This window comes from Faecalibacter bovis (genome assembly GCF_017948305.1).
In the GTDB taxonomy this organism is placed as follows: domain Bacteria; phylum Bacteroidota; class Bacteroidia; order Flavobacteriales; family Weeksellaceae; genus Empedobacter; species Empedobacter bovis.
The window spans coordinates 962,743-1,020,413 of sequence record NZ_CP072842.1 but is presented as its reverse complement, the minus strand read 5'-3'; the positions used below and the strand labels follow the sequence as shown (position 1 = coordinate 1,020,413).

46 protein-coding genes, 4 tRNA genes and 6 rRNA genes (2 of these 56 only partly in view) are annotated in these 57,671 nt (G+C 32.0%); 54 read left to right on the top strand and 2 right to left on the bottom strand.

Annotated features, from left to right (window positions below; genetic code table 11):
* The 3 genes from J9309_RS04880 to J9309_RS04870 form a co-directional block, all read left to right on the top strand.
* A protein-coding gene (locus tag J9309_RS04880) for a LytR/AlgR family response regulator transcription factor (protein ID WP_230477415.1) crosses the window boundary here: on the top strand, positions 1-431 show its 3' portion. 310 nt of this gene lie to the left of the window's left edge; 431 of the gene's 741 nt are visible here — the last part of the coding sequence; its start codon lies off the left edge, out of view; the stop codon is at positions 429-431.
* 106 nt (positions 432-537) lie between these two features.
* On the top strand, positions 538-1,140 hold the full coding sequence (locus J9309_RS04875) for a MarC family protein (protein WP_230477414.1): 603 nt from the start codon (positions 538-540) through the stop codon (positions 1,138-1,140).
* Positions 1,141-1,152: 12 nt separating this feature from the next.
* Positions 1,153-1,359: a hypothetical protein gene (locus tag J9309_RS04870; RefSeq protein WP_230477413.1), complete on the top strand. Its 207-nt coding sequence runs from the start codon at positions 1,153-1,155 to the stop codon at positions 1,357-1,359.
* Positions 1,360-1,395: 36 nt separating this feature from the next.
* On the opposite strand, the gene rnpA is transcribed toward J9309_RS04870, so the two are convergent.
* Positions 1,396-1,779: a ribonuclease P protein component gene (rnpA, locus tag J9309_RS04865; protein WP_230477412.1), complete on the bottom strand. Its 384-nt coding sequence runs from the start codon at positions 1,777-1,779 to the stop codon at positions 1,396-1,398.
* Positions 1,780-1,888: 109 nt separating this feature from the next.
* On the opposite strand from rnpA, the gene J9309_RS04860 reads away from it, so the two are divergent.
* The 6 genes from J9309_RS04860 (at position 1,889) to J9309_RS04835 (ending at position 7,935) form a co-directional block, all read left to right on the top strand.
* Positions 1,889-2,299: a BrxA/BrxB family bacilliredoxin gene (locus tag J9309_RS04860; RefSeq protein ID WP_230477411.1), complete on the top strand. Its 411-nt coding sequence runs from the start codon at positions 1,889-1,891 to the stop codon at positions 2,297-2,299.
* A gap of 215 nt (positions 2,300-2,514) precedes the next feature.
* Entirely contained in the window at positions 2,515-3,480 is a 966-nt protein-coding gene (locus J9309_RS04855) for a T9SS type A sorting domain-containing protein (RefSeq protein ID WP_230477410.1), read from the top strand.
* Positions 3,481-3,732: 252 nt separating this feature from the next.
* The gene (locus J9309_RS04850) at positions 3,733-4,728 is read left to right on the top strand and encodes an aspartate-semialdehyde dehydrogenase (RefSeq protein WP_230477409.1); all 996 of its coding nucleotides are present in this window, start codon (positions 3,733-3,735) and stop codon (positions 4,726-4,728) included.
* Positions 4,729-4,870: 142 nt separating this feature from the next.
* Positions 4,871-5,407, top strand: coding sequence for an RNA polymerase sigma factor (locus J9309_RS04845; protein WP_230477408.1), 537 nt, complete (start codon positions 4,871-4,873; stop codon positions 5,405-5,407).
* A complete protein-coding gene (locus J9309_RS04840) occupies positions 5,404-6,306 on the top strand; it encodes a hypothetical protein (protein WP_230477407.1) in 903 nt (300 codons plus the stop codon). The genes J9309_RS04845 and J9309_RS04840 overlap by 4 nt, the downstream gene beginning before the upstream one ends.
* A gap of 45 nt (positions 6,307-6,351) precedes the next feature.
* Positions 6,352-7,935 carry a S8 family peptidase gene (locus tag J9309_RS04835; protein ID WP_230477406.1) on the top strand — a complete coding sequence of 528 codons (1,584 nt, stop codon included), beginning with the start codon at positions 6,352-6,354 and terminating at the stop codon, positions 7,933-7,935.
* A 32-nt stretch (positions 7,936-7,967) separates the two neighbouring features.
* Here J9309_RS04835 and J9309_RS04830 read toward each other — a convergent pair whose 3' ends face one another.
* Positions 7,968-8,894, bottom strand: coding sequence for a bifunctional riboflavin kinase/FAD synthetase (locus tag J9309_RS04830; protein WP_230477405.1), 927 nt, complete (start codon positions 8,892-8,894; stop codon positions 7,968-7,970).
* 162 nt (positions 8,895-9,056) lie between these two features.
* Here J9309_RS04830 and J9309_RS04825 point away from each other — a divergent pair, with 162 nt between their 5' ends.
* The 45 genes from J9309_RS04825 to pgi all read left to right on the top strand — a co-directional run.
* Positions 9,057-9,323 carry a hypothetical protein gene (locus J9309_RS04825; RefSeq protein WP_230477404.1) on the top strand — a complete coding sequence of 89 codons (267 nt, stop codon included), beginning with the start codon at positions 9,057-9,059 and terminating at the stop codon, positions 9,321-9,323.
* Between the two features lie 52 nt (positions 9,324-9,375).
* Positions 9,376-10,023 carry a GLPGLI family protein gene (locus J9309_RS04820; RefSeq protein ID WP_230477403.1) on the top strand — a complete coding sequence of 216 codons (648 nt, stop codon included), beginning with the start codon at positions 9,376-9,378 and terminating at the stop codon, positions 10,021-10,023.
* Positions 10,024-10,029: 6 nt separating this feature from the next.
* On the top strand, positions 10,030-10,743 hold the full coding sequence (locus J9309_RS04815; RefSeq protein WP_230477402.1) for a GLPGLI family protein: 714 nt from the start codon (positions 10,030-10,032) through the stop codon (positions 10,741-10,743).
* 143 nt (positions 10,744-10,886) lie between these two features.
* On the top strand, positions 10,887-12,395 hold the full coding sequence (gene atpD, locus J9309_RS04810) for a F0F1 ATP synthase subunit beta (protein ID WP_230477401.1): 1,509 nt from the start codon (positions 10,887-10,889) through the stop codon (positions 12,393-12,395).
* Positions 12,396-12,480: 85 nt separating this feature from the next.
* Positions 12,481-12,774, top strand: coding sequence for a FoF1 ATP synthase subunit delta/epsilon (locus J9309_RS04805; RefSeq protein WP_230477400.1), 294 nt, complete (start codon positions 12,481-12,483; stop codon positions 12,772-12,774).
* 885 nt (positions 12,775-13,659) lie between these two features.
* A 16S ribosomal RNA gene (locus J9309_RS04800) occupies positions 13,660-15,176 on the top strand.
* A 124-nt stretch (positions 15,177-15,300) separates the two neighbouring features.
* Positions 15,301-15,374 (top strand) — tRNA-Ile (locus J9309_RS04795).
* Positions 15,375-15,391: 17 nt separating this feature from the next.
* Positions 15,392-15,468: transfer RNA gene (locus J9309_RS04790), tRNA-Ala, on the top strand.
* A gap of 239 nt (positions 15,469-15,707) precedes the next feature.
* Positions 15,708-18,485, top strand: a 23S ribosomal RNA gene (locus J9309_RS04785).
* 155 nt (positions 18,486-18,640) lie between these two features.
* Positions 18,641-18,748 (top strand): 5S ribosomal RNA (gene rrf / locus J9309_RS04780).
* 1,037 nt (positions 18,749-19,785) lie between these two features.
* Positions 19,786-21,304, top strand: a 16S ribosomal RNA gene (locus tag J9309_RS04775).
* Between the two features lie 124 nt (positions 21,305-21,428).
* Positions 21,429-21,502, top strand: a tRNA-Ile gene (locus J9309_RS04770).
* Between the two features lie 16 nt (positions 21,503-21,518).
* Positions 21,519-21,595: transfer RNA gene (locus J9309_RS04765), tRNA-Ala, on the top strand.
* A gap of 239 nt (positions 21,596-21,834) precedes the next feature.
* A 23S ribosomal RNA gene (locus J9309_RS04760) occupies positions 21,835-24,613 on the top strand.
* A 155-nt stretch (positions 24,614-24,768) separates the two neighbouring features.
* Positions 24,769-24,876: ribosomal RNA gene (gene rrf, locus J9309_RS04755) — 5S ribosomal RNA — on the top strand.
* The 16S, 23S and 5S rRNA genes sit together here with 4 tRNA genes alongside, the layout of an rRNA operon.
* A 275-nt stretch (positions 24,877-25,151) precedes the next feature.
* Complete coding sequence (locus J9309_RS04750; protein ID WP_230477399.1) at positions 25,152-26,144, top strand: mannose-1-phosphate guanylyltransferase; 993 nt, start codon at positions 25,152-25,154, stop codon at positions 26,142-26,144.
* 105 nt (positions 26,145-26,249) lie between these two features.
* Positions 26,250-26,666 (top strand): adenylyltransferase/cytidyltransferase family protein, encoded by a 417-nt coding sequence (locus J9309_RS04745; protein ID WP_230477398.1) that lies wholly within the window; start codon positions 26,250-26,252, stop codon positions 26,664-26,666.
* A 27-nt stretch (positions 26,667-26,693) separates the two neighbouring features.
* Positions 26,694-27,701, top strand: a complete 1,008-nt coding sequence (locus tag J9309_RS04740; RefSeq protein ID WP_230477397.1) for an NAD-dependent epimerase/dehydratase family protein — start codon at positions 26,694-26,696, stop codon at positions 27,699-27,701.
* Between the two features lie 312 nt (positions 27,702-28,013).
* Positions 28,014-29,315 carry a nucleotide sugar dehydrogenase gene (locus J9309_RS04735; RefSeq protein WP_230477396.1) on the top strand — a complete coding sequence of 434 codons (1,302 nt, stop codon included), beginning with the start codon at positions 28,014-28,016 and terminating at the stop codon, positions 29,313-29,315.
* Positions 29,316-29,334: 19 nt separating this feature from the next.
* Positions 29,335-30,501, top strand: coding sequence for a nucleotide sugar dehydrogenase (locus J9309_RS04730; RefSeq protein ID WP_230477395.1), 1,167 nt, complete (start codon positions 29,335-29,337; stop codon positions 30,499-30,501).
* A gap of 152 nt (positions 30,502-30,653) precedes the next feature.
* On the top strand, positions 30,654-32,210 hold the full coding sequence (locus J9309_RS04725) for a lipopolysaccharide biosynthesis protein (protein WP_262897283.1): 1,557 nt from the start codon (positions 30,654-30,656) through the stop codon (positions 32,208-32,210).
* Positions 32,210-33,232 (top strand): nitroreductase family protein, encoded by a 1,023-nt coding sequence (locus J9309_RS04720; protein ID WP_230477393.1) that lies wholly within the window; start codon positions 32,210-32,212, stop codon positions 33,230-33,232. The genes J9309_RS04725 and J9309_RS04720 overlap by 1 nt, the downstream gene beginning before the upstream one ends.
* A gap of 1 nt (position 33,233) precedes the next feature.
* A complete protein-coding gene (locus J9309_RS04715) occupies positions 33,234-34,376 on the top strand; it encodes a polysaccharide pyruvyl transferase family protein (protein ID WP_230477392.1) in 1,143 nt (380 codons plus the stop codon).
* On the top strand, positions 34,377-35,396 hold the full coding sequence (locus J9309_RS04710; RefSeq protein WP_230477391.1) for a glycosyltransferase family 2 protein: 1,020 nt from the start codon (positions 34,377-34,379) through the stop codon (positions 35,394-35,396).
* Entirely contained in the window at positions 35,393-36,373 is a 981-nt protein-coding gene (locus J9309_RS04705; protein WP_230477390.1) for a glycosyltransferase family 2 protein, read from the top strand. Before J9309_RS04710 ends, J9309_RS04705 begins: the two co-directional genes overlap by 4 nt.
* Positions 36,352-37,086, top strand: coding sequence for a hypothetical protein (locus J9309_RS04700; RefSeq protein ID WP_230477389.1), 735 nt, complete (start codon positions 36,352-36,354; stop codon positions 37,084-37,086). Before J9309_RS04705 ends, J9309_RS04700 begins: the two co-directional genes overlap by 22 nt.
* A gap of 1 nt (position 37,087) precedes the next feature.
* Positions 37,088-38,134 (top strand): hypothetical protein, encoded by a 1,047-nt coding sequence (locus tag J9309_RS04695; protein WP_230477388.1) that lies wholly within the window; start codon positions 37,088-37,090, stop codon positions 38,132-38,134.
* Between the two features lie 143 nt (positions 38,135-38,277).
* Positions 38,278-39,306, top strand: a complete 1,029-nt coding sequence (locus tag J9309_RS04690) for an acyltransferase (protein ID WP_230477387.1) — start codon at positions 38,278-38,280, stop codon at positions 39,304-39,306.
* Positions 39,306-40,373 carry a glycosyltransferase family 4 protein gene (locus J9309_RS04685; protein ID WP_230477386.1) on the top strand — a complete coding sequence of 356 codons (1,068 nt, stop codon included), beginning with the start codon at positions 39,306-39,308 and terminating at the stop codon, positions 40,371-40,373. Before J9309_RS04690 ends, J9309_RS04685 begins: the two co-directional genes overlap by 1 nt.
* Positions 40,374-41,480: a glycosyltransferase family 4 protein gene (locus J9309_RS04680; RefSeq protein ID WP_230477385.1), complete on the top strand. Its 1,107-nt coding sequence runs from the start codon at positions 40,374-40,376 to the stop codon at positions 41,478-41,480.
* A gap of 1 nt (position 41,481) precedes the next feature.
* Entirely contained in the window at positions 41,482-42,573 is a 1,092-nt protein-coding gene (locus J9309_RS04675) for an EpsG family protein (RefSeq protein ID WP_230477384.1), read from the top strand.
* Positions 42,560-43,531, top strand: coding sequence for a glycosyltransferase family 2 protein (locus J9309_RS04670; protein ID WP_230477383.1), 972 nt, complete (start codon positions 42,560-42,562; stop codon positions 43,529-43,531). The genes J9309_RS04675 and J9309_RS04670 overlap by 14 nt, the downstream gene beginning before the upstream one ends.
* A complete protein-coding gene (locus J9309_RS04665; protein WP_230477382.1) occupies positions 43,521-44,660 on the top strand; it encodes a glycosyltransferase family 4 protein in 1,140 nt (379 codons plus the stop codon). The genes J9309_RS04670 and J9309_RS04665 overlap by 11 nt, the downstream gene beginning before the upstream one ends.
* A 2-nt stretch (positions 44,661-44,662) precedes the next feature.
* Positions 44,663-45,268: a sugar transferase gene (locus tag J9309_RS04660; protein ID WP_230477381.1), complete on the top strand. Its 606-nt coding sequence runs from the start codon at positions 44,663-44,665 to the stop codon at positions 45,266-45,268.
* A 3-nt stretch (positions 45,269-45,271) separates the two neighbouring features.
* On the top strand, positions 45,272-46,381 hold the full coding sequence (locus tag J9309_RS04655) for a glycosyltransferase family 4 protein (RefSeq protein WP_230477380.1): 1,110 nt from the start codon (positions 45,272-45,274) through the stop codon (positions 46,379-46,381).
* On the top strand, positions 46,381-47,397 hold the full coding sequence (locus tag J9309_RS04650; RefSeq protein WP_230477379.1) for an ATP-grasp domain-containing protein: 1,017 nt from the start codon (positions 46,381-46,383) through the stop codon (positions 47,395-47,397). Before J9309_RS04655 ends, J9309_RS04650 begins: the two co-directional genes overlap by 1 nt.
* Positions 47,381-48,031, top strand: coding sequence for an HAD family hydrolase (locus J9309_RS04645; protein ID WP_230477378.1), 651 nt, complete (start codon positions 47,381-47,383; stop codon positions 48,029-48,031). Before J9309_RS04650 ends, J9309_RS04645 begins: the two co-directional genes overlap by 17 nt.
* A 186-nt stretch (positions 48,032-48,217) precedes the next feature.
* Positions 48,218-48,493 (top strand): helix-turn-helix domain-containing protein, encoded by a 276-nt coding sequence (locus J9309_RS04640; RefSeq protein ID WP_230477377.1) that lies wholly within the window; start codon positions 48,218-48,220, stop codon positions 48,491-48,493.
* A gap of 277 nt (positions 48,494-48,770) precedes the next feature.
* Positions 48,771-49,418 (top strand): DUF6266 family protein, encoded by a 648-nt coding sequence (locus tag J9309_RS04635; protein ID WP_230477376.1) that lies wholly within the window; start codon positions 48,771-48,773, stop codon positions 49,416-49,418.
* A gap of 1,785 nt (positions 49,419-51,203) precedes the next feature.
* A complete protein-coding gene (locus J9309_RS04630; RefSeq protein ID WP_230477375.1) occupies positions 51,204-52,340 on the top strand; it encodes a DegT/DnrJ/EryC1/StrS family aminotransferase in 1,137 nt (378 codons plus the stop codon).
* An 878-nt stretch (positions 52,341-53,218) separates the two neighbouring features.
* A complete protein-coding gene (locus tag J9309_RS04625; protein ID WP_230477374.1) occupies positions 53,219-53,956 on the top strand; it encodes a lysophospholipid acyltransferase family protein in 738 nt (245 codons plus the stop codon).
* Positions 53,956-55,809 carry a M1 family metallopeptidase gene (locus J9309_RS04620; protein WP_230477373.1) on the top strand — a complete coding sequence of 618 codons (1,854 nt, stop codon included), beginning with the start codon at positions 53,956-53,958 and terminating at the stop codon, positions 55,807-55,809. Before J9309_RS04625 ends, J9309_RS04620 begins: the two co-directional genes overlap by 1 nt.
* Positions 55,809-56,279: a ribonuclease H family protein gene (locus J9309_RS04615; protein WP_230477372.1), complete on the top strand. Its 471-nt coding sequence runs from the start codon at positions 55,809-55,811 to the stop codon at positions 56,277-56,279. Before J9309_RS04620 ends, J9309_RS04615 begins: the two co-directional genes overlap by 1 nt.
* A gap of 35 nt (positions 56,280-56,314) precedes the next feature.
* The gene (locus J9309_RS04610) at positions 56,315-57,214 is read left to right on the top strand and encodes a hypothetical protein (RefSeq protein WP_230477371.1); all 900 of its coding nucleotides are present in this window, start codon (positions 56,315-56,317) and stop codon (positions 57,212-57,214) included.
* 130 nt (positions 57,215-57,344) lie between these two features.
* Positions 57,345-57,671: the 5' end (the start) of a glucose-6-phosphate isomerase gene (gene pgi, locus J9309_RS04605; protein ID WP_230477370.1), read on the top strand. It continues 1,326 nt past the right edge of the window; the window shows 327 of its 1,653 coding nt (coding positions 1-327); its start codon is at positions 57,345-57,347; its stop codon lies beyond the right edge, outside the window.

Here is a 57,671-nt window from a genome sequence, read left to right as displayed (position 1 = left end):
ATTTAGCTTTTGCGATAGAAAAATTCGAAAAACAAAGTCAGGTAAAAATGAATTTTTCTCAGATTAGAAATCTTTTTGATCAAAATAAAACCTATAAAGAGCGTTTTACAACAAAAATTGGTACGTCTATAAAAATGATTACAACTGATGAAGTTGAATGTTTTTACAGCGACAATAAAGCAACCTATGCTTTTACCAAAGAAGGCAAAAATTATTTGTTAGATTATACATTAGATAAAATTGAAGAGTCAATTAATCCGAAACAATTTTTTAGAATAAATCGCGGGCAAATAATTCATATTGATGCAATAAAAGAAATATCAGTTTACACAAACTCACGGTTAAAAATCAATTTAAATAAATATAATGAACAAGAATGCATTGTAAGTCGCGAAAAAGTGAATGATTTTCGGAATTGGTTAGAAGATTAGAAAAAACTTAGGTTTTGATTCTTAATTAGTTGGTTGTTAAAAAAAATTGTATTCTCTACTGATTTAATCTAACTTTGCAGGGTCAAAATTTATATATCAACCAATCATGGATTTTTTCTCTAAAATAAACATCAATGAAATAGGGACAACATTTGCGGTACTTTTTGCCGTAATTGATATCCTTGGTAGTATTCCTATCATCGTAGGAATCAGAAGTAAAGTAGGTCATATTCAATCAGAAAAAGCATCATTAGCGGCCGGAATTTTAATGATTTCGTTCTTGTTTTTCGGAACAAAAATTTTAAATCTTGTTGGTGTTGATGTACAATCTTTCGCCGTTGCCGGAGCTTTTGTTATCTTTATCATCGCTCTGGAAATGATTTTAGGAATCGAGATTCAGAAAGGTGTAGAAGCAAATTCAGCATCAATCGTACCAATTGCTTTCCCTTTAGTTGCCGGAGCAGGATCGTTAACAACAGTACTATCTTTACGTTCGCAATATGCTGATATTAACATTGTAATTGCAATCATCCTAAATATGTTGATTGTTTATTTAGTGTTAAAATTTGCAGGAAAACTAGAAAAATGGATGGGACCTGGTGTTTTATCAGTTTTAAAGAAAGTTTTTGGTGTAATTTTGTTATCTATTGCAATCAAGCTTTTTACTTCGAATATCGGAGCACTGTTTATGCAACAAATTAATTTTTAAAAGTCATTTAAAATGAAAACATACATTTATATTATCACTGCTATTTTAGTTGGAGCATTAGGATATAACCTATACATGATGGATTACCAAGCAGGATTATTAGCAGAAGAAAACTTTCCGATGATTATTGGTTTAGGAGCTTCTGTTTGTGGATTAATTTTAGCTTTTGTTTTCTTTAGTTTCTTTAAACTTCAGAATAACGTAAAAAAAGTAGCGTAAGATTTAATCAATCGATATAAAAAAAGAGCAACAAATTTATTGTTGCTCTTTTTTATTTAGTTTTAAATCCAATTTCGTTAAGATTTCTTTTATCGAATGTTCAATTGTAGAATAATCCTTAATTTTTGATGATGTGTAAATGAATAAAATATCTACAGATACATCTTCAGGAAGTTGTACTAATTGCTTATTTAAACGATAGGCTTCTTTGATGCGTCTTTTTAAAAGATTACGATCTACAGCATGTTTAAATTTTTTCTTTGCCACACTTTCACCAACTTGTATCGTATAATCTTGCTTTGGATTAACTTTATATACAATCCGAATTGGATGAGACACATAAGACTGACCTTCCGAAAATAAATTTTCTATGGCTTTTTTACTTTTTAATTTTTCGTTCTTACCAAATGTCAATTTCATGTGTATAAACTTCTTCGTAAATTTGAGAATTCAAAGGTAAGTATTCTAAAAGTTTTAGATTATATGTAACTTTGACTTTTAATAAAATTAAATATAAAAATTTACAAATATGTATCCAGCAGAAATAGTTATGCCGATGAAGGAGCAATTAACTTCTAACGGTTTCGAAGATTTAACAACTCCAGAACAAGTAGAAGCTGCAATTGCAAAACCAGGAACTACATTAGTTATGGTAAATAGTGTATGTGGTTGTGCTGCAGGTGCTGCAAGACCAGGTGTTTTACAATCTTTAGATAACGATAAAGTTCCAACAAATTTAACTACAGTTTTCGCAGGATTTGATAAAGATGCTGTTGCTAAAGCGCGTGAGTTTTTCGCACCATTTCCACCAAGTTCACCAGCGGTTGCTTTATTTAAAGATGGTGAATTAGTTCATATGTTAGAGCGTCATCATATCGAAGGACACTCTGCAGCAATGATTGCTGAAAACTTAAAACAAGCTTATAACGAGTTTGCTTAAGTCTAAATAAAATTTTTTAAAAAGCGATTCCTTTAGGAATCGCTTTTTTTATATGCAAATTATTAGATTGACGGCTATTTTTGATATTAAATGATGTTTTTATTAAAAACACTTAAAATAATTATGAGATGTTTACTTTTGATAAAGTTTTGTTATTTAAAAAATAATTGTAATTTAGTAATACATTAAATGAATAAACACTAAAAACATTATTTATGAAAAAGATTTTTACTTTATTATCGGTTGCTGCTTTTTCTGCAACTTTTGCACAAACACAAATAATTAATACAAACGAAACTTTAACTTCTGCAGTAATTCAACCAATTACTACAAGTGGTGTTGCGACTGAAACTGCTACATACAGCCAAGTTTCAACAGATGAAATTGCAGCAACAACAGGAGTTTTATCTTGTAGTTCATTAACATTACCAATTCAGTTAAGCCGTGTTTACGATTTACAAGCAGAATTTGGATTAAATGAAGCATTTACACCTACACACATTGATGTTTCAGGTAGACCTCAAGCTGGTGCTGCTGTAGAAGGTTATTTATACCAATATAATGGATCTGATTTTGGAGGCGATTTATTAGCCGCTGAAGATTTTGAAGAATTACCAGCATATGGTTCTTACACATCATCTACTAACCAAGATGCTCAATGGGTACAAGTTGAGATGTATGATACAGTTGAAATTCCAGCAGGAACTAAATTTGCTACTTCTTTAGTAATGATTATTTCTGGTTCTGCTAACAACTATGCTAACTCTTTCATTCCTTGGCAAAATGCTGATGCGACTGAGACTAAACCAGCTTATTTTGGAGGACCTTACGGTACATGTTATATTGATGCAAATGGAAACTGGGTTAACCCAAAACCTCAATTCAATACTGGAACTTATCAAATGAAGGTTACAGGAACTTTTGAAAGTTTAGGAACAGTAGAATTAGGTGGAGCTGCTTTAAAAGCGTATCCAAATCCAGCTACTACAGAAATTAATATTGCATTAGAAGGATCTAACGTATCTGGTGTAGAAATTACTGATGTTACTGGACGTGTTGTTTCTTCTCAATCAGTTAAAGGTAACAAAGTAAATGTTGCTAATTTATCTAAAGGAGTTTACTTCTTAAGAGTTAAAGATGACAAAGGAGTTACTCGTATCCAAAAATTCATCAAGAAATAATTATTTTTAAGAAATAATATCAATTAATATATAGAAAGTGGAGCATTTTGCTCCACTTTTTTATTTTTAATAGATAATAAAATTCTATTAAAAACTACTTTTTAGAATAATAATTCAAACTTTTTACAGATTCAGTGAATTAACATCAAACATTTTATGAATACCATATAAATCAGCATTATAACAGCGTTTTTGATTAATAAATGTTTAATTTTGCAGTTCAAATTTTAATAATTCATAATTAATAAACGAATGAGAATAGCAGTCGTAGGCGCTACCGGAATGGTCGGCAGAGTTATGCTCCAAGTTTTGGAAGAAAGAAATTTTCCAATCACTGAAATTATCCCAGTAGCATCAGAAAGATCAATAGGTAAAACTATTGTTTATAAAGGTGAAGAATACAAGATTGTATCAATGCAAGATGCTGTGAATATGCGTGCAGATATCGCAATTTTTTCAGCAGGTGGAGAAACTTCCAAACAGTGGGCGCCGAAGTTTGCGGAAGTAGGAACTACTGTTATTGATAATTCGTCAGCATGGAGAATGGAGCCAAATATTCCTTTGGTTGTTCCAGAAATTAATGCTGATATTTTAACAACAGAAGATAAAATTATTGCAAATCCTAACTGTTCAACAATCCAATTAGTAATGGTATTAAATCCATTACATAAAAAATATGGTGTAAAACGTGTAGTTGTTTCTACTTATCAATCGGTTACAGGAACGGGGAAAGATGCTGTTGAGCAATTAAACGGAGAAATTGAAGGTCGTGATGTTGCCAAAGTTTATCCTTACCAAATCTTTAAAAATGCATTACCACATTGTGATGTTTTTGATGAAGAAACTGGTTATACAAAGGAAGAATTAAAATTAACAAAGGAACCTCGTAAAATTATGCGTGTAGAGGAAATGAACATTACAGCTACTGCAGTACGTGTTCCTGTACAAGGAGGGCATTCGGAATCAGTTAATATTGAGTTCGAAAATGATTTTGATTTAGCTGATGTACGAAAACTTTTAGCGGAGCAAGAGGGTGTTACATTACAAGATAATCCAGATACAAATACATATCCAATGGCATTCTATTCAGAAGGCAAAGATGATGTATTCGTAGGTCGTATTCGTAGAGATTTATCTCAACCAAATGCATTAAATTGCTGGATTGTTGCTGATAACTTACGCAAAGGAGCTGCTACAAATGCTGTACAAATTGCAGAATATTTAGTAGCGAACAAATTAGTAGGATAAATTTATTGAATATATTTTTTCCAGCCATCAATTTTTATTGATGGCTTTTTTATATAATTAATTAAACTTTAACGAAATTTTTATCCCATACACCCAACCTTTTCAGTTAAATTAGCATTTAATATTGAGAAAGGAATAGACCTTGGATTTAAACCAGATTATTCACGCATGTAAGAAAAATGATTCGAAAGCACAACGTTTGCTTTACGAAAAATATGACTCGCGTTTTTATGCGGTTTGTAAACGATACTTTGTGAATATACATGAAGCTGAAGATGCTTTGGTAAAAGGGTTTTTAAAGATTTTTCAAAATATTAATTCTTACACAAACGAAGGCAATTTTGAAGGTTGGATGCATCGAATTATTGTGAATGAATGTTTAATGGAATTGCGTAAGAAAAAAGCAATTTTTTTAAATATCGACGATCATCCAAAAGATGTTGCATCAGATTTTAATCTAAATCAATCGGATGGTAGCGCATTACAGTTGCTCGATTTATTGCCAGAAGGTTGTAAAGTGGTTTTTATCCTTTATGTGATAGAAGGTTATAAACACAAAGAAATTGCAGATCAATTAGGTATATCGGAGGGAACTTCGAAATCTCAATTAAATTTAGCAAAATCAAAATTGAAAGATTTATTAGAAAAATATCCAAATTTAAAAGCGAATTTGTTGTGAGCGAAAAAGATCCAATAGAAGAATTATTTAGAAGAGAAGTTGAAGAGACTTCGTTTCAGGATAAACCGCGCGAAGTTGTTTGGAAAAAAATAGAAAATAATCTCCAAAAGAAAACAGAAACGCCTGTTAAAAACTTTATTCAAAGTGTTTGGTTTTCTGCTGCTGTATTTGCTTTGATTGCTGTTCCATATTTTTATTTTTTGATAGAAAATATTAACCATACTAATGGGAATATCAATATTGTGAAAAAATCAGTAGAAAAAATTTTGATCCCTGAAATACAGCAAAATGAAGTTAATGCAGATGTAGAATCTGTTGTTGCTGAAAGTCCTATTTTGGTTAAAAATGATGAAAAAGTTATTTTAAAACATAAAACCGAATCGAACAAAATTGTTCGCAATGATTCTCAAGAATTAAAATCATACACAACTAACGAGGAATTAATTTTAGATAGTTCTACAAAACCAATTGCTGCGAGTGCAAATGTTGATACAATTTTACTTGCAAAAGCAGAAGATTTTTCTGGAGTTGCAATAGCAACCACTTCTACGGTAGATACAATTTTACTTGCGGCAAATAAAGCAGTACCAGTAAAAGAAACAGTAGCATTACGTTCAAAATCTACTTCACAGGATATTTCTCCATTGTCTTTTCAAAGAAATCGTTTCATTATTCAAGATAAAGTAACGCGTGTTAGTTTCGAATTTATTCGTAAAAATAATAATCGACTAATTTTTCAGAAGGGAGGAATAAAATTAACTTTAGTTAGAGATAAAGGTCAAGTGAAAATATTAACTAATACAAAAGATATTAAACCTGAAATTTTATCACAAATACAAACTAATAAAGAGCTGATTTACAATTATTACATCAATTTTGAAGCTTCAAAAAATAAATAATAATTCAATATAATGTAGTATTTTAGATTCTGTAATTTACAGAATATGAAACACATTTTATCGCTATGTTTTTTAATGACCTCAATCTTTGCATGGAGTCAGGAATATTACATGGTTTATCTACAACCGAAAACAAATACCGAAACTTTTTTTTCTAATCCTTCGTTGATGTTGTCGCAAAGAGCGCAAGAACGACGAATGAACAGAAATATTACTATTGATAGCAAAGATGTTCCACTAAATCAAAATAATTTACAGCAAATTAAAAATTTAGATTTAGAATTTGTCGGAGCTTCTAAATGGTTAAACGCGGTGATGGTCGAAGTTTATGATGAAAATACAATCACGCAAATTCAAAACCTTCCTTTTGTACAAAATGTTGAATCTTTAGTTAGAAATAGCAACCCACGTACAGCAAATACTCAAAATAAATTTAGAAATGATCAAAATCGTAATCTAAATTATGATTACGGTTATAGTGATGTCTTTATCAATCAGTTAAATTTAAGACCTTTACACGATGCAGGATTTTCTGGTCAAAATACTTTGATAGGAGTTATTGATTCAGGTTTTCCAGGTGTAAATACAATTAATGCATTTGCTGCACTACGAAATGAAAATAGAATTATTGATTCTAAAAACTTCGTCAATTCAAATTCTATTTACGATATGCATTCGCACGGAACAGTAGTTTTGGCTACGATGGCAGCTAAAATTAATAACGAATATGTTGGTTCTGCGCCAGATGCTACCTATGCATTGTATGTATCTGAAGATGCGCCAGTAGAAACGCCGAAAGAATTAATGTATTGGATTCAGGCAGCTGAGCGTGCAGATAGTGTTGGTGTAGATGTAATTAATACTTCGTTAGGATATACAACTTTTGATGATCCTCGCTACGATTTTTCTTATAATGATATGGATGGGAATACCACAATAATTTCTCGCGGTGCTAAGATTGCGGCTTCTCGCGGAATTTTTTTAGTTAACGCAATGGGAAATGATGGTAATAACGATTGGTATTATGTTTCTGCACCAGCAGATACACAAGAGATTTTTTCAATCGGTGCTATTGACGAATATTATTCTCCTGCTTCATTTTCATCTCATGGTCCAAATGCTGCTAATGTAAATAAACCAAATGTTTCTGCATTAGGTGTTTACACGCCAACGTATAGTCCAAATGGGCAATTAGTAGCTTCAAATGGTACATCTTTAGCTTCTCCAGTTTTAGCAGGTGCCGTTGCTTCTGTAATTTCAGCTTTTCCTAATACTTCGATAAGCGAACTGAAACAAGCAATAGAACAATCGTCACATCTTTATCCTAATTATGACACTCAATTAGGTTTTGGAGTTCCTAATTTTGGTTTTTTGTTAGAAATTTTAAAAACAAATGAAATTTTAAAGGCTGATTATCAAATATACCCGAATCCGACTTCTACATCTTTTAAAGTAGAATCGAATAAAGAAATTAAGCAGATAGATTTATTTTCTGTTACAGGTATGAAGTTGAAATCTATATCTAATCAAACATTAATGAATGTACAAGGATTTGCAAAAGGTGTATATATCATCCAGATTACATTTAAAGACGGAAACCAAGCAACAAATAAATTAGTTATTAAATAAATAAAAAAGTCGCCTCAATCGAGGCGACTTTTTTATTGACCATATTTTGCAATGGCATGCATTTTATCTTGATTCATAGCTTCGATTAATTCATCTAAGCCATTGAATTTTTTTTCATTTCTAATTTTATCTAAGATTTCTAATCGAATCTTTTTTCCGTATATATCCTGATTGAAATCTAAAATATTTACTTCTACACGCAATTCTTGTGAGTTTGTAACTGTTGCACGAACGCCAATACTTAATAAACCTAAATATTTTTGTTCATCAACAAAAACATGAACACTGTAAACTCCATGTGCAGGAATAATTTTTAAAGGATCTACTTTTAAGTTTGCAGTAGGGAAACCTAAAGTACGCCCAATTTTATCGCCATGGACCACTTCTCCACTGATTGGATAATTTGTACCTAAAGCTTTATTTGCATAAACGATGTTACCATCAGCTAATGCATTTCTTACTTTCGTAGAACTCACCGCGATTTCTTCGCAATCAATGGCTTCTATTTGCACTAAATTGAAACCATATTCTTTTGATAAAATCTCTAATTGTTCAAAGTTTCCTTCTCTATTCTTTCCAAAGTGATGATCGTAACCAATCACTAACGTGTGAATGTTAATTTGATTCACTAATAAATCTCGAACAAATTCTATGGATGTTAATTGGGAAAATTCTTTAGTAAATGGATGAATTATCAAATGATTTAAACCTAATTTCTCTAATGCTTGTTCTTTTTCATCCAGCGTATAAATAAATTTTAAATTACAATTTGGTTGCAAAACCATACGTGGATGCGGATCGAAAGTTAATAATACACTTTCACCATCAATTTTTTTTGCAATTTTATTTAATTGATTGATAATGGTTTGATGACCAATATGAATACCATCATACATTCCCAATGTTAATACTGGATTTTTGATAGTTTTAATATCTTGTATCGATCTGTAAATTTCCACGGTTCTACTTTTTAGCAAATGTAAGTGCTACATTTTTTAAGCGCAATATTTCTTTTAATAATGTTTTTTAACAAATTAAATACTTAAAATTTTTTTATAATAAATTCATTCTATAAATTCATTCTATAAATTCATAATATTATTAACATTAAAATATTTATTATGAAGAAAATTATTTTAATAGGAGCCTTATTGGTAAGCTCTTTTTCTATTGCAGAGTTTAATAATTCTACAAATCTTTTAGTTAAAATTAACAAAGAGAAATTTGTAGAATCTAAATCGACACCTGACGCATGTTTTGTGAGAGAATGTACAATTACAACTACTGTAGGTCCTGATGGAAATACTTACACAGAAAAATCATGTACTCCATGGGTACAAGTACTTTGTCCTAATACAGAAGAAGAATCTGCACCAGGTATTTATTAAAATGGCAGACTTTTTTGTCTGCCATTTTAATAAAAAATAATACAATCAAAAGATGAATAAATTAAGTTTTTTAATACTGATATTTTTTTTGATATCTAATTATACATATTCACAAAATCAAGGAAAGATATTTTATAAAAAAATAAATGTTGATGGAAAAATGAATACTTCAATTTTAATCTATGACGAACATGAATCATTTTTTTATACAATATTAGATAAAGCTATAACAAAACCTTTCAGAGATGAATATGGAACACTTGTTCAGCCAAGTAATACAATTGATTCTATTGCTAATAAAAGATTGTTTAATTATTATGATAGAAAAAAAAATAAGTTTTACTTAAATAATATCAATAAAAACCAAGAAATATTAATGTCTATAACTCATAATAATGACGAATGGATTTTGACAGATGAAACGAAACAAATAGGAGATTTCAAATGTTTTAAGGCGTATAAGATTATTAATGAAAAAAAATATTTTGCATGGTTTACAGAACAATTACCATTGCCATATGGACCAATCGCAATTAATGGATTGAAAGGTATTATATTAGAATTGTATAATGAAGATAAAACAGTTTTTTTTGAATTTGAAAAATTTGAAAATACTAGCGAATTAGTTCAATCATATATTAGTGAATACGATTTTTCAAATGCAATTACTTATCAAGAATATTTAGAACTAAAAAAATAATTAATCATGAAAAATATTCTTTTATTATTTATCGGGGTGTTCGTTTATTCTCAAAATTATAAAGTTGAATATGATGAAATTTATTTGTTACCAGAAAGTTCTAAAAAGAATCTTTCAGATGTAATAATTAGTAACTATGAGACACCTAAAGAACATGTTTTACTAATAAATGAAGACGATTTGTGCTTGTATAAAAAACAAGAAAAATTAGGTCAAACAAATAGTGTAGAATCTATAGGTAATTACACAACTAATTTTATTGTTACAAATCCATCAGAAAAATACATTTATCAAGATATTACGATCGAGCATAAAAACTATAAGGTTAAGTCTCCATTAAAACTAAGCAATAGATGGCAAAATCATCGCGAAACAAAAACAATCAACGGAATTTTAGCAACTAAATTAACCTTAGAATCAATCAATGATTTTACAGAAGTTTGGTATGCTAAGGATATCAAAACAAAATGTGGTCCATCAAAAATATTAGGTTATCCAGGTTTGGTATTAGAAGTTTTTATTAAACCAAAATCGGATGATAAACCTACTGTTATTTATAAAATGAAAAATATTGATTTCCTAAAAGATGATTCAGAATTAAAACCTTATTTCTCTAAAATATCAAATGAAACAATTACACAAGAAGAGTTTAGCGAAATTTATAAAGCCTACCAAAAAAACGTACAAGAAATGTACGGAGGTGGAATTGATAAAGATTAATATGATTAAAATTTAGTTAATTATTATAAATTCTTGATTAATAATCAAAATATTATGACAAAAATCTTGAAAAGTATACAAATAATAAGATAGAATTGACTTACCTTTGCACCCAAATAAAATAAACTAAATCATTTCATATAATGGCAAATCAAAAGAAAGGTAGAATTGCTCAGGTTATCGGACCTGTAATTGATGTTATTTTTGATAACGCTGAAGGCCTTCCAAATATTTATGATGCATTAGAAGTTCCTCGTGCTGGAAAAGAAACTTTAATCCTTGAGGTTGAACAACACATCGGAGAAGATACTGTACGTTGTATTGCAATGGATAGTTCTGATGGTTTACAAAGAGGACAAGAAGTTATCGCTGTAGGACAACCAATTATGGTTCCAATCGGTGAAGAAATCAAAGGACGTGTATTCAATGTAGTTGGAGATGCTATTGATGGTTTAGGAAATTTAGACAAATCAAACGGTTTACCAATTCACCGTTCAGCTCCAAAATTCGAGGATTTATCAACAGCAACTGAAGTTTTATTCACAGGTATTAAAGTAATTGACTTAATTGAGCCTTACGCAAAAGGAGGTAAAATTGGTTTATTTGGTGGTGCCGGAGTAGGTAAAACAGTATTAATTCAGGAGTTAATCAACAATATCGCAAAAGGACACGGAGGTTTATCTGTATTCGCTGGTGTTGGTGAGCGTACTCGTGAAGGTAATGACTTAATTCGTGAGATGATCGAATCAGGAATTATCAAATACGGTGAAGAATTCGTAGAATCTACTGAAAAAGGTGGATGGGATTTATCTAAAATCAACATGGAGTTATTAAAAGACTCTAAAGCTGCATTCGTATTCGGACAGATGAATGAGCCTCCAGGTGCACGTGCTCGTGTTGCTTTAACAGGTTTAACATTAGCTGAGTACTTCCGTGACGGTGATGGACAAGGAAAAGGAAAAGACGTATTATTCTTCGTAGATAATATCTTCCGTTTCACTCAGGCTGGTTCTGAGGTGTCTGCCTTATTAGGACGTATGCCATCTGCGGTAGGTTACCAACCTACATTAGCAACTGAGATGGGTGCAATGCAAGAGCGTATTACATCTACTAAAAACGGATCTATTACATCTGTACAAGCGGTTTACGTTCCTGCGGATGATTTAACTGACCCGGCGCCAGCAACAACGTTCGCGCACTTAGATGCAACTACAGTATTAGATCGTAAAATTGCTTCGTTAGGTATTTACCCAGCGGTAGATCCATTAAACTCTACTTCTCGTATCTTAACTCCAGAGATCGTTGGTAAAGAGCACTACGAAACAGCACAACGCGTGAAAGAAATCTTACAACGTTACAATGCGTTACAAGATATCATCGCGATCTTAGGTATGGAAGAGTTATCAGAAGAGGATAAATTAGTTGTACACCGTGCACGTCGTATCCAACGTTTCTTATCTCAACCATTCCACGTTGCAGAGCAGTTTACAGGTATCCCAGGTGTATTAGTTGACATCAAAGACACAATCAAAGGATTTAACATGATCTTAGATGGTGAAGTTGACCAATACCCAGAAGCAGCATTCAACTTACGTGGTACAATCGAAGAAGCGATTGAAGCAGGTGAGAAAATGTTAGCAGACGTTAAATAATTAATTTAATAACGATATTGAAGAGTGCTTACGTTTCTTGTTATCTAAGACAACGAAGTACTCTTTTTTTTAAAATAGATCGGATATGCAATTACAAATTATCACTCCAGAACAAGTAATTTTTGACGGTGAGATTGATGCAATCACTTTACCTGGTAAAGATGGTGAATTCCAAATCTTAAATAACCACGCCCCTATTGTAGCAACTTTAGGTGAAGGAACAATTAAAATTGCTGTTCACGAATCTACTTTCAAAGATTTCGATAATAATTCAGGAAAAGTGTACACTTCTCCATCTCAAGCAAAAACTTTATTATTTGATATCAAAGGAGGAACATTAGAAATGAATAACAATACTGTAATCGTTTTAGCGAACTAATATTACATATTCATATAATATCAAGCATCTGCATTTTTGTAGATGCTTTTTTTATGCCACAATTTTTGATTAGATGTTGCCATCTCTATCCAGAATTTTATCATGCTTTTGTTTGATTAATGTGATTCGAGTCAAATAAAACTTTCCTGAATTTAAATTATTAGTATTAAGGTTTAATATATTTTCTTAAACCTGTCTTGCTCCGCAACTCAGTTTCGCGAGTCCGTTCACCAAAGTATTTCGTAACGTCTGCTTTCTAAAGAAGCATCCATTACAAAATAATCAATTCCGGCTATCATTGCCATTGTTACATTATATATTCATTTCCATTTCGTCATTCTGAACTTATTTCAGAATCGCATCATGATTAATAATTATATTATTTTGTTTCGTTTTTGTGTTAAGATAAAAATGAAAGTAAGCTATATATAATTTAGAAAACTACCTAATTCTACAGAAAACGCAACACCAAAACACATATCTAAATTTAATTCAAAAAATATTTCGCTTCTGTTCAGTTAGTTAAGAATAAAACTGAAAATAATTCACAAAAGCATTTGGAAAGCTGAATTATGTTGCCCTATATTTGCACTCTCAATACGAAAGACGAGTAGTATTGAAACTTGAAATCGCGAAGAAGTAAACAAAAATAAAAATTTCAAAATTTATTTAAAAAAGATTTTGCAGTTTAAAAATAAGTCTTACCTTTGCAACCGCAAACAACGAAAGAAGTTTGCATGAAACGAGAAGTTCATTTGAAATTACAATATAGACAGAAGAAATAAAAGCCGAATATAAATTAACGGTCAATCCTTGAATAATAGAGCTAAAGGAAATTCGAAGTTGTAAAACATAGAAGCGTTAAGCTTCAAACAATATTTATTTACAATGGAGAGTTTGATCCTGGCTCAGGATGAACGCTAGCGGGAGGCTTAACACATGCAAGCCGAGGGGTATTAGTAGCTTGCTACTGAGAGACCGGCGCACGGGTGCGTAACGCGTATGCAACTTGCCCTACTGAAAGGGATAGCCTTTTGAAAAGAAGATTAATACCTTATAACAGTGATTCTGGCATCAGAGACACTTGAAAGATTTATCGCAGTAGGATAGGCATGCGTAAGATTAGATAGTTGGTGAGGTAACGGCTCACCAAGTCAACGATCTTTAGGGGCCTGAGAGGGTGAACCCCACACTGGTACTGAGACACGGACCAGACTCCTACGGGAGGCAGCAGTGAGGAATATTGGACAATGGGTGGAAGCCTGATCCAGCCATCCCGCGTGAAGGATGACGGCCTTATGGGTTGTAAACTTCTTTTATATGGGGATAAACCTACTTACGTGTGAGTAGCTGAAGGTACCATATGAATAAGCACCGGCTAACTCCGTGCCAGCAGCCGCGGTAATACGGAGGGTGCAAGCGTTATCCGGATTTATTGGGTTTAAAGGGTCCGTAGGCGGACCAATAAGTCAGTGGTGAAAGCCCATCGCTTAACGATGGAACTGCCATTGATACTGTTGGTCTTGAGTGAGGTTGCAGTGGCTGGAATGTGTAGTGTAGCGGTGAAATGCTTAGATATTACGCAGAACACCAATTGCGAAGGCAGGTCACTAAGCCTCAACTGACGCTGATGGACGAAAGCGTGGGGAGCGAACAGGATTAGATACCCTGGTAGTCCACGCCGTAAACGATGGATACTTGCTGTTGGATTTTCGGATTCAGTGGCTAAGCGAAAGTTATAAGTATCCCACCTGGGGAGTACGTTCGCAAGAATGAAACTCAAAGGAATTGACGGGGGCCCGCACAAGCGGTGGAGCATGTGGTTTAATTCGATGATACGCGAGGAACCTTACCAAGGCTTAAATGCATAATGACGTATTTGGAAACAGATATTTCTTCGGACAGAATGCAAGGTGCTGCATGGCTGTCGTCAGCTCGTGCCGTGAGGTGTTAGGTTAAGTCCTGCAACGAGCGCAACCCCTATCATTAGTTGCCAGCGTTTAAAGACGGGGACTCTAATGAGACTGCCAACGCAAGTTGAGAGGAAGGTGGGGACGACGTCAAGTCATCACGGCCCTTACGTCTTGGGCTACACACGTGCTACAATGGTAAGTACAGAGGGCAGCTACTTGGCAACAAGATGCGAATCTCGAAAACTTATCTCAGTTCGGATTGGAGTCTGCAACTCGACTCTATGAAGCTGGAATCGCTAGTAATCGCATATCAGCCATGATGCGGTGAATACGTTCCCGGGCCTTGTACACACCGCCCGTCAAGCCATGGAAGCTGGGGGTACCTGAAGTCGGTGACCGTAACAGGAGCTGCCTAGGGTAAAACTGGTAACTAGGGCTAAGTCGTAACAAGGTAGCCGTACCGGAAGGTGCGGCTGGAACATCTCATTTTTAGAGAACGACGAATTTTCTTCTATTAAATTAGAAGATTGACTGTTTTATTCGGTTTTATTTACTGTCGGATTTAATTTCAAAGATATATATTACAAAAGACCACTCTTTAAGAGTATTAAAGAGTCTCATAGCTCAGCTGGTTAGAGCGCTACACTGATAATGTAGAGGTCGGCAGTTCGAGTCTGCCTGAGACTACTAATAGAAAATAAAGAGGGGGATTAGCTCAGCTGGCTAGAGCGCTTGCCTTGCACGCAAGAGGTCATCGGTTCGACTCCGATATTCTCCACCAAGCTATAAACGAAACTCGAAATTCGAACTTCGTGAAAAGCAGAAGAGTTCATTGACATTATTAGAAAAAGATAACAAGAAAATTGTTAACGACATACAATCAAACAGAGATTAAGAAATTAATCAAAGCAATATAGAATTAAATAAATAAACGATTTAATTCGGCATTGAAGGTATACAATTAAACAAAAAACGAGTAAGATTAACATAACCGCTCATTAATATGACGGTTAAATTATGAAAAAAGTTACTAAGGGCGTACGGCGGATGCCTAGGCTTTGAGAGGCGATGAAGGACGTGATAAGCTGCGATAAGCTACGGGGAGCGGCACATACGCATTAATCCGTAGATTTCCGAATGGGACAACCCGGCATGTTGAAGACATGTCACTGCGCAAGCAGAGCGAACGTTGGGAACTGAAACATCTAAGTACCAATAGGAAAAGAAATCAATTGAGATTCCGTAAGTAGTGGCGAGCGAACGCGGATTAGCCCTAAAGACTTTATAATTTTAGCAGAATAACCTGGAAAGGTTAACCGAAGAGGGTGATAGTCCTGTAAGCGAAAAGGTTATATAGTTGATAACGAGTAAGGCGGAACACGAGAAATTCTGTCCGAATATGGGAGGACCATCTTCCAAGGCTAAATACTCCTCAAAGACCGATAGTGAACTAGTACTGTGAAGGAAAGGTGAAAAGCATATCGAATAGATAGTTGAAATAGAACCTGAAACCGTACGCCTACAAGCGGTCGGAGCACGAAAGTGTGACGGCGTGCCTTTTGCATAATGAGCCTACGAGTTAATGTCACTGGCAAGGTTAAGTACTTCAGGTACGGAGCCGAAGCGAAAGCGAGTCTGAATAGGGCGATATAGTCAGTGGTATTAGACGCGAAACCTTGTGATCTACCCATGGGCAGGTTGAAGCTTTGGTAACACAAAGTGGAGGACCGAACCGGTTGACGTTGAAAAGTCTTCGGATGACCTGTGGGTAGGGGTGAAAGGCCAATCAAACTGGGAAATAGCTCGTACTCCCCGAAATGCATTTAGGTGCAGCGTTTAGTGAAGTATATTAGAGGTAGAGCTACTGATTGGATGCGGGGGCTTCACCGCCTACCAATTCCTGACAAACTCCGAATGCTAATATATGTTTCTAGGCAGTGAGGGCATGGGTGCTAAGGTCCATGTCCGAGAGGGAAAGAACCCAGACCATCAGCTAAGGTCCCCAAATATATGCTAAGTTGAAAAAACGCGGTTGGATTGCATAGACAGCTAGGATGTTAGCTTGGAAGCAGCTATTCATTTAACGAGTGCGTAACAGCTCACTAGTCGAGCGATCCGGCATGGATAATAATCGGGCATAAGCATATTACCGAAGCTATGGATTAGTACATTAGTACTACTGGTAGGGGAGCATTCTATCGACGTCGAAGTCACCTGGTAATGGGTGGTGGAGTTTATAGAAAAGAAAATGTAGGCATGAGTAACGATAAAATAAGTGAGAAACTTATTCGCCGTAAGACTAAGGTTTCCTAAGCTATGCTAATCAGCTTAGGGTTAGTCGGGACCTAACACGAACCCGAAGGGGGTAGTGGATGGCAAACGGGTTAATATTCCCGTACCTGCTCTCAACAAAAGTGACGGATGATCGTAGGTGGTGCGTACTGACGGAATAGTACGTTGAACTTAGGTAAACTAAGGATAGTACACAAAGCCTTCGGGTGGCGTGATAATCCACTGAACATTGTCCCTAGAAATAGCGAGAGAAGCAGCCCGTACCGTAAACCGACACAGGTGGTCGAGGAGAGTATCCTAAGGCGCTCGAGTGAGTCATGGTTAAGGAATTAGGCAAAATAGTCTCGTAACTTCGGGAGAAGAGACGCTGGCAGAGATGTCAGCCGCAGTAAAAAGGCCCAGGCGACTGTTTATCAAAAACACAGGACTCTGCAAAATCGAAAGATGACGTATAGGGTCTGACACCTGCCCGGTGCTGGAAGGTTAAGGAAGGGGGTTAGCTTCGGCGAAGCTCTTAACTGAAGCCCCAGTAAACGGCGGCCGTAACTATAACGGTCCTAAGGTAGCGAAATTCCTTGTCGGGTAAGTTCCGACCTGCACGAATGGTGTAACGATCTGGGCACTGTCTCAACCATGAGCTCGGTGAAATTGTAGTATCGGTGAAGATGCCGGTTAATCGCAACGGGACGAAAAGACCCTGTGAACCTTTACTATAGCTTTGTATTGACTTCGGGTAAATAATGTGTAGGATAGGTGGGAGACTATGAAGCAGCATCGCTAGGTGTTGTGGAGTCATTGTTGAAATACCACCCTTTATTTACTTGGAGCCTAACTCCCTTAGGGAGGACAGTGCATGGTGGGTAGTTTGACTGGGGTGGTCGCCTCCAAAAGAGTAACGGAGGCTTTCAAAGGTACCCTCAGCACGCTTGGTAACCGTGCGTAGAGTGTAATGGCATAAGGGTGCTTGACTGTGAGGCCAACAAGCCGAGCAGGTGCGAAAGCAGGACATAGTGATCCGGTGGTTCCGTATGGAAGGGCCATCGCTCAAAGGATAAAAGGTACTCCGGGGATAACAGGCTAGTCTCCCCAAGAGCTCACATCGACGGGGAGGTTCGGCACCTCGATGTCGGCTCGTCACATCCTGGGGCTGGAGAAGGTCCCAAGGGTTGGGCTGTTCGCCCATTAAAGTGGCACGCGAGCTGGGTTCAGAACGTCGTGAGACAGTTCGGTCTCTATCTGTTGTGATCGTTAGAAGTTTGAGCGGACTTGACTCTAGTACGAGAGGACCGTGTTGAACAAACCTCTGGTGTATCAGTTGTGCCGCCAGGTGCACCGCTGAGTAGCTACGTTTGGATGAGATAAGCACTGAAAGCATATAAGTGCGAAACTCGCCGCAAGATTAGACTTCTTTAAAGGGTCGTGGCAGACTACCACGTTGATAGGCTATAGATGTAAAGGCAGTGATGTCATAGTCGAGTAGTACTAATTACCCATAAACTTTTTCAAATATTAATTTAACCGTCATAGAGAAGGTTAGTTAATCTTATTTGAATTGTGTACTGGATTGTATCAAAATAAATAAAACAAACACTTGTATTCAAGTATCTAATAATGTTGATAATATATTAGGAATCAAACCTAAATAAAAATATCTAAGAAATTAGGGTGGTTATAGCGAAAGGGCTCACCTCTTCCCATTCCGAACAGAGAAGTTAAGCCTTTCAGCGCCGATGGTACTGCTATTGCGGGAGAGTAGGTCGCCGCCAGTTTTTAAAAAGAATCCTCAATCATTTAATTGGTTGGGGATTTTTTGTGTTTATACGTTACATAAATCGATTAGCTTTAAAGAAGTAACTTGAATGATTAAGTTGCTAAACGAAATAAAGTGGAACAAATCAAGAGTAACTGGCTTTATTTAATGTATTTGTTTGGGTAATGTAATTCGAGTCAAATAAAATTTCCTGAATTTAAATTATCAGTATTAAGGTATAATATATTTTCTTAAACCTTCCTTGCTCCGCAACTCAGTTTCACTAGTCCGTTCACCAAAGAATTTCGTAACCTCTGCTTTTTAATGAAGCATCCATTACAAAATAATCAATTCCCAGCTATCACTTCCATTGTTACTTTATTTATAAATTTACATTTCGTCATTCTGAACTCGTTTCAGAATTGCATCTTAATTATATAATTACTAGTTTTTTATTCAGAGGTATCAATTAATCTTTCAGAAATAAAATGACATCTAATTCATTCCCGTAATCAAGAGGTTTTTTAGCGAAAATGATTTACAGTCTTGACTTTTTTGTTTCGTTTTTGTGTTAAGACAAAAATGAAAGTAAGCTATATATAATATAGAAAACTACCTAATTCTACAGGAAAAGCTACACCAAAACACATATCTAAATTTAATTCAAAAAATATTTCGCTTCTGTTCAGTTAGTTAAGAATAAAACTGAAAATAATTCACAAAAGCATTTGGAAAGCTGAATTATGTTGCCCTATATTTGCACTCTCAATACGAAAGACGAGTAGTATTGAAACTTGAAATCGCGAAGAAGTAAACAAAAATAAAAATTTCAAAATTTATTTAAAAAAGATTTTGCAGTTTAAAAATAAGTCTTACCTTTGCAACCGCAAACAACGAAAGAAGTTTGCATGAAACGAGAAGTTCATTTGAAATTACAATATAGACAGAAGAAATAAAAGCCGAATATAAATTAACGGTCAATCCTTGAATAATAGAGCTAAAGGAAATTCGAAGTTGTAAAACATAGAAGCGTTAAGCTTCAAACAATATTTATTTACAATGGAGAGTTTGATCCTGGCTCAGGATGAACGCTAGCGGGAGGCTTAACACATGCAAGCCGAGGGGTATTAGTAGCTTGCTACTGAGAGACCGGCGCACGGGTGCGTAACGCGTATGCAACTTGCCCTACTGAAAGGGATAGCCTTTTGAAAAGAAGATTAATACCTTATAACAGTGATTCTGGCATCAGAGACACTTGAAAGATTTATCGCAGTAGGATAGGCATGCGTAAGATTAGATAGTTGGTGAGGTAACGGCTCACCAAGTCAACGATCTTTAGGGGGCCTGAGAGGGTGAACCCCCACACTGGTACTGAGACACGGACCAGACTCCTACGGGAGGCAGCAGTGAGGAATATTGGACAATGGGTGGAAGCCTGATCCAGCCATCCCGCGTGAAGGATGACGGCCTTATGGGTTGTAAACTTCTTTTATATGGGGATAAACCTACTTACGTGTGAGTAGCTGAAGGTACCATATGAATAAGCACCGGCTAACTCCGTGCCAGCAGCCGCGGTAATACGGAGGGTGCAAGCGTTATCCGGATTTATTGGGTTTAAAGGGTCCGTAGGCGGACCAATAAGTCAGTGGTGAAAGCCCATCGCTTAACGATGGAACTGCCATTGATACTGTTGGTCTTGAGTGAGGTTGCAGTGGCTGGAATGTGTAGTGTAGCGGTGAAATGCTTAGATATTACGCAGAACACCAATTGCGAAGGCAGGTCACTAAGCCTCAACTGACGCTGATGGACGAAAGCGTGGGGAGCGAACAGGATTAGATACCCTGGTAGTCCACGCCGTAAACGATGGATACTTGCTGTTGGATTTTCGGATTCAGTGGCTAAGCGAAAGTTATAAGTATCCCACCTGGGGAGTACGTTCGCAAGAATGAAACTCAAAGGAATTGACGGGGGCCCGCACAAGCGGTGGAGCATGTGGTTTAATTCGATGATACGCGAGGAACCTTACCAAGGCTTAAATGCATAATGACGTATTTGGAAACAGATATTTCTTCGGACAGAATGCAAGGTGCTGCATGGCTGTCGTCAGCTCGTGCCGTGAGGTGTTAGGTTAAGTCCTGCAACGAGCGCAACCCCTATCATTAGTTGCCAGCGTTTAAAGACGGGGACTCTAATGAGACTGCCAACGCAAGTTGAGAGGAAGGTGGGGACGACGTCAAGTCATCACGGCCCTTACGTCTTGGGCTACACACGTGCTACAATGGTAAGTACAGAGGGCAGCTACTTGGCAACAAGATGCGAATCTCGAAAACTTATCTCAGTTCGGATTGGAGTCTGCAACTCGACTCTATGAAGCTGGAATCGCTAGTAATCGCATATCAGCCATGATGCGGTGAATACGTTCCCGGGCCTTGTACACACCGCCCGTCAAGCCATGGAAGCTGGGGGTACCTGAAGTCGGTGACCGTAACAGGAGCTGCCTAGGGTAAAACTGGTAACTAGGGCTAAGTCGTAACAAGGTAGCCGTACCGGAAGGTGCGGCTGGAACATCTCATTTTTAGAGAACGACGAATTTTCTTCTATTAAATTAGAAGATTGACTGTTTTATTCGGTTTTATTTACTGTCGGATTTGATTTCAAAGATATATATTACAAAAGACCACTCTTTAAGAGTATTAAAGAGTCTCATAGCTCAGCTGGTTAGAGCGCTACACTGATAATGTAGAGGTCGGCAGTTCGAGTCTGCCTGAGACTACTAATAGAAATAAAGAGGGGGATTAGCTCAGCTGGCTAGAGCGCTTGCCTTGCACGCAAGAGGTCATCGGTTCGACTCCGATATTCTCCACCAAGCTATAAACGAAACTCGAAATTCGAACTTCGTGAAAAGCAGAAGAGTTCATTGACATTATTAGAAAAAGATAACAAGAAAATTGTTAACGACATACAATCAAACAGAGATTAAGAAATTAATCAAAGCAATATAGAATTAAATAAATAAACGATTTAATTCGGCATTGAAGGTATACAATTAAACAAAAAACGAGTAAGATTAACATAACCGCTCATTAATATGACGGTTAAATTATGAAAAAAGTTACTAAGGGCGTACGGCGGATGCCTAGGCTTTGAGAGGCGATGAAGGACGTGATAAGCTGCGATAAGCTACGGGGAGCGGCACATACGCATTAATCCGTAGATTTCCGAATGGGACAACCCGGCATGTTGAAGACATGTCACTCACGTAAGTGAGAGCGAACGTTGGGAACTGAAACATCTAAGTACCAATAGGAAAAGAAATCAATTGAGATTCCGTAAGTAGTGGCGAGCGAACGCGGATTAGCCCTAAAGACTTTATAATTTTAGCAGAATAACCTGGAAAGGTTAACCGAAGAGGGTGATAGTCCTGTAAGCGAAAAGGTTATATAGTTGATAACGAGTAAGGCGGAACACGAGAAATTCTGTCCGAATATGGGAGGACCATCTTCCAAGGCTAAATACTCCTCAAAGACCGATAGTGAACTAGTACTGTGAAGGAAAGGTGAAAAGCATATCGAATAGATAGTTGAAATAGAACCTGAAACCGTACGCCTACAAGCGGTCGGAGCACGAAAGTGTGACGGCGTGCCTTTTGCATAATGAGCCTACGAGTTAATGTCACTGGCAAGGTTAAGTACTTCAGGTACGGAGCCGAAGCGAAAGCGAGTCTGAATAGGGCGATGCAGTCAGTGGTATTAGACGCGAAACCTTGTGATCTACCCATGGGCAGGTTGAAGCTTTGGTAACACAAAGTGGAGGACCGAACCGGTTGACGTTGAAAAGTCTTCGGATGACCTGTGGGTAGGGGTGAAAGGCCAATCAAACTGGGAAATAGCTCGTACTCCCCGAAATGCATTTAGGTGCAGCGTTTAGTGAAGTATATTAGAGGTAGAGCTACTGATTGGATGCGGGGGCTTCACCGCCTACCAATTCCTGACAAACTCCGAATGCTAATATATGTTTCTAGGCAGTGAGGGCATGGGTGCTAAGGTCCATGTCCGAGAGGGAAAGAACCCAGACCATCAGCTAAGGTCCCCAAATATATGCTAAGTTGAAAAAACGCGGTTGGATTGCATAGACAGCTAGGATGTTAGCTTGGAAGCAGCTATTCATTTAACGAGTGCGTAACAGCTCACTAGTCGAGCGATCCGGCATGGATAATAATCGGGCATAAGCATATTACCGAAGCTATGGATTAGTACATTAGTACTACTGGTAGGGGAGCATTCTATCGACGTCGAAGTCACCTGGTAATGGGTGGTGGAGTTTATAGAAAAGAAAATGTAGGCATGAGTAACGATAAAATAAGTGAGAAACTTATTCGCCGTAAGACTAAGGTTTCCTAAGCTATGCTAATCAGCTTAGGGTTAGTCGGGACCTAACACGAACCCGAAGGGGGTAGTGGATGGCAAACGGGTTAATATTCCCGTACCTGCTCTCAACAAAAGTGACGGATGATCGTAGGTGGTGCGTACTGACGGAATAGTACGTTGAACTTAGGTAAACTAAGGATAGTACACCAAGGCTTCGGCTGGCGTGATAATCCACTGAACATTGTCCCTAGAAATAGCGAGAGAAGCAGCCCGTACCGTAAACCGACACAGGTGGTCGAGGAGAGTATCCTAAGGCGCTCGAGTGAGTCATGGTTAAGGAATTAGGCAAAATAGTCTCGTAACTTCGGGAGAAGAGACGCTGGCGCAAGTCAGCCGCAGTAAAAAGGCCCAGGCGACTGTTTATCAAAAACACAGGACTCTGCAAAATCGAAAGATGACGTATAGGGTCTGACACCTGCCCGGTGCTGGAAGGTTAAGGAAGGGGGTTAGCTTCGGCGAAGCTCTTAACTGAAGCCCCAGTAAACGGCGGCCGTAACTATAACGGTCCTAAGGTAGCGAAATTCCTTGTCGGGTAAGTTCCGACCTGCACGAATGGTGTAACGATCTGGGCACTGTCTCAACCATGAGCTCGGTGAAATTGTAGTATCGGTGAAGATGCCGGTTAATCGCAACGGGACGAAAAGACCCTGTGAACCTTTACTATAGCTTTGTATTGACTTCGGGTAAATAATGTGTAGGATAGGTGGGAGACTATGAAGCAGCATCGCTAGGTGTTGTGGAGTCATTGTTGAAATACCACCCTTTATTTACTTGGAGCCTAACTCCTAATAGGAGGACAGTGCATGGTGGGTAGTTTGACTGGGGTGGTCGCCTCCAAAAGAGTAACGGAGGCTTTCAAAGGTACCCTCAGCACGCTTGGTAACCGTGCGTAGAGTGTAATGGCATAAGGGTGCTTGACTGTGAGGCCAACAAGCCGAGCAGGTGCGAAAGCAGGACATAGTGATCCGGTGGTTCCGTATGGAAGGGCCATCGCTCAAAGGATAAAAGGTACTCCGGGGATAACAGGCTAGTCTCCCCCAAGAGCTCACATCGACGGGGAGGTTCGGCACCTCGATGTCGGCTCGTCACATCCTGGGGCTGGAGAAGGTCCCAAGGGTTGGGCTGTTCGCCCATTAAAGTGGCACGCGAGCTGGGTTCAGAACGTCGTGAGACAGTTCGGTCTCTATCTGTTGTGATCGTTAGAAGTTTGAGCGGACTTGACTCTAGTACGAGAGGACCGTGTTGAACAAACCTCTGGTGTATCAGTTGTGCCGCCAGGTGCACCGCTGAGTAGCTACGTTTGGATGAGATAAGCACTGAAAGCATATAAGTGCGAAACTCGCCGCAAGATTAGACTTCTTTAAAGGGTCGTGGCAGACTACCACGTTGATAGGCTATAGATGTAAAGGCAGTGATGTCATAGTCGAGTAGTACTAATTACCCATAAACTTTTTCAAATATTAATTTAACCGTCATAGAGAAGGTTAGTTAATCTTATTTGAATTGTGTACTGGATTGTATCAAAATAAATAAAACAAACACTTGTATTCAAGTATCTAATAATGTTGATAATATATTAGGAATTAAACCTAATTAAAAATATCTAAGAAATTAGGGTGGTTATAGCGAAAGGGCTCACCTCTTCCCATTCCGAACAGAGAAGTTAAGCCTTTCAGCGCCGATGGTACTGCTATTGCGGGAGAGTAGGTCGCCGCCAGTTTTTAAAAAGAATCCTCAATCATTTAGTTGGTTGGGGATTTTTTGTGTTTATACTTTACGTAAATCATTAGCTTCAAAGAAGTAACTTGAATGATTATATTTCTACACGAAATGAAATGTAATAGTTTAAGAATAATCTAAGTTTTATACTATCAATATCTATAATTGCTTAGTTATTAATAAGTTTTCGATTCTCAAATACTTAAAATTTAATCGTTTATTATAATAATATAATATTTTATATTAATTTTGCACGTTCGTTTAGAGAGTGGGAATATGAAAATATATAATGTAGTATTATCTGGAGGTGTAGGTAGTCGTTTGTGGCCAATGTCGCGTAAAAGTCATCCAAAACAATATTTAGAGATTTTTAACGATAAGTCATTGTTTGAATTAACGATTAAAAGAAATCAGAAAATTACTACAGATTTGATGGTAATTGGAAATAAGGATAATGAAGATTTATCTCAAAAAATATTGGATAAATTGAATAGTTCATGCATAAAAATTACTGAAGCTTTACCAAGAAATACAGCAGCAGCTATTGCTTTTGCAGCTTTAGCAGTTGATAAAGATGATATTTTAATTATTACTCCATCAGATCATCTAATCCAGCGTATGGATGATTATGAAGATGCAATTAATAGAGCTATTGATTTAGCAAAATCAGATTATATTGTAACTTTTGGTGTTGAGCCAACACATCCTGAAACTGGTTACGGTTACATAGAGCATAAAGGTGATACTGTAATTTCTTTTAGAGAAAAACCGAATCATATCACAGCTCAAGATTTTATAGAGAGAGGAAATTTTTTATGGAATAGTGGAATGTTCTGTTTCAAGGCAGGTGTTTTGTTAGAAGAATTGAAGGATTTTGAGCCTGAAATTTATGAAAAATCTGTTATTGCATGGAATGCGAATATTGATGGTTATTTGGATGAAAAATTGTCTCTAGAAATACCAGCAAATAGTATAGATTATGCTGTGATGGAGAGAAGTAAGAAAATAAAGGTTGTTCCTGCTAAATTTTCTTGGGATGATTTAGGTTCTTTTGAAGCATTATATGATTATTTACATTCTTGTGGACATCCAGTTGATAGAAATGGTAACATGATTATTGGAAGTGATGTTTATACAGCATTTGTTGGATTATCCAATTGTATTTTCGTTTCAACTCCTACTGCAAATTTAATTCTACAGAAAGAAGATTCACAAGAAGTGAAGAATGTTTACAATTATTTAGAAAAGAAAAGACCAGATTTGGTTTAATATATTAGGAGATAGCAATATCTCCTATTTCTTTTTTATAAATAAATGTTGTTTTAACTCCATCTTGTTTTATTTTTGTTATACGATACTAATTAATATTAATTTATGAAAGTTGGAATTACATTTGGCGTGTTTGATTTATTGCACGCAGGTCACATAATGATGCTAGAAGAGGCTAAAAGAAAATGTGATCATCTAATTGTAGGTTTAAATACTGATCCGTCAGAAATTGATCCTAATAAAAATCAGCCAACTCAATCGGTAGTTGAACGTTATATTCAATTACAAGGTTGTAAATATGTTGATGAAATAATTCCATACACAACAGAACAAGATTTAGACGATATTTTACGCGCAGTACCGATTGATATTCGTATAATTGGTGAAGAATATCGTGATACTGATTTTACAGGGAAACAATTTTGTTTAGATAATAAAATTGAAATCTACTATAACAAAAGAAGTCATAGATTTTCTAGTTCTTCGTTACGCAAAGTTGTAGCAAGCAACGAAAAAAAATAAGTAAATTATACCTCTCCTAATAGAACTATGAAAACCATTTTAATTACAGGTGCAGCCGGATTTATTGGTATGCATTTGAGTAAAATTTTATGTAAAAAAGGACATCATGTAATAGGCTACGATAATATTAATGATTATTATGATGTAAACTTAAAATATGGAAGATTAAACGAACTTGGTGTTGAAAGAACTTCTGCCGAAGTTTTTCACCAAGAATGTAAATCCTCAACACTAAATTTTACTTTTTACAGAGCTAATCTTGAAGATTTAGATTTCTTATCGAAAATATTCGAAAAATATAATTTTGATATCGTTATTAATCTAGCTGCTCAGGCAGGTGTTCGTTACAGTATTGAAAATCCACATGCATACGGACAAAGTAATTTAGTTGGTTTCTTAAATATATTAGAATGTTGTAGACAACATAAAGTGTCAAAGTTGATGTATGCAAGTAGTTCTAGCGTTTATGGTAATTCTATTGATGTTCCTTTCTCAACATCTCAAAATGTAGATCACCCAATTAGTTTATACGCAGCAACGAAGAAAGCCAATGAATTAATGGCGCATTCTTATAGTCATTTATACAAAATACAAACGATTGGTCTACGTTTCTTTACGGTATATGGACCGTGGGGAAGACCAGATATGGCAATGTTTTTATTTACAGATGCCATTTGTAACAATCGTCCAATAAAGGTTTTTAATCATGGAGATTTATCTCGTGATTTCACTTACATTGACGATATCGTGCAAGGAATAACAAAATTGGTTAATAAAGAATCTAATCATCTTTACCAACTTTACAACATAGGAAATAGTAAACCAGTGCAATTGATGGATTTTATACAAGAAGTAGAACGTTCTACGGGTATAAAAGCACAATTAGAAATGTTGCCTATGCAAGCAGGAGATGTAAATCAAACATGGGCAGATGTTGATGATTTAATCTCTGAATACGATTATCAGCCAAATTATCCAGTTGCAGAGGGTGTTTCAAATTTTGTACAATGGTATAAGGCATATTACAATAAATAAAGTTTAAATTAACTTTTAAATCATAGAGTTCGTACATTTGTATCTACTTTTATGATTGATTTTCATCTATGAAACATAGATATTTTAAAATATCGATATCCGAAATTGAGAAATATGTTAATAGCACAAAAGATGAAAATTAACAATTCATTTTTATAATGAATAAGATAATATATAACATTTTTGAGCTTCTAATGATAATATAACGACTAGGTTATCAACCACCCATACGATTGATTAAGGTTTAAAAGAAGCTGTTCAATAGTATTGGAATAATTTAAAAAGATTCTCTTAAACTAAGATAAATTGAAAATGAATTCTCAATATAAAATCGCTGTAATCGGATTAGGTTATGTAGGTTTACCTTTAGCTCGATTATTTGCAACAAAATTTCCAGTTGTTGGATTTGATATTAATCAATCTCGTATCCAAGAATTGAATCAAGGTAATGATTATACTTTAGAGGTGGAAGAAGAAATTCTAAAATCTGTTTTAGTTGGGCAAAATCCAATTTCTACAAATCAAAACGGGTTATTTTGTTCAGCTAATTTAGATGATATCAAAGATGCGAACATCTATATTGTTACAGTTCCAACACCGGTAGATAAAAATAATCGTCCAGATTTAACACCTTTATACAAATCATCAGAAACTGTTGGTAAAGTATTAACTAAAGGAGATATTGTTATTTACGAATCTACAGTGTATCCAGGTGTTACAGAAGAAGAATGTATACCTGTTTTAGAAAGAGTTTCTGGATTAAAATTTAACCAAGATTTTTACGCAGGATATTCACCAGAGCGTATCAATCCTGGAGATAAGGAACATACAGTTGATAAGATTTTGAAAGTAACATCGGGATCTACGAAGGAAATAGGGAAGATTGTAGATGAGTTGTATAAATCAGTTATTACTGCCGGAACTCACTTAGCACCATCAATCAAAGTTGCAGAAGCTGCAAAAGTTATTGAAAACTCTCAACGTGATATTAATATTGCATTCATTAATGAGTTATCAAAAATTTTCTCTTTAATGGATATTGATACAAATGAAGTTTTAGAAGCAGCGGGAACTAAATGGAATTTCTTACCTTTTAAACCAGGCTTAGTGGGTGGACATTGTATTGGTGTAGATCCATTTTATTTAGCTCAAAAAGCGCAAGAGATAGGATACTATTCTGAATTAATATTAGCCGCTCGTCGTTTAAATGATTCTATGGGTGCTTTTGTTGCATCACAAGTCATTAAATTAATGATCAAAAATGATATTAAGATAAAAGATGCCAGAATTTTAAATTTAGGAATAACATTTAAAGAAAATTGTCCTGATATTAGAAATTCTAAAGCAATTGATGTAATTGAAGGTCTAAAAGAATATGGATCAAAAGTTACAACTTATGATCCATGGGCAAATCCTGATGAAGTTAAGTTAGCTTATAATATAGATTTCACAAATAATATTGAAACATTAAATGAAAAATTTGATGCAATTGTTTTAACAGTTGCTCATCAAGAATTTTTAACGTTAGATTTAAATGAATTTTTAAAATCTGATGGTATAATATATGATGTGAAAGGAGTTTTATCTTTAGATTTAGTTGATAAACGTCTTTAAAAACTTAAACCAAGAAATAATGAAAATAACTATTGTCGGTACAGGATATGTCGGTTTGTCAAACGCCATGTTATTAGCTCAGAATCATGAGGTAGTAGCATTAGACATTGTTCCTGAAAAAATTGAATTACTTAATAATAAAATTTCTCCTATCGAGGACAAAGAAATTACAGATTTTTTAAACAATAAAGATTTGAATTTCAGAGCAACTTTAGATAAAAAAGAAGCATACGAAGGAGCCGAATTTATAGTAATTGCAACGCCAACGGATTACGATACGGAAACAAACTATTTTAATACTAAAAGTGTCGAAATAGTTTTGAAAGAGGTTAAAGAATATAATCCAAATGCCGTTTGTATTGTTAAATCAACAGTTCCAGTAGGATTTACAAAACAAATGATTGAAGAATACGGTTATGATAATTTAATTTTTTCACCTGAGTTTTTAAGAGAAGGTAAAGCGTTATACGATAACCTATATCCATCTCGTATCATTGTGGGTGAACAAAGTGAAAGAGCCGAAAAATTTGCAGAATTACTAAAAGAAGGTGCCATCAAAAAAGATGTACCTGTGTTATTTACAAATTCTACAGAAGCCGAAGCAATCAAGTTGTTTTCTAATACTTATTTAGCAATGCGTGTCTCTTATTTTAACGAGTTAGACAGTTATGCTGAAACATTTAATTTAGACAGTCGTCAAATTATAGAAGGTGTAGGTTTAGATCCTCGTATTGGGTCGCATTATAACAATCCATCATTTGGATATGGAGGATATTGTTTGCCTAAAGACACTAAGCAATTATTAGCAAATTATAATTCAGTTCCAAATAATTTAATTCGTGCGATTGTAGATTCTAATCGAACAAGAAAAGATTTTATTGCAGATTCTATTATTGCAAAGCAACCAAAAGTGGTTGGAATTTATCGATTAATAATGAAAGCAGGTTCAGATAATTTCCGCGCTTCTGCAATTCAAGGAATTATGAAACGAATTAAAGCAAAAGGAATTGAAGTGATTGTTTACGAACCAGTAATGGAAGAAGATAATTTCTTTGGTTCTCGTGTCATTAAAGATTTAGATGCCTTTAAACAAGAAGCAGATGTAATCATCTCAAATCGTAAAACGGATGATTTAGCAGATGTTGAAGCTAAAGTCTACACACGTGATTTATACGGACAAGATTAAAAAATAAAAGATATTATAATATAAAATCTGAGCAGTTTACTGCTCAGATTTTTTTATTTTACATCACTCAGTCCTCATAAATAAGTATGTTTTAATAAATCATATCAACATCACGTTAAAAATACAGCTAATCATTTCTTATCCAAAATGAAATGGTTACTTTTGGGGACTCTACAAAATCAGATAATGTGTCATCGAACAAAAAAATAGCTAAAAACGCATTGTTCCTATATTTTCGTATGTTTCTTACGATGGGAGTAGGTTTATACACCTCTCGCATAGTTTTACAAACATTAGGTGTCGAAGATTATGGAATTTACGGATTAGTAGGTGGAATAGTAACGATGTTCTCCTTTCTTAATTCAGCAATGTCTTCGGCTACACAAAGGTATTTATCGTTTGATATAGGTAAGGGTGATTCTATTAAATTACAACAAACATTCAATGCAACGCTAAATATTCATATTCTTATTGCAGGAATTATTTTCATTTTAGCGGAGACTATCGGATTATGGTTTGTGAATTATCAATTAAATATTCCAACAGATCGTCTTAATGCAGCTAATTGGGTATATCAGTTTTCAATATTAACATTTGTACTTGGCGTTTTACAAGTGCCATATAATGCATTATTGATCGCACGAGAGCATATGAATGTTTATGCTTATATAAGTATATTGGAGGCGATTCTAAAATTAATAATTGTTTTAATATTAGTAAAATTCGGACAAGATAAATTGATTTTATATGCAGTACTTACTTTTACCGTTTCATTCATTATTCGAATGTTGTATAAAATATATTGTAAAAAAAATTTTAAAGAATCGGTTTATAAATTTTACTACGATAAAGCGTTTTATAAAGAATTACTAAGTTATTCAGGATGGAGTTTATTTGGTAATATAGCGGCGATTGCTAGATCGCAAGGAAGTAATATTTTATTAAATCTATTTTTTGGTCCAGTAGCCAATGCAGCATATAGCTTAACAGTAATGGTACAAGGAATTATTGGTTCATTTGTTGGTAATTTTCAAACAGCTCTAAATCCTCAGATTACAAAAAACTATGCAAAAGGTGAAGTAGATACAGCTCTAAATTTAATTTTTAAAAGCTCTAAGTATTCATTTTTTGCTATGTTTATTTTGATCGTTCCATTTTTATATAATGTTGATTATGTGATGTATTTATGGTTAGGTGAAGTTCCACCTTATGCAATTGAATTTATTAAGTTGGCGTTAATTTACTCATTAATAGAGACGATATCAAATCCATTAATGATTGGTGCACAAGCAACTGGACGAATTAAATGGTATCAAATAATAATAGGAAGCTTTATATTTTTAACATTACCAATTACCTGGGGTTTATTAAAGATCAAACTTGATCCAAATATTGGATATTATGTATTGATTGGGAATTCAATAATAGCACTAATTTTTAGAATTATATTTTTAAAAAATATGATAGCTCTAAAAATATTAGATTTTTTTAAAAAAGTTCTACTTCCAATAATATTTGTTACTCTAATATCTGGAATAATTATTTTAAGTTTTGAATTTAAATTTAATACTTCACCATTTATGCAATTATTAATTAACTGTATAATTATTTCAATTATAGTTTTGTTTATAATTTTAATAATAGGAATGGACAAACTAGAAAGAAAATATTTAGTAGATATTTTAAAAAATAAACTATTTAAAATGTAATGGAAAAATTAAAGCAAATTCTAAGACCTATTTATTTACCTCTAATCAATTATAAAGCATCAAAATTATATAAACAATATTCTTTGATTAAAAATTTTATAGTTGATTATAAATTATACAAAAATTATTCTATAGTTTTTTCTAAACAGGATTTATTGAATAAAGAAGCCGATTTAATCTTAAACTATCATTCTATAGAAAAAGGAATGCTATTTAAAGATACGAAAAAAGGCTTTGCTACTAATAGAATTAAAAATTTACACAAATTATTGAATGACCCTGAAATAATAAAAAATATAAACAGAAGTCAGATTAAAGTTGGATATCAAGTGATATGTAAGTATTATGAAATGCATAAAAATGAAGGTTACAATATCGAACATATATTTTCACAAAAGCAATATGAAAAATATAAATCTGTATTAAAAACTGAGTATTCTGATGATTTTAATGGAGTCATTAATTGGGATAAGGAAAAATTCTATGAATTTACATCACAAGATTTTTTCAAATTTGCATATTCTCGTAAGAGTGTAAGAGAATTTACAGGAGAATTAATTCAAATTGATTTAATTCAAAAAGCTATTACTTTAGCAAACACTGCCCCATCTGTTTGTAATAGACAAGCATCTAATGTTTATCTAATAGAAGATAAAAAGAAAATTGATGAAATTTTAAATATTCAAGGTGGATTTACAGGATATACAAAAAATGTGAATCAGCTATTAATTCTTACGAATGATAGAAAATTCTATTACACTGTAGGGGAAAGAAATCAATTTTACATTGATGGTGGAATTTACTTAATGAACTTATTATATGCTTTACATTATTACAAAATTGGTAATTGTCCAGCTAATTGGGGAAAGAAAATAGACGAAGAAAAAAAACTTGATAAGGTTATTAGTATTCCTGAATCAGAAAAAATTATTTGCTTGATTCCAATCGGTGAATTAAAGGATAAATTCAGAACAACTTTATCAAAGAGAAGACCTATTACTGAAAATTTTCAAAAACTTTAAAATGCCACAAAAAAAAATAGCAATATTGACACAACCCCTTAAATCAAATTATGGGGGAATTATACAGAATTTTGCACTACAAAAAGTATTAAAAGAAAATGGATTTAATGTAACTACTGTAGATAGGGATTATAAAGAATACTCTAAATTTAAATTAACGCTTAATCTTATAAAAAGAAAATTAATTAATATTTTTAAAGGAAACAAACAATTTATAATTTCCTATAAAAATAAAAAAAATATATTTTCTAACAGTTCTTATTTTATTGATAACAATATTAACAGAACTAAGAAAATTAGAAGTACAATTGATTTAAAAAAACATTTTGAACAAAATAAATATGATGCTGTAATCGTTGGAAGCGACCAGGTTTGGAGACCAATGTATTCACCTAATATATATAATTATTTTTTTGATTTTTTAGAAGATAATCAAAATATAAAGAAAATTAGTTATGCAGCTTCTTTCGGTACAGATAAATGGGAATTCACAAACGAACAAACAGTATCGTGTAAAAAATTAGTAAAACAATTTGATTTAATAACAGTCCGTGAGAAATCTGCTATTAATTTAGTTAAAGATCATTTTAGTAGAAATGCACAATTTGTTATAGATCCAACTTTATTAATTGATAAACAAGAATATATTAATTTAATTAGCAGTAAAACTATTAATATAAATTACAAAGGAATTTACACTTATGTATTAGATCGAAATGAAGAAAAGAATATTATTATCAATAAAATAGAAAATGATTTAGGTCTAACATCATTCTTTTGTCAACCAAAATGTGCTATTACTAATCCAATATCTAAAAACATTGATGATTATAAATATCCACCAATGGAAGAATGGTTAAATGGTTTTTATAGTGCTGATTTTGTAATTACAGATTCATTTCATGGGACTGTATTTTCAATTATTTTTAATAAACCTTTTATCGCAATTGTTAATAAGGAAAGAGGTGCTTCACGCTTTGAATCTTTATTATCTGAATTAGGATTGTTAGATCGTTTAATCTATAATTTTTCAGAAAAAGAAATTGATAATATCTTAAGCAAATCTATAAATTTTGAAGAAGTTAATTCAAAAATTCAAAAATTGAAATTGAAATCTTTAGAACTTTTATTAAAAGAATTATAAATGCTAATCTCTACAATTATACCAGTCTATAATGCAGAAAAATATCTGACAAGATGTTTAGATTCGATTATCAATGCTCAGATTGATGAAGTTTCTAATGAAATTCTTTTAATTGATGATGGTTCAACAGATAATTCTTTAGCTATTTGCAAAGAGTATGAAAAGCAATACTCAAATATAAAAGTATTTCATCAAAAAAATTCGGGTGTTAGTTCAGCCAGAAATTTAGGTTTAAGTCAAGCAATAGGTGAATATATAACATTTATTGATTCAGATGACTGGGTAGATACACATTATTTTAGCTTTAAAGTAAAATATTTGCAGGAGGGTTATGATTTGATTGTTTCTAATTACAATAATATACTTTCTAATCAAAGGATTAAAAATGTACCTTTTAGCAAAAAAAATATAAGAGAAAACTCTGGAATTAATCTTAATCATATTTATGATAAGGATCAGTGCATTTTAATTGGCTATAGTTGGGGCAAATTCTACAAAAACAAAATAATAAAGGAGAATAATTTAAGTTTTAAAAATTATTTAAAAAGAGGAGAAGATTTAATTTTTGTCTTAGAATATGCATTAGCTTGTACTTCAATTTATTGTCTTAATAATTACGATTACAATTATAATCAAATTGATATGGATAGAGCAACCTCCAAGTATTCTTCAACATTTTATGACGATATTAAATTAAAAAGAGATGAGTTGTTTAATATTATTTCTAGATATAGGAATATTGAAGAGGGAGAAAAACTATATTACTATTTCTATGAAGCAACAAAAGTGGTGTTTCACGAATGTAAGCCTAGAAAGACTAGAAACATTACAGATGAATATATAGCCGTTAAGAAATTATTAAATAAAAAGGAAATAATTGATTTTAGAAGTAAATCAGAATATTTAGTGTATGATAATTGGATTATAAAGAGAATAGTTCAAAAATTAATGTATTTAAATCAGCCATTAATTACCGTATTATTTCTAAAGTTTTATTATTTATTAAGTAAAAACAAATGAAAGTTCTCGTTTCTTTAATAATTCCATTTTATAATGTTGAAGAGTTTATTGAAAAATCTATAAGATCTGTTGCCAATCAAACGTATAATAATATAGAGGTTATAATAGTAAATGATGGTTCAACAGATAATTCTTTAAAAATTGTTGAATCGGTTATTAAAGAAGATAATAGATTTAGAATAATTCATCAAGAGAATGCAGGACTTTCAGCTGCTCGTAATACGGGATTACACGTAGCAAAAGGTGACTATATTTTCTATTTGGATTCAGATGATTTCTTAACAAATGATGCAATTGAAAAGTTAGTTAATATAGCTATAAATAATAATGCCGATGTTGTACAAGGTAATTTTTATTATGATTATCCTGATTATCTTCTCTTAAATAATCATCAAAAACAAGAACTTTTGATTTTTGATCGTAATGATGCAATGAATGCATTATTAGATCATCAATTAATTATGAATTTTGCTTGGGGTAAATTAATAAAAGCATCAATTGCTAAAGAATTATTATTTCCTGTTGGAGAATATTTTGAAGATACCTTATGGCAAACGAAGATTATTCAAAATTCGAATAAGTATGTTACGTATAAAGAACCAATCTTATATTACTTGCAGAGGAATACAGGTATTTCAGGACAATTCTCCATTCGTAATTTAGATCAATTAAATGCTGAGCATCATAGATTATTATTGATTGAAAAACATTTCCCATTTTTATCTGAAAAAGCTAAATCTATTTTTAAAAATAAGATACTAAATATTAATCTGCTTGTTAATAGTTTAAAGCAAGAGGATCAAATAAAATTTAAAAGAAGTATTGAAGAAAAAGTTAAATATTGGAATTTAGATCAAACATATTGGTTAGATTTTTTTATTCATAAAAATTATATTTTCAGAAATATCGCTTTGTTTTTACAAAAGATAGTAAATAGACTTACGAACCAATCGAAATGGGAAAAAATTCAAAAATGAGTGAAATAAAATATTCATATTCTTCTATGAAAGAAGTATTTGAGATATTGAATTCATGTAATATCAAATATGTTGTTTTACGAAACTATCAAAATATATTAACAGATGAGATGTTTATGGATGGACATGGCGATGTAGATATATTATGTGAAAATTCAAATTTATTAGAGAAATTTCTTAAAATATATCCAGATCAATTTCATATTAAAAAAGGAATTTTTGATAAGGTTCATTATCATATTTATATTAAAAACATAAAAGTTAGTATAGATGCTAGATATATTGGTGATAATTATTATTGCAAAAAATGGCAGAATGATATTTTAAATTCACGTATATATTATAAAGGCTTCTTTGTAATGGACCCTATTAATCATCTTTATTCATTAATATATCATGCAATATTTCAAAAAAAATATTTGTCTGAAGAATATAGAATTAGATTAAGAGAGATGGCTTTGAATCAAGGCATTCAATTAGAAATATGGGATTCTAAATCATTTGTACATTTATTGGAGCAATTCATGATAAAAAATAATTATAATTATTTCTATCCAAATGATTTTTATGTGCCACTATATACAAAACATATTCAAAATAAATCATTATTAAAATTTGATTTAAGGAGGTGGATTGAACATAAAAAATTTGAGTTACGAGTAGAGAGTATTGAATTCCTAGTTAAAATTAAACATAAAATCTTCAAAAGTTAAAATGCTTCATTTATTACAAAAACATACTATAGATATTTATAATCTCAATAATGAGGAATATATAGTAGAGAATGTTAAAGCTGATACATTATTGGATTGTAATAGATTTGATCTATTTGCAAAAATAGGGTACATAAGAAATAAGGAATTAAATAACGATTTAGCCATCTCCATATATTCTGAACATATTAAAGCATTTAATCCGGATTTAAAAGAACCTGGACGTGATGACAAAAATGGATTAGATGATTTTATTAATACGTTTGATGAACTAATTGATAAATTAAAGAGTAATAGTTTTGATCCAAATATATCTTTAATTCCAATTGATAAAAATGGGATAATTCTAGATGGTGCACATCGTGTTTCGGCATTAGCTTATTATAATAAATCTGTTGATGTGATACGTTTTCCGAATGTTACAAGTAAAGCTATTTTCAACTATCAATATTTTAGAAAAAGGGGATTGTCTAATGACATTTTGGATAAAATAGCTTTAGAGGCATTATTTAATAAAGATAATATATATGTGGCTTGTCTATGGCCTAAAATGGGTAATTATAAGAAAAGATCATTAGCTATAGATTTATTAGAAAAAAAATATAAAATTTTATATACTAAAGAAATGACAATGTCACTGAATGATTTGTCGATGTTTATTTATGAAATTTATAAAGAACAAGATTGGGTTGGCAATGTAGATAATAATTTTGCAGGTGCTAGAAATAAAGCCACATTTTGTTACGCCAAGAATAGTTTAGTGAAATTTGTTTTCTTTCAGGCTGATAATCTAAATAATGTATTAGCATTAAAAGATGAAATTAGAGATATTTTTAATTTTGGTAAACATTCTATTCATATAACAGATAATCATAAAGAAACCATAGATATAGCCAATCTTATTTTAACTGAAAAAGTTAAAGATTATAATAAAGGATTAGGTCGTTTAAAGGATACTCTAAGTGAGCAATTTACAATTTTTAAAAATGTGCACTGGATTAATTTTAAAGTGTTGATTGCTAGTTTAATTAATAAAATTTTAAACTAAATTTCTTATTTAACGCATTATGTGTATTTCTTTAAAACAATCTGGTCATTTAAAAGCAATAGCCATTTTAATGATGCTGTGTTTGCATTTCCTAAATTATTAAGTCTAAAATATTCTTTTTAAAGAATACAACCAATTTTAAAATGAACTACTCTAAAAATATTCAATATTTTAATAATTTGAGAGCAGTAGCTTGCTTCTTAGTTATATTAACCCACTCAGCAATGCCAGCTTTAAATCCTGCGTTTGGATTATTTATGATGCTCTTTTCATTTATTTCATCTCCAAGTTCAGAATTATTTGTTACTTTATCATCAAGTTTATTAGCTCCAACTAAACTTGGAATGTTCGAGTTTTATAAAAAAAGATTTTCCAAGTTATTAGGGCCATTTATATTTTGGTCCTTGATAATATTATTGATTGGTTATTTTAATCATTCATTTACATTCGCAGAAACAATTACAAAATTAATTCTTTTACCTATACAACCAGTTACGGGCGTATATTGGTTTATTTATGTAATTATAGGCTTATATTTTATTATTCCTATTTTATCCCCTTGGTTACAAAAAGCTAATAAAGGAGAACTTAGGTTTATAATTTCGCTTTGGATATTAACATTGATATTACCCTATACTAATCTTATATTTAATAAAGAAATCTACTCTATTACTGGGAGCTACTATTTTATCACAAGTTATTTAGGAGGATTTGTAGGCTATTTGTTTTTAGGTGTATATTTAAGAAAATTTCCTATTCATGTAAAAAGTAAATTTGCTTTATTTTATAAGCTTTTTCCACTTTTTATAGGGGCTTTACTACCTTATTTCTATGGTTATATATTTAATAGAGAAGCGTTAGATATGGTGAGGGAAAATCTTTCGTTAAGCAGTGCATTTTTAGTAACCATTATCTTTACATTTTTTCAAAATATTCAATTAAATACTTTACTTGAAAAACTATTCAATAATATCGCAAAATATTCTTTTGGTATATATTTGATACATATAATTGTCGTGAGGGATATCATTTGGAAAGTATTGGAAAATCATCGTTTGCCTCATCCAATTATTGAAACCCCCATAATTGCGATTATATCATTAATTTGTTCTTTTTTAATTGTGAAAATTTTAAGTCTAATGCCTTACAGCAAATATATTATAGGAGTCTAATGAAACTACTTTACGTAACCAATGGTATCAATGGAGCTGGTGGATTAGAAAGAGTACTTTCAGTAAAGGCCTCTTATTTAGCTGAATATTACAATTATGATGTAACTATCTTAGTTTTAAATGATGCTCATCTCAATCCATTTTATGAGTTTAGTCCTAAGATTAAATTTATTTCGATTGAAATATCTAGCAGTACACTCCAATATATTGAGTCTTACAAAAAAGGTATTCAAGATGCTGTTAATGTCATACAGCCTGATGTAATCTCAGTATGTGATGATGGATTAAAAGGATTTTTTCTGCCAAGGATAATCCAAACGAATGCCAAGTGGATTTATGAACGCCATGCATCTCTGGAGTTAAATCGTCAAAAAGGATTGTTAGGAAAATTACAGGTTAGGTTTATGAGGAAATTTTCTGTTTCTTTTGATGCTTTTGTTGTATTAACAAAATCTAATGTAAAAGAATGGAAGGGAAATAATATTAAAGTTATTCCAAATCCTTTAAGCTTTCGTTCAGATCAAAAAAATCCCTTGGATCAAAAGAGGATCATTGCAGTAGGTACACATTCTTATAATAAAGGATATGATACACTTTTAGCTATTTGGAAAAATATTGAGAATAAATTTCCTGATTGGCAACTTGATATTTATGGTAAGATTGATGCGAATACAACTTATTTAAAACTCGCTAATGATTTGGGATTATCAAATGTAAAGTTTCACGCACCCTATAATCCCATTCAAGAAAAATTTGAGACTTCTTCTTTGATGGTTTTACCGTCACGATCAGAAGGTTTTGGAATGGTATTAATAGAAGCAATGGCTTGCGGAGTGCCCTGTATTAGTTTTGATTGCCCTGCTGGGCCACGAGATATTATCACAAATAAGGTAGATGGTTTTTTGGTACAAGATCAAAATAGCAAAGCTTTTCAACAAGCAATAATCGAATTAATTGGAAATGAAAAATTACGTATAGAGATGGGAACGATTGCTCAACGAAGTGCAACACGTTTTTCTCTTGAAAGCATTGCCCAACAATGGGATAATTTATTTAAATCTTTATAGATGAAAATAGTTTTTAATACCGATCAAATCTATTTGCATGGTGGTATCGAAAAAGTAATGGCGACGAAAGTTAATTATTGGGTGACTTTACCAAATGTTGAGGTTTTTATTGTGACTACTGAGCAACAAGAAAAAGTGCCTTGTTATACGCTAGATTCACGTGTACAATTGATTGACTTAGGTGTTAATTATAATCGAAGCCAATCCTATTTTTCTAAAGAAAATATAAAGAAAGCATTTCTGCATTTTAAAAAGCAAAAAGCATTATTTAGAAAATTACAACCAGATGTGATTATTTCACCAAACTTTAATTTTGATCATTATTGGTTGCCTTTTATAAAAGGTGATTCAAAACTTATTAAAGAACGACATAGTTCAAGATATTTAGAACCTCATCAGCGTCAGTATTCTTCTTTTTTAGGAAAATTAAAGTTTAAATTAACAGATTGGATTGAATCTCAATACAACCATATAGTTGTCTTAAATAAAGATGAAGCATATTATGTTGAAACCAATAATGCTGTTGTAATTCCTAATCCAATTGATCCAACACCTTTATATGCTCATTTGCAAAATAAACAAGTAATGGCAGCAGGCCGAATAGCAGCAGTTAAGGGATTTGATCAGTTGATTGAAGCATGGAAAATTGTCTATCAACATGCACCTGATTGGCAATTGCATATTTATGGAGATAATTATGGGAGTACTCAGCAGGATTTGGAAATGCTTATTAAAAATTATCAATTGGATGAGGTTATCATATTTAAAGGATCAGTGAGTAATATACCAGAAGTAATGACCCATTATAACATCTATGCGCTAACATCAGTGACCGAATGTTTTCCTACTGTTTTATTAGAAGCATTGAATGTTGGTTTACCGGTAGTATCGTATGATTGTCCCAATGGACCACGAAATATCTTGATTCATGGAGAAGATGGGTTATTGGTGCAAAATCAAAATCCTTTGGATCTTGCCAATGGTATAGTTGAATTAATTCAAAATTCATTGCAGTTACAAAATATGTCTTTGAAAGGAAGACAAAATATAAACCGTTTTTCTACTGCATCAGTTATGCAACAATGGAATAACCTATTAAATTTATAAAATGTTTGATTGGGTACCTTTAGAATATTATGGCGATATATACAATTTTATCTTATTATTTGTATTTATTTTAATCTTGATTTATTCAAAAAAGTATAGTTTATTAGATAAAGCTAATTTAACTACTGTTAATATATTATTCTATTTATTATTTGTTTTTACATTACTGTATATTGGATTTAGGCCTATTTCGGGTAAATATTTTTTAGATATGGGAACTTATAATTTAATTTTCAATAGATATAAAATAGAGGGATTATCTGCAATAAATGATAAAGATATTTTATTCCAATATTTTACTTATTATTGTTCAAGTATCATGTCGGCTAATTATTATTTTTTTCTATTAGCAACAATGTATATTGTGCCATTATATGTAGTTTCAAAAGTTAACTTTAAAAAAGGTGCATTTTATGCATTTGTACTGTTTATTGGTTCATTTTCTTTTTGGGCCTATGGAACTAATGGAATTCGTAATGGTATAGCCACCTCTATTTTTTTATTGGTTTTTGCGACGAATAAAAAATGGATACAACTTATTATTATGCTATTAGCCTATAATTTTCATAGTTCAATGCTTGTACCATCTATAGCATTTGTAATAGCCACCTTTTATAGAAACCCAAAATATATTCTCTATGGATGGTTGGCTTGTATACCTATTTCATTGTTAGGAGGAGATATGTTACAATCTTTTTTTGCAGGATTAATTGAAGACAACCGTACTTCTTATTTAACAGCAGGAAATAAAAATAATGATAATTTTAGTTCAACTGGATTTCGTTGGGATTTCGTTTTGTATAGTGCTTCCGCTGTATTTGCTGGATGGTATTATATTTTTAAGAAAAAGTTTGAAGATCAACGGTATACTTTGATTTATTGTACATACATTATAGCCAATGCATTTTGGATATTAGTGATTAAAGCCAATTTTTCAAACCGTTTTGCCTATTTATCATGGTTTATGATGGCACTAGTCATTGTTTATCCTTTATTAAAACAATATCTTTTTGGGAAGAATCATCAAAAAATACTAATCTATATTATGTTAGCCTATTTTGGCTTTACTTTTTTTATGAATGTTATTAAATAAAATGTTATTAACCATAATAATACCTATGTACAATGTTTCTCAGTATTTAGAGAAATGTATAAAAAACATCAATATTGAAAATATTGATTATGAAATCTTAATGATTAATGATGGTTCACCAGATAATTCTTTAGAGCTTGCAGGTCAATTAAAAGCAGTTAAACCAAATATAAAAATTTTATCACAAGAAAATAAAGGATTAGGTGGAGCAAGGAATTTAGGAATTAAAAATGCGATAGGAAAATATATACTCTTTTTAGATGCAGATGATATATTAATTAAACAGGATTACAAATTTTTAGAAGAAGAACATGCCGATATTATAGAATTCTCTTCTAGAAATGTAAATGAGAGTCAAAATATAATTTCAGAATTTAATGCGAATAATGTAAAAGAATGTATAGATGGAATTTTATATGCAAAAAATAACCCTTCTATGTTTTCAGCATGTAATAAATTATATTCTAATCGTTTTTTAAAAGCTAATAATCTATTTTTTAAAGAGCATATATATATAGAAGATTTTGAATTTAATACACGAGCATTTATTTTAACAAAATGTTTAAAAAGCTATAATAGTATCATACAACATTTTGTACAAATGCCAAATTCTATAACTAGAAATAATGATAAAATTAGGAAACTAAAACTAGTTAATGATATGATTATTGTAGCTCATTCCATTAATACCTTTAAAGAAAATAATAATATATCCAATTCCACTTTTATAGAAGAAAGACTAACATGGTTAACAGTGGATATTATCTATCATTCTCTAAAAAATAATTTAGGAAATATATTTTTAAATGAAAAAATAAATGAATTAAAGAAGAATGATTTATACAGAACTAATGTAAAATTGAAAAATATAAATAAAGAACGTTTTAGAAAACTTCTTAACTTTCCATTAGGTTTATCAATTATAGTCTTTTTTTTAAATTTAAAATATGGAGACTAAAAACAAATTCATTTTAATGACAACAGTTTCGATGTCTTTAAATTTCTTTACGAAGCAGATCAAAGAATTACATAATATATATAATGTAACTTTGATTTCCTCACCTTCCTCACAATTAGAAGAAATTGCTCAAAGAGAAGGAGTAAATTATACAGGGATAGAAATGAAACGAGAGATATCTTTTCTCAATGACCTTAAAAGTTTATTAAATCTAATTTTCTTATTTTATCGTGAGAAACCTTATGTATTACATTGTAATACCCCAAAAGCTTCTTTGGTAGGATTGTTAGCGGCTTATATAACAAAAGTACCTAATCGTATTTATTATATACATGGGTTTAGATATCAGGGTGCATCTGGAATGAAGCGTCATATTTTAATTAATATGGAGAAAATAGCTTGTTTTTGTGCTACTCGTATAATAGCAGTGAGTCATGGTGTAAAAGAAATCGCTCAACAAGAAATTACTTCTAAAAATATTGATGTAATACATAATGGAAGTGCCAATGGAATTGATATAGATTTATTTATTCATTCAGAATACGCTATTGAAGAAATCAAATCTGAATTGAATATTGCTCAAAATGAATTTGTATTTGGGTTTGTAGGTAGGATTGTAGGTGATAAAGGTATTAATGAGTTGATAGCTTGCTTTAATGAATTAAGTTTTAAGTTTGAAAACATCAAATTAATACTAGTTGGTCGATATGAAGATGAATTAGATCCACTCTCAAATGAAACAAAACAATTGATTAAAGATAATATTCATATTATTGAAGTTGGATTTCAGAAAGATGTAAAAAAGTATTTGTCTATCATGGATGTTTTAGTTTCTCCTTCTTACCGTGAAGGTTTTGGGTTATCATTATTAGAAGCTAATTTGATGGGTGTTCCAGTGATTGCTTCACATATTACAGGTTATAATGAAATAGTAATAGAAGGTAAAAATGGCTTTTTAATTCCGTCAAAAGATAAGGAGGCTTTACTTCAAAAAATGGTTGAGGTATACCACATTAAATCTGATTTAAGTAAAATGAAAGAATTTTGTATAAATAACGTTATTCAAAAATTTAATCATAAAGATGTTTTATCTGAGGCCTTATCATATTACAAATCATTATTAAACTAACAATGTACCAACACTATCTAAAACGCTTATTTGATTTTACCATCGCCTTGATTGGGATTATCTGTTTATCACCGTTAATTCTTGTGGTAACTATAGGATTATATTTTGCCAACCAAGGCAAGCCCTTCTTTTTTCAGGCACGTCCCGGATTAAACGAAAAAATCTTTCATATTATTAAGTTTAAAACGATGAATGATAAGAAAGATGCCCAAGGAAATTTATTATCAGATGCCGAACGTTTAACACCTATTGGAGCTTTTGTGCGCAAAACTTCTTTGGATGAAATACCTCAATTGATTAATGTCTTAAAAGGAGATATGTCTCTTATAGGACCTCGTCCATTGTTGCCTCACTATCTACCTTTGTATAATGAGGTGCAAAAAAAACGCCATTTGGTACGCCCTGGCATTACGGGATGGGCACAAGTAAATGGACGTAATACGATATCATGGCAAAAGAAGTTTGAATTGGATGTTTGGTATGTAGATCATATTTCTTTTGCTACAGATATAAAAGTGTTTTTAACGACTCTTAAAAAAGTATTTTTTAGAGAAGATATTAATCAGGAAGGACAAGCAACAATGGAAATGTTTAATGGAAAAAATTAGTAAATGCATATTGTAAAATTATTGACGAAAATAAATGAGACAGGATTAACTACAAATACTTTAGATTTAACTGAATCTTTTGTTAAAAAGGGTCATACTGTAACAGTTTTTATTGGAAAATCAGAATATTATAATGATGGATTAAAATATTTAGAGGAAAGATTTGCAGATTCTGGCGCAAATATAATTTGGTATGGAAATGTAAATAAATCAGGAATATTACAGAAAATTCTTCAAACTGTATTTATTTTATATAAAATTGTTTGTTTGAAACCAGATATAATACATGCACAATCCCCATATCTATCTTTTATACCATGGTTATTAAGAAAAAAATTTGTTTCTACAGTTCATGTTGCAGATCTTCCTAAACGTTTTGAGTATAAAAATGCTACAAGAGTTATTGCAATTAGTGATGAAACAAAAAAATATGCAATTAACCATTTTCAATACAAAGAAGATGATATTGATTTAGTTTTTCATGGTGTGTCATTAAGATATGAAAATAAAATTACTAACTCTGAGATAAAGAGTTTAAAAGAAAAATTAAACATATTAGATACAGATATCGTAATAGGAATTGTTGCCAGCATTGAAAAACGTAAAGGTCATGACATTTTATTAAATGCCATAGATAAATTAGGTAGCTTAAATTCTAATATAAAGGTTTTAATCGTAGGATCTTACAAATCTAAAAATGAACAAGGATGGCTCGAAAATGAAATTAATAATACAGATTTAGTTGATAAAGTATGTATTGTTCCTTATCAAGATCCTAAACCTTTTTATGACATGATGGATATATTTGTGTTACCTTCAAGATTGGAAGGATTTGGTTTAGTCGTAATAGAAGCAATGTTATCTAAATGTTGTGTTGTGCGATCAGATACTGAAGGTGCATATGATCAAATTTCTCATGGGGAAACTGGATTTATCTTTAAAAATGAAAATATAGAAGAACTAAAATCTATTTTAGAGCATTTAATTAAAGACGAATCACTACGAAAAAGAGTTGCCTCAAATGGTAAGGAGTTCGCACTTAATAATTTTACATCTGATATAATGGCAGAGAAGACTATAGAAGTTTATCAAAAAGTAATTAATTTGAAATAATGAACAATAATATACTTATAACATCAGCAGGACAAAGAGTTTCTTTGGTAAGATCTTTTCAAAAAGAACTTAAAAAAATCTATAAAGATGGTAAAGTTTTTACTGTAGATTTTAACCCATCATTATCTCCTGCTTGCCATGTTTCAGATGGTTACAGAAAAGTAAAAAGAGTAACAGATAAAAGTTATATTGATGAGTTAATATCGATATGTAAAGAGCTTGAAGTAAGGTTGATAGTGCCAACTATTGACACTGAATTATTAATTCTTGCGGAGAACAAAGATTTATTTTTAAGAGAAGGAATAATACCTATAGTTTCAAGTCTTAACTTCATAAAGAAATGTAGAGATAAACGAATAATTAATGAATTTTTCGTCGAAAATAATATTGATATTCCTAGAGAAGTGGATAAAAATAATTTAACATTTCCATTTTTTATAAAGCCTTTTGATGGCTCTTTAAGTAAGGATATTTTTATTATTAGAAAAGAAAGTGAATTAACGCCATATCATTTTTCTAATGAAAAATTAATGTTTATGGAGTACATTGATCATGATGATCATGATGAATATACAGTAGATACCTATTATGATAAAAATGGAAATTTAAAATGTGTTGTGCCTCGTAAACGAATTTTTGTTAGAGCAGGTGAGGTAAATAAAGGAGTAACACATAAGAACGAAATTGTGAATTATGTAAATAATCGTCTTTCAAAAATTCAGGGTGCTATAGGTTGTTTGACAATGCAATTTTTTTTTAATCCAATTTCCAAAAGAATTATAGGTATAGAAATAAATCCACGATTTGGAGGAGGTTATCCCTTAAGTTATTTAGCAGGAGCAAACTATCCTAGGTTTCTTATTGATGAATATATGCAAAATCAAGATATTTCTTTTTTTGAAGATTGGGAAGATAAATTATTAATGCTTCGTTATGATCATGAAATTTTAGTACATAATTATTTGGAAGAAAATTCTAGTGTCTCAAACATAAAAATCTATGACCAAGTTAAATAAATTTATAATTTTTGATTTAGATGATACATTGTATTATGAAATAGATTTTTTGAAATCTGCATATAATGAAATATCTATATTGCTTGACAATATAAATCGAGAAGAACTTTATAATAGAATGTTATTTCTTTTTTATTCAGGTAAAAATGTTTTTAATTATTTAACAGATAGATATTCTGTAACTTTAGATCAATTATTATTTCTATATAGAAATCATAAACCAAATATTGTTTTGAATGAAGGGGGAATAGAAATAATTAATAAAGCAAAATCTCTAAATTATAAATTAGGATTAATCACTGATGGATATTCTATTACTCAACGTAATAAATTAAAAGCTCTAGAAATAGAAAATTATTTTGATAAAATTATTATTTCTGAAGAATTTGGGTCTACTAAGCCAAATGAAAATAATTATAAAGCATTTGTAACAGAAGGAATTTACGAATTTTTTTATATTGGTGATAATACTAAAAAAGATTTTATAACTCCTAATAAATTAGGATGGACTACAATTTGTTTATTGGATAATGGAGTAAACATCCATAAGCAGGATAATAATTTGCCAGTTCAATATTTACCACAGAATTATATTAATAATCTTAAAGAAATTTTAGATTTAATAATTAAATAATTTATCTTTTATACCTGAATTGTTTTTAATCCTGGTAAAGTAATTAAATTTAATCCACCCCAAAATTAATAATTTTAACCTCATCAAGAATCGATTATTTTAAATAAAAAAAAATAAATAACTGATAATCAAAAAGATGTGAATAATTTTTCGTAAATTTTAAAGACTAACTTTAATTTAAACGGAATGGAAAAGAATCCACATCACAACACGATGAAAACATTTCAGCAAATTATTGTTGAAATAGATAAGATTAAATTAGCATTAGAAAATCTAGATGTCCATTCGATGGATTTAGTACTAATGGAAGAAAGGGAAGTATTAGAACTACTTAAAATTAGTCGATCAACATTGTTCAACTATCGAGAAAAGAAAATAATTAAAGCATATAATTTTTTCGGTCGAAACATCTATTTCAAACACGAAATTTACAAAGTAATCATCAATCAATTACTTCATTAAAAATAGAAAAAAGAGCTTAATAGCTCTTTTTTTAATACCCTAATACACCATTTAACACGAACAAACCTCGAACAAAAGAGCCAGAAACTCTACGTTAATATACAGAAAAGAGCTACCCAAAAGCCAGACTTGTATATTTCTGTCGAATCTTGTACAAAATTTATTAATTAAGTTTTAGTACACTCAACGATGTAGGTATAAATCCAATTTCCTTAAATATTTAGTTTTAGTTAATAATTTAGAGTAAATCAATTATTTAACAACAAAAATATATAGTATGGGAAAAATTAACGACAGTATTATTTCAGGAACATCAGGGCGTACAGGGCGCATTGTTGTAGCAAATGTCAACGGCATTGAAATTTCACGTATTCGACCAAAAAAATCTTCAAAACCTCCTACATCTAAACAGCTATTAGTTAAAGATCGTTTCAACAAAGTAGTTGAATTCATGAGAAGTTACCGCGAATATGCTAAAAAATTCTATGGCCATAAAGTAGGTTTAAAATCTCCTTATAATAATGCAATGGGGAATATTTTAAATTCAATAGAATGTGATATGAATAATTTAACTCTTATTCCCCATTATGACAGAATGCATTTCTCAAAAGGCATAGGGGTTAGCCCACAACCAACAGCTATTAGTTCACCAAATCCTTACACCTTACAAATAGATTGGGAAAATAATACAGCAGGTACATCTGATGAAGATGATTATTTGGTTGTTCTTTTAGCTGAAGATGAGCAATTAGATGCACAAACAGTATTTTATAAAACCACTACGAAACGTATTGATGAAACAATACAATTAACCCTTTTACCAAGATATCAAAATAAAGACATGCACGTTTGGATTGCATTCGTAAATAATGAAGATTTGTATGCATCAAATTCAATATACATCGGATCAATTACAATAATTTAAAACCTAAGTATTTATAATCAAAAGTCTGTTATACAACAGACTTTTTTATTAATAAAAGCTCCATTAGAACTTTAGTCCAATAGACCAAATGTTATTAAATTAAGCAAAATAAAACCTAGCATTTAAATTTATGACGTAAATAAAATAAATTAGATGAAGGATAAGAATATTTGAGATTAAGAGGAGAAGCTTAATAAGCTTCGGAATATAGTTAGATTAGAGAGTTAAATATATTTATTTAAAGAAGTTAATTTGAAAACTATAATATGTAGAACTAATACGGAATCATAATTTTTAGTCCAATAGATTTATAGCCTTGATTTTTTGAATACTTTTTTATCAAGAAAAAAGTATTGAATAACAATAATAATCTTTCGAATAAAAGAAGACATTTAACCCATTCTCGAAATCATATTATTAATGCTTAAAACATCATAAAATAAAATTGGCCTAACGATTAGCAGACGAGTGTCAATCCATTGAGCGAATTGTAAAAATGTTTACCGAGTGCTAGCGAGCGATTTAAACATTTTAAAGAAGCGAAACGAAAATTGCCGTCGAAAATCGCAGCCTTGATTTTTTGAATACTTTTTTATCAAGAAAAAAGTATTGAATAACAATAATAATCTTTCGAATAAAAGAAGATAATAAATTCATTCCCGAAATAATATTATTTATGCTTAAAACATCATAAAATAAAATTGGCCTAACGATTAGCAGACGAGTGTCAATCCATTGAGCGAATTGTAAAAATGTTTACCGAGCGCAAGCGAGCGATTTAAACATTTTAAAGAAGCGAAATGAAAATTGACCGTCGAAAATCGCAGCCTTGATTTTTTGAATACTTTTTTATCAAGAAAAAAGTATTGAATAACAATAATAATCTTTCGGATAAAAGAAGATAATAAATTCATTCTCGAAATCATATTATTAATGCTTAAAACATGATAAAATAAAATTGGCATAACGATTAGCAGACGAGTGTCAATCCATTGAGCGAATTGTAAAAATGTTTACCGAGCGTTAGCGAGTGATTTAAACATTTTAAAGAAGCGAAACGAAAATTGCCGTCGAAAATCGCAGCCTTGATTTTTTGAATACTTTTTTATCAAGAAAAAAGTATTGAATAACAATAATAATCTTTCGAATAAAAGAAGAAAATAAATTCATTCTCGAAATCATATTATTAATGCTTAAAACATGATAAAATAAAATTGGCATAACGATTAGCAGACGAGTGTCAATCCATTGAGCGAATTGTAAAAATGTTTACCGAGCGTTAGCGAGTGATTTAAACATTTTAAAGAAGCGAAATGAAAATTGACCGTCGAAAATCGCAGCCTTGATTTTTTGAATACTTTTTTATCAAGAAAAAAGTATTGAATAACAATAATAATCTTTCGGATAAAAGAAGAAAATAAATTCATTCTCGAAATAATATTATTTACGCTTAAAACATCATAAAGTAAAATTGGCCTAACGATTAGCAGACGAGTGTCAATCCATTGAGCGAATTGTAAAAATGTTTACCGAGCGCTAGCGAGTGATTTAAACATTTTAAAGAAGCGAAATGAAAATTGACCGTCGAAAATCGCAGCCTTGATTTTTTGAATACTTTTTTATCAAGAAAAAAGTATTGAATAAAATATACATGATACAATCGAATATGAGTACAACGATTTACAGTTTTGATTAATGAATACTTTATTTATCAAGAAAAAAGTATTCAATAACAACAATATCTAACAACTATCTTTTAAATTTGCCTTCAGTAAAACACAAACAATGAGCACAAAAATATGGTTATCCTCTCCACACATGGGAGGAACTGAACTAAAATATATACACGAAGCATTTGAATCTAACTGGGTTGCTCCATTAGGGCCAAATGTAAACGGTTTTGAAGAAGATTTAGAACAATATTTACAACAAGATTCTCATGTAGCCGCTTTATCAGCTGGGACCGCTGCGTTACATTTAGCTTTAATAGAATGTGGTGTATCACATGGCGATGAAGTAATTTGTCAAACAATGACTTTTTCAGCTTCAGCTAATCCAATTGCATACCAAGGTGCAATTCCTGTTTTTGTAGATTCTGAACCAGAAACATGGAACATTTGTCCTATTGCTTTAGAAGAAGCGATTAAAGATCGTATAGCAAATGGAAAAACACCTAAAGCGATTATTGCGGTTCATTTATACGGAATGCCTTACAAGGTAGATGAGGTACATGCCATTGCTGATAAATACCAAATTCCAGTGATAGAAGATGCTGCAGAAGCATTAGGTTCAACTTACAAAGGCCAAGCAGCCGGAACTTTCGGGAAATTTGGAGCATTATCTTTCAACGGCAATAAAATTATTACAACATCAGGTGGTGGAGCGTTAGTTTGTCAAACGAAGACAGACAAAGATCAAGCGGTATTTTTAGCAACTCAAGCACGCGATAACGCACCTCATTATCAACATTCTCAGATTGGTTATAATTACAGAATGAGTAATATTACGGCTGGAATTGGTCGTGGTCAAATGGAAGTTTTAGATCAACGTGTTGAAGCTCGTCGTGCGATGAATCATTTCTATCAAGAATTGTTTAAAGACATTGACGGAGTTACTGTTTTCACTGAACCAACAGAAGAATTTTATTCTAACCATTGGTTATCTGCCATTATAATTAATCCTGAAATTACAGGCGTTAATCGTGAAGATCTACGATTAGCATTCTTAGAAGACGATATAGAATCTCGACCTTTATGGAAGCCGATGCACATGCAACCTGTATTTGAAAATTCACCTTATTATGGAGGAACGGTTGCAGAAGAATTATTTAATAATGGATTATGTTTACCTTCAGGATCTAATTTATCGGATGAGGATCGTAATCGAATCGCTCAGAAAGTGAAACAAGTATTCGGAAAGTAATAATTTAATAACAATATAATTTTTAAAAGAGAATTGACTTTAGTTGATTCTCTTTTTTTGTTGTAATCATCATCTTAAAATCATCACTCGATAAAACCTGGCCTAACGATTAGCAGACGAGTGTCAATCCATTGAGCGAATTGTAAAAATGTTTACCGAGCGCTAGCGAGCGATTTAAACATTTTAAAGAAGCGAAATGAAAATTGACCGTCGAAAATCGCAGCCTTGATTTTTTGAATACTTTTTTATCAAGAAAAAAGTATTGAATAACAATAATAATATTTCGGATAAAAGAAGACATTAAATCAATTCTCGAAATAATATTATTTATGCTTAAAACATCATAAAATAAAATCGCAGCCTTGATTTTTTGAATACTTTTTTATCAAGAAAAAAGTATTGAATAACAATAATAATCTTTCGGATAAAAGAAGACATTAAATTCATTCCCGAAATGATATTTATTTTTAGTCTAATAGATTTATAGTCTTGACTTTTTGGTTACTTTTTTGTCAAGAAAAAAGTAATGAATAATAATAAAAGATACTCTATTAAAAGAAGATATTAAATCAATTCTCGAAATAATATTATTTATGCTTAAAACATCATAAAATAAAATCGCAGCCTTGACTATTTAATTACTTTTTTATCAAGAAAAAAGTATTGAATAACAATAATAATCTTTCGGATAAAAGAAGACATTAAATTCATTCTCGTAATATGAATTTATTTTTAGTCTAATAGATTTAAAGCCTTGACTTTTTAATTACTTTTTGTCAAGAGAAAAGTAATAAATGAAAAAAGTAATATAGATAAGTAAATGACGATGTCATCGATATAATTAAAAAACTTATCTTCGTTTACATTAAGAAAATCGAATGAAATACATCAAAGGATTACTAGTTTTACTTTGGCGAATTTGGATGATTATTCTCGGAGCAAGTTATGTTCTTGTGTTCGGATTATTTGTTACAATTCCATTAATATTTTCAGAAAAAGCTTTCAAATATATTTATCCGATAATAAGATATTGGGGTAAATTTATATTCTATGGAACAGGTTTTAGACTAGAGTACGAGGAAAAAGTAAAGTTAGATCCTAACGAAAATTATGTTTTCATCGCGAATCATACCTCGATGATGGATATTATGACAGTTCTAACAGTCTTAAAACATCATCCAATTGTATTTGTAGGGAAAGCTGAATTAGGCAAAATTCCTATCTTTGGAAGGATTTATAAACGCATTTGTATTTTGGTTGATCGTTCTAGTTTAAAGAGTCGAGCACAAGTTATCCCAAATGCAAAACAGAAGTTAGATCAAGACTTAAGTATTTTTATCTTTCCAGAAGGTGGTGTTTCAGACGATACTTCAATTGTTTTAGATAAATTCAAGGATGGAGCTTTTAATATAGCCATCGAAACCCAATCTCCAATTGCCGTTTTATCCATCGAAGGTTTAAAAGAAATGTTTCCTTTCAATTGGTTCCAAGGATATCCAGGTACGGTTAAAGTTAAACTCTTGGATATTGTAGAAACGAAAGATAAAAATGTAAAAGAGCATAAAGCTGAAATTAAAAATTACACGTATCAAATTATACGTAAAGAAATAGAATAATGCGAAGAATAATACTATTAGCAGTTGGAGCTGCAATTACAGTTGCATGTAATAAACAAGTTGTTGAAGTTTCAAATAATAATGAAGGAAGAGATAGTCAAACATTTGCGGATATTTCTAAAGCAAAAGTTAAGCATTTATCATTAGACATAGAAACTGATTTTGAGAAGCAAATCATCAAAGGATCGGCTCAATATTCATTTGAAAATAATGATGCAAATGAAATCATTTTCGATACTGAAAAATTAACAATTGATTCAGTTTTATTAGCAAACGGAAAAAAGACAGAGTTTTCTTTAGGTAAAAAAGACGAAATCAAAGGTCAACCGTTACACATCAAAGTCGATAAAAACGATACCATCGTAAAAATCTTTTATAAAACATCGCCAGACGCCAATGCTTTACAATGGTTAGATGCATCGCAAACAAACGATAAAAAAGCACCTTTTTTATTAACACAAGGTCAAGCAATTTTAACGCGTTCATATATTCCAATTCAAGATACTCCTTCTATTCGAATCACTTACGATGCAAAAGTAAAAGTACCTAAAGGTTTGATGGCTTTAATGAGTGCGATTAATCCAAAGGAGAAATCTGCTGATGGAATTTACAATTTCAAAATGCCTCAACCTATTGCACCTTATTTGGTTGCTTTAGCTGTTGGTGATGTAGAGTACAGAGCAATCGATCATCGTACAGGTGTTTATGCTGAACCAGGTATGATTGATGCGGCTTCGTGGGAATTTGCTTTAACGGGTAAAATGGTTGATACTGCCGAAAAATTATATGGGGAATATCCATGGGAACAATTTGATGTGTTAGTTTTACCACCTTCATTTCCTTTCGGAGGAATGGAAAATCCTCGTCTTACATTTGCTACGCCAACTGCTATTGTGGGCGATCGTTCGATGACAAATTTAATTGCTCACGAATTAGCACACTCTTGGTCAGGAAACTTAGTTACCAATTCAACGTGGGATGATTTCTGGGTGAACGAAGGTTTTACAGTTTATTTCGAACGTCGTATTATGGAAGAGTTAGAAGGGAAAGATTATTCGGATATGATTTCGGTAATCGGTTTCCAAGACTTAGAAACTTCTATGCGTAATATTCCAGAAAAATACACGTCACTTAAAGTGAACATGACAGGAGCTAATCCTGATGATGCTTTTTCAGATGTGCCTTATGATAAAGGATATTTATTCTTAAAAATGTTAGAAGATCGTTATGGACGTGAGAAATTTGATAAATTCTTAAGAGTTTACTTCAACTTACATGCATTTCAAACGATGACAACAGAAAAATTCGTGGATTATATGAAAGCGAATTTAACGAATGGAGAAGATGATTTTGTTCAAGAATGGATTTACACAACTGGTTGGCCTAAAAATTTAGTAAAACCAACATCAAAATTATTCGATTTAACAGAAGCTCAGTTCAATCAAGATATTCAAAACGGACGTAATAATATTGCCGCTAAAAAAGTTGAAATTAGTTCAAAATCAACAAACGAGTGGGTTCATTTTATTCGATTAATCGATCCTAAAAAGAATACTATTCAAGATTTAAAATATTTAGATGAGGTTTACGATTTTACCAATTCTAAAAACCCAGAAATTCAGACAGCTTGGTTCGAGAAGTCATTCTTAATGAAATATGATGTGGTAAATGCGAATGCAAAAGAATTTTTAGTTCGCGTAGGTCGCCGTAAGTTTTTAGAACCATTGTATTTAGCTTTAAAAGAGTCTAATCAAATGTCTTTAGCAAACGATATTTACAAATCAGCTCGTCCGAATTATCATTTTGTTGCACGAAATACGATTGATGCAATGCTTAATTATAAGGCAAACTAATGGCAATTGTAGCATATACAGACGGTTCTTCTTTAGGAAATCCTGGACCAGGAGGTTATGGATTAATCTTATTGGAAACCGAAAAAATGATAAAGAAAGAAATTTCACAAGGTTTCCGATTAACGACGAATAACCGAATGGAATTAATGGCGGTTTGTGTGGCGTTAGAATCTTTAAAATTTACAAATACTGAAATTACAATTTTCACCGATTCAAAATATGTAGTAGACGCTGTCGAAAAGCGTTGGGTTTTTGGTTGGGTTCAAAAAGGATTTAAAGGAAAAAAGAACGAAGATTTATGGCGTCGTTTTTTACAGGTTTATAAAATTCAGAAAGTTAAATTTCAATGGGTTAAAGGTCATGCAGGAAATGTTTGGAATGAACGTGCAGACCAATTAGCAGTAGAAGCTGCAAATAAACCAGAAAATTTTAAAATTGATTCTTATTTCGAAGCGAATCAAGACGAATAATTTTTACTTTTGCGGAGAGGAATACAGTAATGAAAATGAAGTTTTGGATAATAATTCTTCCACTAGTACTAAGTTTATTTGCTTGCAATAGTAAGGAAAAGAACAATGTTGTTGTCTTTAGTGGACAGATTAAAAATACGAGTTTAGATAGTGTCTATGTAATTTTAAATGAACGTGAAAAAGGTTTTGCATTAGATTTTGATGGAAATTTTTCTGATACAATTCAATTAAATGACGAAGGCTACAAAACTTTTTCAATCGATAGGGAAGAATATTCTTTGTATTTAATTCCAGGAGATAGTTTATTTTTCAAGACAGATTTAAGAAAATTAGAAGAAACTTTCCATTTCAAAGGGATTGGAGCAGAGCGAAATAATTATCTTTTTGAAAAGGATAAATTAATCAATGAATGGTTTGCCAACGAGTCACTTTTTAGATTAGATGCCGATCAATACATTCAAAATATAGAAGATTTTACAGCAAACCTAAGAAAGGTAATGGTTGATTACCATGTTGATAAATCTTTTGAAAAAATTGAGGCTCGAAATTTATACTTTGACGAGTTTAACTTGTTGTACACTTACAGAGATTCTTACGCGTATTTTAATCCTACTAAAACTCAGTTACCAATTGACTTTTTAGATTTTAAGAGGTTTGATTTGGATAACGATAATGATTTTAAACAATTTAAAAGTTACAGAGGAATTGTTACTTACTTTTTAGATGAAAAATTGAATAGAGGTGAGTCACCAATAGATATTTTAAAAAATATAAAAAGCGAATCAATTAAATATTCCTTCATTCGCGCATTGATCGACGATTTAGATCCATCGGACGAATTTAGCGCAATTACTTACCAAGCAATACAAACATTTTGCGATCATCAACCTTGGTTAAAAGAAGCAAAATTGATAATGGATAATAGAAAAAAATAGTTGCTGATGCAATTATTTTTTTTTACCTAATAGGTTGCTAAATTATTTTTAATTACGCAATCGTTATCGTTTTATTATAATTTGAAAAGGCATCTATTTTTGTCTAAATTTGTTAAGTAACAAACAGATTATGGCATTAAATACAATCAATCCAACAACAACTTCAGCTTGGAAAAACTTACAAGCACACTACGAATCTATTCAACATACAACAATCAAAGAATTATTTGAAGCGAATCCAAAACGTTTCGAACAATTTTCTATACAATATCCATCATTATTAATCGATTATTCTAAAAATAGAATCAATGCAGAAACGATTCAATTATTAGTTGATTTAGCGAAAAAAACTGGCGTTGATGAAGCGATTCAACAGATGTTTAACGGCGATCAAATTAATGTTACAGAAGGTCGTGCAGTTTTGCACACCGCTTTACGAAACCGTTCGAACGAAGAA

Bases quoted from the DNA above. Each gene is read 5' to 3' on its own strand.
- J9309_RS04875 (WP_230477414.1), top strand. From the start codon at position 538: ATGGATTTTTTCTCTAAAATAAACATCAATGAAATAGGGACAACATTT.
- J9309_RS04870 (WP_230477413.1), top strand. From the start codon at position 1,153: ATGAAAACATACATTTATATTATCACTGCTATTTTAGTTGGAGCATTA.
- rnpA (WP_230477412.1), bottom strand. From the start codon at position 1,779: ATGAAATTGACATTTGGTAAGAACGAAAAATTAAAAAGTAAAAAAGCC.
- J9309_RS04860 (WP_230477411.1), top strand. From the start codon at position 1,889: ATGTATCCAGCAGAAATAGTTATGCCGATGAAGGAGCAATTAACTTCT.
- J9309_RS04855 (WP_230477410.1), top strand. From the start codon at position 2,515: ATGAAAAAGATTTTTACTTTATTATCGGTTGCTGCTTTTTCTGCAACT.
- J9309_RS04850 (WP_230477409.1), top strand. From the start codon at position 3,733: ATGAGAATAGCAGTCGTAGGCGCTACCGGAATGGTCGGCAGAGTTATG.
- J9309_RS04835 (WP_230477406.1), top strand. From the start codon at position 6,352: ATGAAACACATTTTATCGCTATGTTTTTTAATGACCTCAATCTTTGCA.
- J9309_RS04825 (WP_230477404.1), top strand. From the start codon at position 9,057: ATGAAGAAAATTATTTTAATAGGAGCCTTATTGGTAAGCTCTTTTTCT.
- J9309_RS04820 (WP_230477403.1), top strand. From the start codon at position 9,376: ATGAATAAATTAAGTTTTTTAATACTGATATTTTTTTTGATATCTAAT.
- J9309_RS04815 (WP_230477402.1), top strand. From the start codon at position 10,030: ATGAAAAATATTCTTTTATTATTTATCGGGGTGTTCGTTTATTCTCAA.
- atpD (WP_230477401.1), top strand. From the start codon at position 10,887: ATGGCAAATCAAAAGAAAGGTAGAATTGCTCAGGTTATCGGACCTGTA.
- J9309_RS04805 (WP_230477400.1), top strand. From the start codon at position 12,481: ATGCAATTACAAATTATCACTCCAGAACAAGTAATTTTTGACGGTGAG.
- J9309_RS04750 (WP_230477399.1), top strand. From the start codon at position 25,152: ATGAAAATATATAATGTAGTATTATCTGGAGGTGTAGGTAGTCGTTTG.
- J9309_RS04745 (WP_230477398.1), top strand. From the start codon at position 26,250: ATGAAAGTTGGAATTACATTTGGCGTGTTTGATTTATTGCACGCAGGT.
- J9309_RS04740 (WP_230477397.1), top strand. From the start codon at position 26,694: ATGAAAACCATTTTAATTACAGGTGCAGCCGGATTTATTGGTATGCAT.
- J9309_RS04735 (WP_230477396.1), top strand. From the start codon at position 28,014: ATGAATTCTCAATATAAAATCGCTGTAATCGGATTAGGTTATGTAGGT.
- J9309_RS04730 (WP_230477395.1), top strand. From the start codon at position 29,335: ATGAAAATAACTATTGTCGGTACAGGATATGTCGGTTTGTCAAACGCC.
- J9309_RS04725 (WP_262897283.1), top strand. From the start codon at position 30,654: ATGGTTACTTTTGGGGACTCTACAAAATCAGATAATGTGTCATCGAAC.
- J9309_RS04720 (WP_230477393.1), top strand. From the start codon at position 32,210: ATGGAAAAATTAAAGCAAATTCTAAGACCTATTTATTTACCTCTAATC.
- J9309_RS04715 (WP_230477392.1), top strand. From the start codon at position 33,234: ATGCCACAAAAAAAAATAGCAATATTGACACAACCCCTTAAATCAAAT.
- J9309_RS04710 (WP_230477391.1), top strand. From the start codon at position 34,377: ATGCTAATCTCTACAATTATACCAGTCTATAATGCAGAAAAATATCTG.
- J9309_RS04705 (WP_230477390.1), top strand. From the start codon at position 35,393: ATGAAAGTTCTCGTTTCTTTAATAATTCCATTTTATAATGTTGAAGAG.
- J9309_RS04700 (WP_230477389.1), top strand. From the start codon at position 36,352: ATGGGAAAAAATTCAAAAATGAGTGAAATAAAATATTCATATTCTTCT.
- J9309_RS04695 (WP_230477388.1), top strand. From the start codon at position 37,088: ATGCTTCATTTATTACAAAAACATACTATAGATATTTATAATCTCAAT.
- J9309_RS04690 (WP_230477387.1), top strand. From the start codon at position 38,278: ATGAACTACTCTAAAAATATTCAATATTTTAATAATTTGAGAGCAGTA.
- J9309_RS04685 (WP_230477386.1), top strand. From the start codon at position 39,306: ATGAAACTACTTTACGTAACCAATGGTATCAATGGAGCTGGTGGATTA.
- J9309_RS04680 (WP_230477385.1), top strand. From the start codon at position 40,374: ATGAAAATAGTTTTTAATACCGATCAAATCTATTTGCATGGTGGTATC.
- J9309_RS04675 (WP_230477384.1), top strand. From the start codon at position 41,482: ATGTTTGATTGGGTACCTTTAGAATATTATGGCGATATATACAATTTT.
- J9309_RS04670 (WP_230477383.1), top strand. From the start codon at position 42,560: ATGTTATTAAATAAAATGTTATTAACCATAATAATACCTATGTACAAT.
- J9309_RS04665 (WP_230477382.1), top strand. From the start codon at position 43,521: ATGGAGACTAAAAACAAATTCATTTTAATGACAACAGTTTCGATGTCT.
- J9309_RS04660 (WP_230477381.1), top strand. From the start codon at position 44,663: ATGTACCAACACTATCTAAAACGCTTATTTGATTTTACCATCGCCTTG.
- J9309_RS04655 (WP_230477380.1), top strand. From the start codon at position 45,272: ATGCATATTGTAAAATTATTGACGAAAATAAATGAGACAGGATTAACT.
- J9309_RS04650 (WP_230477379.1), top strand. From the start codon at position 46,381: ATGAACAATAATATACTTATAACATCAGCAGGACAAAGAGTTTCTTTG.
- J9309_RS04645 (WP_230477378.1), top strand. From the start codon at position 47,381: ATGACCAAGTTAAATAAATTTATAATTTTTGATTTAGATGATACATTG.
- J9309_RS04640 (WP_230477377.1), top strand. From the start codon at position 48,218: ATGGAAAAGAATCCACATCACAACACGATGAAAACATTTCAGCAAATT.
- J9309_RS04635 (WP_230477376.1), top strand. From the start codon at position 48,771: ATGGGAAAAATTAACGACAGTATTATTTCAGGAACATCAGGGCGTACA.
- J9309_RS04630 (WP_230477375.1), top strand. From the start codon at position 51,204: ATGAGCACAAAAATATGGTTATCCTCTCCACACATGGGAGGAACTGAA.
- J9309_RS04625 (WP_230477374.1), top strand. From the start codon at position 53,219: ATGAAATACATCAAAGGATTACTAGTTTTACTTTGGCGAATTTGGATG.
- J9309_RS04620 (WP_230477373.1), top strand. From the start codon at position 53,956: ATGCGAAGAATAATACTATTAGCAGTTGGAGCTGCAATTACAGTTGCA.
- J9309_RS04615 (WP_230477372.1), top strand. From the start codon at position 55,809: ATGGCAATTGTAGCATATACAGACGGTTCTTCTTTAGGAAATCCTGGA.
- J9309_RS04610 (WP_230477371.1), top strand. From the start codon at position 56,315: ATGAAGTTTTGGATAATAATTCTTCCACTAGTACTAAGTTTATTTGCT.